Source organism: Vibrio kanaloae (genome assembly GCF_024347535.1).
GTDB lineage: Bacteria > Pseudomonadota > Gammaproteobacteria > Enterobacterales > Vibrionaceae > Vibrio > Vibrio kanaloae.
This window is the reverse complement of record NZ_AP025497.1, coordinates 1438477-1495964: the sequence shown is the minus strand read 5'-3', so window position 1 is coordinate 1495964 and position 57488 is coordinate 1438477. Positions and strand designations below refer to the sequence as shown.

At 42.9% G+C, this 57488-nt stretch carries 55 protein-coding genes, 2 tRNA genes and 3 pseudogenes (2 of these 60 only partly in view); 15 read left to right on the top strand and 45 right to left on the bottom strand.

Annotated features, from left to right (window positions below; translation table 11 throughout):
* The 13 genes and pseudogenes from OCV24_RS07005 to OCV24_RS06945 all read right to left on the bottom strand — a co-directional run.
* Window positions 1-299, bottom strand: the 5' portion of a protein-coding gene (locus OCV24_RS07005; protein ID WP_017057342.1) for a DUF302 domain-containing protein. It extends 172 nt beyond the left edge of the window; the window shows 299 of its 471 coding nt (coding positions 1-299); its start codon is at window positions 297-299; the stop codon falls past the left edge of the window.
* A gap of 323 nt (window positions 300-622) precedes the next feature.
* Window positions 623-1042 (bottom strand): GNAT family N-acetyltransferase, encoded by a 420-nt coding sequence (locus OCV24_RS07000; RefSeq protein WP_136980899.1) that lies wholly within the window; start codon window positions 1040-1042, stop codon window positions 623-625.
* 52 nt (window positions 1043-1094) lie between these two features.
* Window positions 1095-1511, bottom strand: coding sequence for a VOC family protein (locus tag OCV24_RS06995; protein ID WP_017061801.1), 417 nt, complete (start codon window positions 1509-1511; stop codon window positions 1095-1097).
* 42 nt (window positions 1512-1553) lie between these two features.
* The gene (locus OCV24_RS06990; RefSeq protein WP_046224135.1) at window positions 1554-2024 is read right to left on the bottom strand and encodes a GNAT family N-acetyltransferase; all 471 of its coding nucleotides are present in this window, start codon (window positions 2022-2024) and stop codon (window positions 1554-1556) included.
* A gap of 36 nt (window positions 2025-2060) precedes the next feature.
* Window positions 2061-2417 carry a hypothetical protein gene (locus OCV24_RS06985; protein WP_046224134.1) on the bottom strand — a complete coding sequence of 119 codons (357 nt, stop codon included), beginning with the start codon at window positions 2415-2417 and terminating at the stop codon, window positions 2061-2063.
* A gap of 89 nt (window positions 2418-2506) precedes the next feature.
* Window positions 2507-2605, bottom strand: a pseudogene (locus OCV24_RS06980) (GNAT family N-acetyltransferase); the annotation flags it as partial.
* Window positions 2604-3035: a DUF2000 domain-containing protein gene (locus OCV24_RS06975; RefSeq protein WP_046224133.1), complete on the bottom strand. Its 432-nt coding sequence runs from the start codon at window positions 3033-3035 to the stop codon at window positions 2604-2606. The gene OCV24_RS06975 and the pseudogene OCV24_RS06980, both read right to left, overlap by 2 nt.
* Window positions 3036-3232: 197 nt before the next feature.
* Window positions 3233-3646, bottom strand: coding sequence for a nucleotide triphosphate diphosphatase NUDT15 (locus OCV24_RS06970; protein ID WP_137034216.1), 414 nt, complete (start codon window positions 3644-3646; stop codon window positions 3233-3235).
* 56 nt (window positions 3647-3702) lie between these two features.
* On the bottom strand, window positions 3703-4548 hold the full coding sequence (locus OCV24_RS06965; protein WP_077680433.1) for an MBL fold metallo-hydrolase: 846 nt from the start codon (window positions 4546-4548) through the stop codon (window positions 3703-3705).
* A gap of 108 nt (window positions 4549-4656) precedes the next feature.
* Window positions 4657-5070 (bottom strand): GFA family protein, encoded by a 414-nt coding sequence (locus OCV24_RS06960; protein ID WP_077680434.1) that lies wholly within the window; start codon window positions 5068-5070, stop codon window positions 4657-4659.
* A 476-nt stretch (window positions 5071-5546) separates the two neighbouring features.
* Window positions 5547-5882, bottom strand: a pseudogene (locus OCV24_RS06955) (DapH/DapD/GlmU-related protein); the annotation flags it as partial.
* Between the two features lie 173 nt (window positions 5883-6055).
* Window positions 6056-6754 (bottom strand): pseudouridine synthase, encoded by a 699-nt coding sequence (locus tag OCV24_RS06950; RefSeq protein WP_150878544.1) that lies wholly within the window; start codon window positions 6752-6754, stop codon window positions 6056-6058.
* Window positions 6754-6915, bottom strand: a complete 162-nt coding sequence (locus OCV24_RS06945; protein ID WP_050649987.1) for a hypothetical protein — start codon at window positions 6913-6915, stop codon at window positions 6754-6756. The genes OCV24_RS06950 and OCV24_RS06945 overlap by 1 nt, the downstream gene beginning before the upstream one ends.
* Window positions 6916-7124: 209 nt before the next feature.
* Between OCV24_RS06945 and OCV24_RS06940 the strand changes: the two genes are divergently transcribed.
* On the top strand, window positions 7125-7526 hold the full coding sequence (locus OCV24_RS06940; protein ID WP_004733901.1) for a YkgJ family cysteine cluster protein: 402 nt from the start codon (window positions 7125-7127) through the stop codon (window positions 7524-7526).
* A 53-nt stretch (window positions 7527-7579) separates the two neighbouring features.
* On the opposite strand, the gene OCV24_RS06935 is transcribed toward OCV24_RS06940, so the two are convergent.
* The 6 genes and pseudogenes from OCV24_RS06935 to OCV24_RS06910 all read right to left on the bottom strand — a co-directional run bounded on the left by OCV24_RS06935 (window position 7580) and on the right by OCV24_RS06910 (window position 11486).
* Window positions 7580-7981, bottom strand: coding sequence for an NUDIX hydrolase (locus OCV24_RS06935; protein ID WP_102506460.1), 402 nt, complete (start codon window positions 7979-7981; stop codon window positions 7580-7582).
* Window positions 7982-7992: 11 nt separating this feature from the next.
* The gene (locus OCV24_RS06930; RefSeq protein ID WP_150878542.1) at window positions 7993-8562 is read right to left on the bottom strand and encodes an HAD family hydrolase; all 570 of its coding nucleotides are present in this window, start codon (window positions 8560-8562) and stop codon (window positions 7993-7995) included.
* 34 nt (window positions 8563-8596) lie between these two features.
* A complete protein-coding gene (locus tag OCV24_RS06925; RefSeq protein WP_077680437.1) occupies window positions 8597-9097 on the bottom strand; it encodes a GNAT family N-acetyltransferase in 501 nt (166 codons plus the stop codon).
* An 80-nt stretch (window positions 9098-9177) separates the two neighbouring features.
* Window positions 9178-9641: pseudogene (locus OCV24_RS06920) on the bottom strand (ASCH domain-containing protein).
* A 191-nt stretch (window positions 9642-9832) separates the two neighbouring features.
* Complete coding sequence (locus OCV24_RS06915; RefSeq protein ID WP_017057369.1) at window positions 9833-10087, bottom strand: DUF3297 family protein; 255 nt, start codon at window positions 10085-10087, stop codon at window positions 9833-9835.
* A 256-nt stretch (window positions 10088-10343) separates the two neighbouring features.
* Complete coding sequence (locus tag OCV24_RS06910) at window positions 10344-11486, bottom strand: PcfJ domain-containing protein (protein WP_150878540.1); 1143 nt, start codon at window positions 11484-11486, stop codon at window positions 10344-10346.
* A 271-nt stretch (window positions 11487-11757) separates the two neighbouring features.
* On the opposite strand from OCV24_RS06910, the gene OCV24_RS06905 reads away from it, so the two are divergent.
* The 3 genes from OCV24_RS06905 (at window position 11758) to OCV24_RS06895 (ending at window position 14748) form a co-directional block, all read left to right on the top strand.
* On the top strand, window positions 11758-12180 hold the full coding sequence (locus tag OCV24_RS06905) for a universal stress protein (protein ID WP_017057371.1): 423 nt from the start codon (window positions 11758-11760) through the stop codon (window positions 12178-12180).
* 268 nt (window positions 12181-12448) lie between these two features.
* A complete protein-coding gene (locus tag OCV24_RS06900; protein WP_150878538.1) occupies window positions 12449-14008 on the top strand; it encodes a cryptochrome/photolyase family protein in 1560 nt (519 codons plus the stop codon).
* On the top strand, window positions 14008-14748 hold the full coding sequence (locus OCV24_RS06895) for an SDR family oxidoreductase (RefSeq protein ID WP_017057373.1): 741 nt from the start codon (window positions 14008-14010) through the stop codon (window positions 14746-14748). Before OCV24_RS06900 ends, OCV24_RS06895 begins: the two co-directional genes overlap by 1 nt.
* Window positions 14749-14903: 155 nt before the next feature.
* Here OCV24_RS06895 and OCV24_RS06890 read toward each other — a convergent pair whose 3' ends face one another.
* The 3 genes from OCV24_RS06890 to sbcD all read right to left on the bottom strand — a co-directional run bounded on the left by OCV24_RS06890 (window position 14904) and on the right by sbcD (window position 21103).
* The gene (locus OCV24_RS06890; RefSeq protein WP_280113726.1) at window positions 14904-15788 is read right to left on the bottom strand and encodes a PA4780 family RIO1-like protein kinase; all 885 of its coding nucleotides are present in this window, start codon (window positions 15786-15788) and stop codon (window positions 14904-14906) included.
* Between the two features lie 332 nt (window positions 15789-16120).
* On the bottom strand, window positions 16121-19843 hold the full coding sequence (locus OCV24_RS06885) for an SbcC/MukB-like Walker B domain-containing protein (RefSeq protein WP_150878536.1): 3723 nt from the start codon (window positions 19841-19843) through the stop codon (window positions 16121-16123).
* A 6-nt stretch (window positions 19844-19849) separates the two neighbouring features.
* On the bottom strand, window positions 19850-21103 hold the full coding sequence (sbcD, locus tag OCV24_RS06880) for an exonuclease subunit SbcD (protein ID WP_017057377.1): 1254 nt from the start codon (window positions 21101-21103) through the stop codon (window positions 19850-19852).
* A 597-nt stretch (window positions 21104-21700) separates the two neighbouring features.
* Here sbcD and OCV24_RS06875 point away from each other — a divergent pair.
* Entirely contained in the window at window positions 21701-23416 is a 1716-nt protein-coding gene (locus OCV24_RS06875) for a S8 family peptidase (RefSeq protein ID WP_150878535.1), read from the top strand.
* A gap of 110 nt (window positions 23417-23526) precedes the next feature.
* Here OCV24_RS06875 and OCV24_RS06870 read toward each other — a convergent pair whose 3' ends face one another.
* Window positions 23527-23982 carry a GNAT family N-acetyltransferase gene (locus OCV24_RS06870; protein WP_017057379.1) on the bottom strand — a complete coding sequence of 152 codons (456 nt, stop codon included), beginning with the start codon at window positions 23980-23982 and terminating at the stop codon, window positions 23527-23529.
* Between the two features lie 428 nt (window positions 23983-24410).
* Here OCV24_RS06870 and OCV24_RS06865 point away from each other — a divergent pair, with 428 nt between their 5' ends.
* Entirely contained in the window at window positions 24411-25154 is a 744-nt protein-coding gene (locus OCV24_RS06865) for a class I SAM-dependent DNA methyltransferase (protein ID WP_150878533.1), read from the top strand.
* Between the two features lie 257 nt (window positions 25155-25411).
* On the opposite strand, the gene OCV24_RS06860 is transcribed toward OCV24_RS06865, so the two are convergent.
* The 3 genes from OCV24_RS06860 to OCV24_RS06850 form a co-directional block, all read right to left on the bottom strand.
* Complete coding sequence (locus OCV24_RS06860) at window positions 25412-26401, bottom strand: DHH family phosphoesterase (RefSeq protein WP_150878531.1); 990 nt, start codon at window positions 26399-26401, stop codon at window positions 25412-25414.
* Window positions 26402-26802: 401 nt separating this feature from the next.
* Complete coding sequence (locus tag OCV24_RS06855) at window positions 26803-28512, bottom strand: methyl-accepting chemotaxis protein (protein WP_137034235.1); 1710 nt, start codon at window positions 28510-28512, stop codon at window positions 26803-26805.
* Window positions 28513-28923: 411 nt separating this feature from the next.
* A complete protein-coding gene (locus OCV24_RS06850; protein WP_046224117.1) occupies window positions 28924-29838 on the bottom strand; it encodes a LysR family transcriptional regulator in 915 nt (304 codons plus the stop codon).
* A 119-nt stretch (window positions 29839-29957) separates the two neighbouring features.
* Here OCV24_RS06850 and OCV24_RS06845 point away from each other — a divergent pair, with 119 nt between their 5' ends.
* Window positions 29958-31217, top strand: coding sequence for an adenylosuccinate synthase (locus tag OCV24_RS06845; protein ID WP_150878529.1), 1260 nt, complete (start codon window positions 29958-29960; stop codon window positions 31215-31217).
* A gap of 77 nt (window positions 31218-31294) precedes the next feature.
* Here the strand turns inward: OCV24_RS06845 and OCV24_RS06840 are convergent, their stop codons facing one another.
* From OCV24_RS06840 to OCV24_RS06820, 5 genes are all read right to left on the bottom strand, one after another.
* Window positions 31295-32197, bottom strand: a complete 903-nt coding sequence (locus tag OCV24_RS06840; RefSeq protein ID WP_046224115.1) for an HNH endonuclease — start codon at window positions 32195-32197, stop codon at window positions 31295-31297.
* 334 nt (window positions 32198-32531) lie between these two features.
* A tRNA-Val gene (locus OCV24_RS06835) sits at window positions 32532-32608 on the bottom strand.
* A 68-nt stretch (window positions 32609-32676) separates the two neighbouring features.
* Window positions 32677-32753 (bottom strand) — tRNA-Val (locus tag OCV24_RS06830).
* A gap of 167 nt (window positions 32754-32920) precedes the next feature.
* On the bottom strand, window positions 32921-33583 hold the full coding sequence (locus OCV24_RS06825) for a DUF2726 domain-containing protein (protein ID WP_046224114.1): 663 nt from the start codon (window positions 33581-33583) through the stop codon (window positions 32921-32923).
* A 348-nt stretch (window positions 33584-33931) separates the two neighbouring features.
* Window positions 33932-35896: a tetratricopeptide repeat-containing diguanylate cyclase gene (locus tag OCV24_RS06820; RefSeq protein ID WP_150878527.1), complete on the bottom strand. Its 1965-nt coding sequence runs from the start codon at window positions 35894-35896 to the stop codon at window positions 33932-33934.
* A gap of 257 nt (window positions 35897-36153) precedes the next feature.
* On the opposite strand from OCV24_RS06820, the gene OCV24_RS06815 reads away from it, so the two are divergent.
* Window positions 36154-37260 (top strand): M20/M25/M40 family metallo-hydrolase, encoded by a 1107-nt coding sequence (locus tag OCV24_RS06815; protein WP_017057404.1) that lies wholly within the window; start codon window positions 36154-36156, stop codon window positions 37258-37260.
* Between the two features lie 105 nt (window positions 37261-37365).
* Here the strand turns inward: OCV24_RS06815 and OCV24_RS06810 are convergent, their stop codons facing one another.
* Entirely contained in the window at window positions 37366-37788 is a 423-nt protein-coding gene (locus OCV24_RS06810) for a DUF3859 domain-containing protein (RefSeq protein ID WP_136979752.1), read from the bottom strand.
* Between the two features lie 76 nt (window positions 37789-37864).
* The gene (locus OCV24_RS06805) at window positions 37865-38233 is read right to left on the bottom strand and encodes an ATP-binding protein (RefSeq protein WP_017057406.1); all 369 of its coding nucleotides are present in this window, start codon (window positions 38231-38233) and stop codon (window positions 37865-37867) included.
* Window positions 38234-38501: 268 nt separating this feature from the next.
* Between OCV24_RS06805 and metA the strand changes: the two genes are divergently transcribed.
* Both metA and pilW read left to right on the top strand, forming a co-directional pair.
* Window positions 38502-39443, top strand: a complete 942-nt coding sequence (metA, locus tag OCV24_RS06800) for a homoserine O-acetyltransferase MetA (protein ID WP_046224109.1) — start codon at window positions 38502-38504, stop codon at window positions 39441-39443.
* Window positions 39444-39612: 169 nt separating this feature from the next.
* The gene (pilW, locus tag OCV24_RS06795) at window positions 39613-40344 is read left to right on the top strand and encodes a type IV pilus biogenesis/stability protein PilW (RefSeq protein ID WP_146448406.1); all 732 of its coding nucleotides are present in this window, start codon (window positions 39613-39615) and stop codon (window positions 40342-40344) included.
* Between the two features lie 89 nt (window positions 40345-40433).
* Here pilW and rlmF read toward each other — a convergent pair whose 3' ends face one another.
* Complete coding sequence (rlmF, locus tag OCV24_RS06790) at window positions 40434-41687, bottom strand: 23S rRNA (adenine(1618)-N(6))-methyltransferase RlmF (RefSeq protein WP_150878525.1); 1254 nt, start codon at window positions 41685-41687, stop codon at window positions 40434-40436.
* Window positions 41688-41691: 4 nt separating this feature from the next.
* Window positions 41692-42189, bottom strand: a complete 498-nt coding sequence (locus OCV24_RS06785; RefSeq protein WP_150878523.1) for a YgjP-like metallopeptidase domain-containing protein — start codon at window positions 42187-42189, stop codon at window positions 41692-41694.
* Between the two features lie 153 nt (window positions 42190-42342).
* Between OCV24_RS06785 and OCV24_RS06780 the strand changes: the two genes are divergently transcribed.
* Window positions 42343-42579, top strand: coding sequence for a glutaredoxin family protein (locus OCV24_RS06780; protein ID WP_004734934.1), 237 nt, complete (start codon window positions 42343-42345; stop codon window positions 42577-42579).
* A 361-nt stretch (window positions 42580-42940) separates the two neighbouring features.
* Here the strand turns inward: OCV24_RS06780 and OCV24_RS06775 are convergent, their stop codons facing one another.
* On the bottom strand, window positions 42941-43813 hold the full coding sequence (locus tag OCV24_RS06775; RefSeq protein WP_017057411.1) for a LysR family transcriptional regulator: 873 nt from the start codon (window positions 43811-43813) through the stop codon (window positions 42941-42943).
* 128 nt (window positions 43814-43941) lie between these two features.
* Between OCV24_RS06775 and OCV24_RS06770 the strand changes: the two genes are divergently transcribed.
* Together OCV24_RS06770 and OCV24_RS06765 are read left to right on the top strand one after the other, a co-directional pair.
* Complete coding sequence (locus tag OCV24_RS06770; protein WP_136997800.1) at window positions 43942-45141, top strand: MFS transporter; 1200 nt, start codon at window positions 43942-43944, stop codon at window positions 45139-45141.
* A gap of 85 nt (window positions 45142-45226) precedes the next feature.
* Complete coding sequence (locus OCV24_RS06765) at window positions 45227-45793, top strand: DUF1415 domain-containing protein (RefSeq protein ID WP_017057413.1); 567 nt, start codon at window positions 45227-45229, stop codon at window positions 45791-45793.
* A 51-nt stretch (window positions 45794-45844) separates the two neighbouring features.
* Here the strand turns inward: OCV24_RS06765 and OCV24_RS06760 are convergent, their stop codons facing one another.
* Window positions 45845-46903, bottom strand: a complete 1059-nt coding sequence (locus OCV24_RS06760) for a sensor domain-containing diguanylate cyclase (protein WP_150878521.1) — start codon at window positions 46901-46903, stop codon at window positions 45845-45847.
* Between the two features lie 208 nt (window positions 46904-47111).
* Between OCV24_RS06760 and OCV24_RS06755 the strand changes: the two genes are divergently transcribed.
* Window positions 47112-47687 carry a nucleoside triphosphate pyrophosphohydrolase family protein gene (locus OCV24_RS06755; RefSeq protein WP_017057415.1) on the top strand — a complete coding sequence of 192 codons (576 nt, stop codon included), beginning with the start codon at window positions 47112-47114 and terminating at the stop codon, window positions 47685-47687.
* 107 nt (window positions 47688-47794) lie between these two features.
* Here the strand turns inward: OCV24_RS06755 and OCV24_RS06750 are convergent, their stop codons facing one another.
* From OCV24_RS06750 to OCV24_RS06715, 8 genes are all read right to left on the bottom strand, one after another.
* A complete protein-coding gene (locus tag OCV24_RS06750; protein ID WP_102506916.1) occupies window positions 47795-48283 on the bottom strand; it encodes a GNAT family N-acetyltransferase in 489 nt (162 codons plus the stop codon).
* Window positions 48284-48502: 219 nt separating this feature from the next.
* Window positions 48503-48604, bottom strand: a complete 102-nt coding sequence (cydX, locus tag OCV24_RS06745) for a cytochrome bd-I oxidase subunit CydX (RefSeq protein ID WP_017057417.1) — start codon at window positions 48602-48604, stop codon at window positions 48503-48505.
* 10 nt (window positions 48605-48614) lie between these two features.
* The gene (gene cydB, locus OCV24_RS06740; protein WP_102506915.1) at window positions 48615-49751 is read right to left on the bottom strand and encodes a cytochrome d ubiquinol oxidase subunit II; all 1137 of its coding nucleotides are present in this window, start codon (window positions 49749-49751) and stop codon (window positions 48615-48617) included.
* Between the two features lie 12 nt (window positions 49752-49763).
* Entirely contained in the window at window positions 49764-51347 is a 1584-nt protein-coding gene (locus OCV24_RS06735; RefSeq protein WP_150878519.1) for a cytochrome ubiquinol oxidase subunit I, read from the bottom strand.
* 163 nt (window positions 51348-51510) lie between these two features.
* Window positions 51511-52941 (bottom strand): aminotransferase-like domain-containing protein, encoded by a 1431-nt coding sequence (locus OCV24_RS06730; RefSeq protein ID WP_017057420.1) that lies wholly within the window; start codon window positions 52939-52941, stop codon window positions 51511-51513.
* Between the two features lie 216 nt (window positions 52942-53157).
* The gene (locus tag OCV24_RS06725) at window positions 53158-54612 is read right to left on the bottom strand and encodes a lytic polysaccharide monooxygenase (RefSeq protein WP_150878604.1); all 1455 of its coding nucleotides are present in this window, start codon (window positions 54610-54612) and stop codon (window positions 53158-53160) included.
* A gap of 369 nt (window positions 54613-54981) precedes the next feature.
* Complete coding sequence (locus tag OCV24_RS06720; protein ID WP_017092613.1) at window positions 54982-55341, bottom strand: DUF6559 family protein; 360 nt, start codon at window positions 55339-55341, stop codon at window positions 54982-54984.
* 165 nt (window positions 55342-55506) lie between these two features.
* Window positions 55507-56433: a LysR family transcriptional regulator gene (locus tag OCV24_RS06715; RefSeq protein ID WP_150878517.1), complete on the bottom strand. Its 927-nt coding sequence runs from the start codon at window positions 56431-56433 to the stop codon at window positions 55507-55509.
* A gap of 184 nt (window positions 56434-56617) precedes the next feature.
* Here OCV24_RS06715 and OCV24_RS06710 point away from each other — a divergent pair, with 184 nt between their 5' ends.
* Window positions 56618-57488 carry the 5' portion of an NADP-dependent oxidoreductase gene (locus OCV24_RS06710; protein ID WP_150878515.1) on the top strand. The gene runs 65 nt beyond the window's last position, so only the first 871 of its 936 coding nucleotides appear in the window; it begins with the start codon at window positions 56618-56620; its stop codon lies beyond the right edge, outside the window.

Genomic DNA, 57488 nt, shown 5'->3' with positions numbered 1-57488 from the left:
ACCTTCTGCGGTAAATCTATCGCGACTTCTTGAGCGCATTGCATTAATGGTGTCCCTACTTTCGGGTTACCAAAGATGATGACTTCCGTTGGTCTCAATTCAAGATCGGCCTTACTCGCATTTTTCTGATGGTCGATTCTCGCAAACAAGGTCAAACCTTTGCTCTTGGCGATTTCTTCAAAGCGGTCAGCAGTCTCTTTCACTGAGTAATTACTTTGGTATTTAATCAAACCATCAGAAGCCGCAGCTGAAAATGATGCCGAGAGTAAAATGGCGCATAGTGGTAGTAATTTTTTCATCGTCACCTCTGAGGTTTAACCTAATCAAACTTACATTCATAGCGCCACTTCTAAAATCAGCGACGTAACCCATGTCAGTATAGACGCGTTTCCATTCTCAGTTTGCAGAGAGGATCACTTTTCTAATGCGTCTTATTATCATCAGTTTAGGTAGGAATTGTTTCAAAAGCTAAACATACGATCAGTGCCACGACTTAGTCCCACATTTCTCACACTGGTATTCGTAATCACTGTCGACATAAAAACCGGGAACATTATGGTCACCTCTAAACAATAACGTCAGCTTGTGATTGCCATGATTGTTATTACTAAGCTTATTATTACTAAACTTGGTAAGTCATTAAATGATAACGCTCTAATCCCTCTCCTTTTATGGATGAGATAACAAAGCCTTGCGACTGATAAAAGCCAATGGCGTTTTCATTAGCAGTCAGACACTTCAATGTCAGATCAGAGTAATGTTGTTTGCAGGTATTTAGTAAAGCAGAGCCGACTCCAGAACGTAGCGTTCGCGGGCAAACATAGAGGTGATGGATGAAACTTTCAGGTTTCCAAATAGAGGCAAAACCTAAAACCTTGTTGCCAGAAACAGCCACCCATATTTCTTCACCTTCTGTATCGAATTCGAAATCGGATAACTTAAAAGCGTTGGTATCAGCCCAATGAAAGGTGTTCTGTCTTGATTCTAGATAGATCGCCTGTAAGGCAGTTAAATACTTGGGTTGATGCCTTGTGACTTCCATGTCGCTCCTGCCAATCCGTGTGACTAGAATTAAGGCTGTGGGCTAAGCTTTTCTACCTGTTAGCCATAGGGTGTTCAGGGTTTAACTGAAGCAGATCCCACAAGTTACCGTAAAGATCTTCAAACACAGCAACGGTACCGTAACCTTGCTCTTTAGGCTCTCGGACAAAGTTAATGCCCAAAGATGTCATGCGTTCGTAATCACGCCAGAAGTCATCGGTGTTTAAGAATAGGAATACGCGTCCACCAGCTTGGTTGCCGATGAAATCAAGTTGCTCTGGCTTGGAAGCTCTAGCAAGTAACAGGCTCACACCGGTTGAATTTGGTGGAGCAACAACAACCCAGCGCTTATCTTCTTCTGGTAGATACGTGTCTTCAATGAGATCAAACTTAAGCTTATTTACATAGAAATCAAGCGCTTCATCGTAGTCTTTTACCACTAGTGCAATGTGGACAATATTCTGTTTCATAACATACCTTTTTTTTGCTTAGTGAAAACTTGTTTCATGTTACTAAGCAATTCGCCCACGCATAATAAATTGCGGGCCTGCTGCGCCACCTAGATACTGTTCATTAGTATCTTCGAAGCCGCCTTTCTTATAACAGTTGAATGCTGCGGGATTTTTGCAATTCACGGTTAAGTAAATCAACTCATACGCTGAGTAATTCGCTTTTAAATATGGAAACAAAGCTTTGACCGTGCCAGTTCCTAAACCTTTACCTTGCTGGTTTTTATCAAGCACAAAAGCTCTTAAGCCAATGCTTCCTTCAGGGCAGAATTCGTAATGCTCTGCGTAAGCGATATCAAGCTTAAAGAAACCCACCACATCGTTATCAAACTTAATCACGTGCAAGTGCGTCGTTTCACTGCCGTCTAATAAAAACTCTGCAGCTGTTCCTGCAAACTTAACCTGTTCATCGGCTAATTGGATGCCCTGAACTAACGCCACATGAGACTCTTCAAGCCTTTCGATAGTTATCATTGTCCTTCCTTTTGTATAACACCCAGGTAAAATAGCTTAAAGCTCATCGCTAGTGTCTCGAGAACCGTAGTTTGGGAAGTTGATATTAAGAACGTTATCATCTTCAAGTGTGAATAGAACACTTCCATTCTCTACGCCAGTTTCGTTCCTATCTGAACATCCTAGAAACAACTCCCAATCAAACGAATATTGAAGTCGGTATTGATTGCTACTGATGTGTAGAACGTCTTTGATTTTAATACCGTTCACCACATGTGCCATATCATCGATGTATGACAGATCAGGGATTAGCTTTTCTTCGAAATCACTCTTATTCTCGGTCAAGAAATTGAGCAGTTCTGAACATAACTCGGAGCCATGAACCAATGGTTTAGACAGACTAGAAAACAACATTTCTAAGTACTCCAAGGATTGTTTTGATATTGGGTGGATACGCGCGAATCTGTTACAAACTCAAGCTCAGCCAACGCGAACTTATAAGGCTAAACGTTACGATTATCCGAGCTATTAAACGAGTACAATCGAACTTCATCTCGAGGAAACCAGCCCAACTTTTCGTAAAACTGTTGAGCATTGTAGTTACTTATACAAGCTAAACTTCTTTGTAAACTCACGTAGGATTTCCGTGTCACCAAACAGGCATACACCTAGATACTCAAGATCTTCTTCTTTGGTTTCTTTGGTTCGTTGCTGCTGCTCAACAGAACCACCTTCGATCATTGAGCTCGTAAAGTCAGTAAATTTAATACCGCGGCTGAAGGCTTCTTCGCGCACTTTTCTAAGCTTATTTGAGTTGTCTGCTTTAAGCACGATGAAAGGATAGTGAGATAGGTTTGGGTGAACATTGCCATCCAAGTCTTCATAGTCAACGTAGCAAGTCTCGTCACTTACTAATTGATTAGATAGGCCAACGCTCAAGTGCCCTAGCACGTTCAGTGTTCTTCCTAAATCCATCTTTTTGCTTAAAACCGCTATGAATCGTTTTTGGCTTTCTTCTGGTAAATGGCTCACTACATACCCTCATTCATTCTTATTTACAGTATTTGTATAACGCATTACTGGGGCGTGAGCAATGCAACCTTAGTAATTAGTTAATACATTCAGTCCATCCAATAATGACGAGCAAAGACCAGTATTTGGAATCAAACCACAAGGTCATGATTTACCCTTTCGTCATACAATTATAAATGTGAGAAGAATCTGTTTGGCTAAGCTAGCTTCCCAAGGATGACCGGATCGTTAAGCAAATTCGTCAGAGGAAGAAACAATGGCTTAGGTAATTCATCTAACTTAAACCATTTCCATTGCTTACATTTATCAGGCTCTGTTACTTGTGGTTCGCCGGTAGCATCAGAAGCAACAACAAACAACGTTATGTAGTGCTTGTTCTCTTTCTCAAAAATATCATTGGTAAAAGATAGCTTTTCAAATGCACTAACTACCAAGCCAGTCTCTTCGAGTATTTCACGTTTGGCACACTCTTCAATGCTTTCGCCCCATTCAAGGTGTCCGCCCGGCGTAGCCCACGTATAAGCTCCGTGAGAACCAATTCGTTCTCCAAGCAGTACTCGTCCTTTACGCAGAATAACCGCAGCTACACCTACTCTTACTTCCTGACTCACTTAAAACTCCTTAATTCTTACCAAAAGACAAACGAACAGCTAAGGTTTTACCAACGCTATACATTAATACACTTACCTGTTGGAATTGCTTCCAGACGCTCGCCTAATACTTCTTTCAACAGGCCATAAGCTTTCTTGCCTGTACAGTGCCCTGTATACAGTTTATCAATGGGGTATTGAGACAACGTCAATCCAAGCTCTCTAATGTCTTGCTTTGTGCCACCAATACTATTAAACAATGGTAACCCCACTAGATGGAAGCCCCCGACAACCGCTTTTATTCTCTCTCCTGGGAACAGAGTAACCGCTGTATCGACCATATTAAGAACGCCACTATGCGCACAACCGGTAAATATAACTAAACCGCCCGGCTCTTTAATCACTAACAGTAATTCATGATCAAATGAGTCACGCTCCCGTCGATTTTCCGACTGTGTATAAAGGTATTTATTGCCCTTAGGTTGTTCGTGTTTCGCGCTAATATCAGTAATAGCAAAGACATTGGGAGCGATTTCAGTCGTACGATTGACGAAGACTAACCGCTCGTTGCTGTTTTCTAGCAAGTCCGTGTTGATCCCGACATCACTTTTGAAACCGAAAGCCCGGAAGTGATAGCTTTTCTGTTCGCAATTTTTCAGAAACACTTTGGCTTTAGAGTTATGAGCAACAAAATCAGCGGTACCATTACAATGATCATGATGTCTGTGTGATATGACGGCGAGGTCTACATCCTTGATATCAACACCCAGTAATGGTGCATTTTGACAAAACGTATCGCCACTTCCCATATCGAATAAGATCTTTAGCTTCTCGGTTTCAATATGCAGTGATAGCCCGCGCTCAACGGCTAAATCTTTTCGATTATCCAGTCGAGAGTTATCAACCAGTGTCGTTATTTTCATAATTCTCTTTTTATCTGATCACGAATCGTACATTGCCCAACGGAAATAAGTTCACGCTGAGCAACGACGAACCACCAAACCTAAACCGTCGCACCGTAAACCCAGTTATTACTCTCCACTTTCAAAGTGGGCAAATACTTCTGCGCCAGTCATATTGTGCGTTTCATTTTTAAATTCGTAGTAATCGGGCTTTTCATCAATGAATATCTGATGAGTTAATTTGTAGTCATCCCCAGACATCAATAAACCGACAGGAAGGTGATACTGATTATTTGGCACCAAAAAGTAAAACAAGTGAGTACCACATTTACCGCAGAACCCCCTCTCAGCCCAATATGATGACTTATATCTCACTACATTTGATTCACCTGATATTTTGACGGAATCAGAGCAATCAATGACTAACATCGGACCGCCAGACCAATTTCTACACATACTACAATGACAAGCCCCCAATTCATTACTGGCGTACTCTACTTCCAACTCAACCGAGCCACATAGGCATTTCCCTTTACCTTTCATGAATCCTCCAATCTTTGCAATGTGTGTAAAATGAATAGCAGATAACGCTTTTTATACCGATGGCTTAATAAGAAAGGCTATTTTTTGTTTCCCTTCTCCAACAGATACGCGGCATACTTTTTAGAGATCCATTTATGAATATGAAGCCCTGTTTTACGGACAAGATACCAATCTATAGCAACTAGAATCACCAAACCGATTACAGTACCCATTATAAGACCTCCATGCTCATTGAAATGTCACTCTAGCAAATGGTTAAGAAAGCCTGCGAACGTACACAGGCTATAAATCCGAGTTCTCGTTCTTTACCTAACCCTGTATAAACACTAAGACATTACAGCTATCAAACAGAAAAATTCCGTATTTAAATCCAGAATAATTCTTTCTAGTTTCTAAGATAGGCAAGCAATATGCAACTAAGCCATTGTTTAACAATGGCATATGTCACGGCTAATTTCAGTTATGCGAAAAATCGCTTACTTTAGTTCATCTGGAATGCGACGATCTTTGTGGTAATACTCTCGGTCGCGTTCGTTGATTTCGCGTACCACACGGCATGGGTTACCGACTGCGACGACATTGGCTGGGATGTTTTTGGTAACGATGCTGCCTGCGCCTATTACTGAGTTTTCACCAATGGTGACACCGGGAAGTACGACGGTGTGCGCGTCAAGCCATACGTTGTTGCCAATACGAACGGGAACATTGAACTGCGCTGCTTTTAGCCTGAGTTCTGGGCTGATGGGATGCGTGCCAGTTGCGATGGTCACGTTAGGTGCAATCATCACGTTGTCGCCGATGAATACATCTGTAAATTCAGACATCACTTCGAAGCCGATTGACTGGTAAAAACGCTTGGATAAATCGAAGTCTTTCGCGGGTACGAAAGACTTAATTTCTGAGACTTTGAGGTTTTCCATCCTACATCCTTATAGTGTTGATATTCCAGTGCTGACACGCTTAACGCTTTAAGTGGTTACAGCGTTTATTCAGAGTCTTGTTGAAATGAGTCGACTTCGGCTTTAGTTAAATAACGCCACTGGCCTGCTTCAACATCTAAACGAACATCACCAATCTGTTCACGGTGTAGGCCAACAACTCGATTCCCGACCGCAGCAAACATTCGTTTTACTTGATGAAACTTACCTTCTGTAATGGTCAACAGCACTTCTTTACTGGTAATCACTTCGAGCTCTGCCGGACGCATCGGTTTTTGCTCGCCTTGCAATTGAATGCCCGCTTTGAACTTGTCAGCGACATCGTCTTTGATATCTCGTGACAATGTCACACGGTAGACTTTCTTACATGACTTGGTTGGCAGCGTGATGTTGAATGACCATCGCCCATCATCGGTAATCAAGACTAAGCCTGTGGTGTCAGCATCTAAGCGTCCTGCGATGTGGAGTTCTGATGCTTTGTCTATCTCGATGTAGTTGAACAGTGAAGGATAAACTTCGTCGATATTGGAACAGATAGTGCCCGCAGGTTTGTGCATTAAAAAGTATCGAAATTCCCGTAACTTAAGCGGCGTGCCATTCAACAAGATGGTGTTGCTTTCATGAACCTGAGCAGATTCATTGGTGATTGTTTCACTGTTTACGTACACCTCGCCATTATGGATACGTTCAATCGCTTCAGGCTTGGTTAGGTCTGTGCTTTTACATAGGTATTTATCAAGACGCATTAATCGTCGGCACCACATTTAGCACAAGGCTTGTAAGTTCGTTCACCTTGCTCGATAACCACATAATCACCAACGCACTTGTCACATAAAGCGAGCTTTGGGTAAGCCTCTTTTTGTTTCTTTGCTTTGATGTTGCCTTCGGTGGTGTATACGGTTCTCATTTTGATGCCTTTGCTTGAATAACGTGAGAGGCGCAAATTGTATCACTGTTTACAGCTTTGATTGGAGTGGTGGTGCATAGATAAGTTGATTTTAAGTGCCGCTATTCCATGTTCCCGCCCCGTAACGGTTTAACCATGAACAACAAAGTCAACGTGCCACGCCTATCAGTGGTAAAATGATAAAAGCTCACCAACCAATGAAGTCACTAATGAAAAATTGTAATCAATGCGGGAAATGCTGTATCAAATACGGAGATGGTGACCTTGCCGCAACGCAAGAAGAGATTGATTTGTGGGAGTTGTTCAACCCAGACATCTTTGAGTATGTTCGTGGAAGCGAGATCTGGTTCGACCCTGAATCTGGTGAACGTTTAACTCGCTGCCCTTTTCTGGAGCTAGTTCCGACGAAAGACACCAAGGCTCAAGCCAAGTACACATGTAGCATTTACTTAGACCGACCAGAAGATTGCCGACACTACCCAAGCCTAATTAACGAGATGGTACGAGATGAGTGTGAAATGATTGAGGTGGTGGATTTACAAGACACGAAGAAAGCTCAAAGGAAACTCGACCTGTTGATGAAAGACAGCCGCCCTTCAAGCTATTCGTAAACGATGATCTTTTGAAGATCAATCTTCAATATCGGCTAATAACGGCTAAAATCTTAAGCCAAATACTGGTTCGCTTCTAACCAATCAAGCGCAACCAGTGCTGCCAACGAACATACCGCTCTGTCGTTGCTATCCACAAACTTAAGCTCTTCGATTTCGGCATCTGGAGACAGTTCGCCAGTATAATCAGCAAGATAACAAGTCAATTGCACCGATACGCCTTCCGCTTTGCCATCAGCTTGGCCTGTAAAGGTCTCAACGTATTTGATGGAATCTGGCACTAAATCGACTGAGATCTCTTCTTTGATTTCGCGAACCAGTGCTTGCTCGTCACTTTCGCCAGCTTCACGCTTACCACCCGGTAGGTAGAACAGTTCTTTGCCTTTTGATCTCACCATCAACAACTTGCCGTCTTTGATGAATATCCAAGCCAGCTTATCAATTACCTTATTCATGTTCTTAGACCTTATTTCTGTTTTAGTTTTCGTTTTTTATTTAATCTGGCCGCAGTTAGATTTATCGACAACGGCTTCTCCAACAGCTCACTCAAACATTGAATCTGCACGACACTTGAAGAGCTTGATTCGCTAAGCTTCTTGCCACTGGAGTTTAACCAAATGGCTTGCAACCCCACCTCTATTGCAGGAGAGATATCTTTATCTAAGGTGTCTCCGACCATCGTGATTTCTTTTAGCTTTACACCGAGTTTAGAAATGATGGCGGGATAAAAACCCGAGTCGTATTTAGATAGGCCAAGGGTAGCTTTGCAAAAATAGCCAGATAAATACCGAGTAAGCCCTACTCGTTCAAAAGCTTTGATAATGTCTTGCTCGCTTGAGTCTGCCGCGTTAGTCACCACATAAAGCTGGTGGGTTTTCGATAATTCAGAAAGTACTTCCTGAGCGCCCTCAACCATTTGAACTGTCTCCCAATCACACATTTTCCCGTGTGCACCTGGGAAATCGACCATCAGCGTATTACCCCAGTCGAACAACACTATTTTCGTTAGCTCGATTTGCTTTGTTGTCTTGTTCATCTCTTGCCTCCTGCATGCGATGATTTAAGCGGGCCTATAAGAACTTCTCAATAAGAATTTCATCAAAGTATTGGTCGCCAATCTTAGCGTGCTTCTTAGCCGTTCCGACGATTTCAAAGCCTTGCTTGATATAGACCGCTAGTGCGCGCTTGTTGTCTGCTCGTACATACGCGAATAATTTTTCATAGCCCTTGGTTTTAGCCGCTTCGATTGTGTACTCAAACAACTGATTGGCGACACCTTGGCCACGGCAATTAGCATCGACATAAGTACCAATAATGCCTACATGATCAAATGCTTTAGTGTAAGAAGCAAACGGCTCTACGTTTTGGAAACCAAGTACTTGTGTATTTTGCTCGTTAACCGCAACGCAGAACACACCGCGTTCAGGGAATGATTCGATAAATACCCTTTCTTCATCAATAGAAAAAGTCTGATCCAAGATCGTATAACGAGCTTCGATAATGATCGGGTTCAACACATCGATAATGCCTCGTGCATCATCGATTGTAACTTCTCTAACGGTTAAGCTCATTGTTGTCGACCTTATTACTGTTTATTGGCCACTATAACCTAAACATAAAGTGCCACACATTATGAATCAAAAAATACCTTTTATTGATGAACCACTTTGAAGCGCTCTAATACCAGCATCATGTCTTCAGTTGGCGAGATTTTTAGCTCTTCACATTCACGAGAGAAGAAGTTCCAGTGCGCTTCTCTCCACCATTCGAGTGTTTTATCACCCTCACCTTCTGCGGCAGCAAATTCAGCGGTTACTTCATTGTATTTGCACAATGACACTGAGGTAATCTCTACAATACAACTGGCTTGCCATCCCAATCGGTGACGACTTGCAAATGTCCTACGACAGGCATCGCTTCCCCTTCATGGCTGTACCAATATTCAAGGCTGCAAGACGCCTGTTTTTCGCCCTTGAGAATCAACTGAGCGCAGAGATTGGCGTTGTATTCATCAGCACAGTAATAGTCGGCACTAAAAGAGGTGTATTGCGAAGCCACTTCGGCTGGCAATGTGCTGAGGTAGCTATCGAGATAAGCTTGGCTTCTTTCTTCCATGATCTTTCCAGTTTGAATATAAGGTTCAGTCAGTTAGCCCTCAGTAAGGGAGTAACAGACAGTAGTCTTGCAGCAATTGCAAATGCAGAAAAACAAAAAGGACCTAGATTTCTCTAAGCCCTTTAAAGTGATAACGCTTGGTAACTCTATATTTGATAATGACACCAAAGATTAGCGAGTTACTCCAACGATTACTCTTCGATGTAGAACGCTTCTACAGTACCTTTAAGAGTAATAAGCATAGGTTGACCACGACGATCTAGCGCTTTAGGAGAAGGGATTTTAACCCAACCTTCGCTGATGCAGTATTCTTCAACATCCGTACGCTCTTTACCATTTAGACGAATGCCGATTGGGTATTCGAAACACTCAGCCACGTGATGTGGGCTGCGTGGGTTGCCTGCAAGATGATCTGGTAAAGCTGGTTTTGAATTAGTATCGCTCATGTTCATTACCTGTATGTGCGTAAATAAAAAAAGTGCGTCATTCTAGTCAATATAAGCTTGTTGCTCAACCACTGCAGTAATAAATCGTACTGATAGCTTATATAACCGTTAGTTGCCTGATTTAGCAGCAAGATATCGGGTATATACACTAGAATTTGCAGGTTGATGCATTTCCAGTAGACGAGTGTTGGTCACATTGTCTAAATACCACTTTTTTGTCTGATCGTCCTCTCAATAAGCAACTGAGCTCACTATATTAAAGCGATTGTATTTTCTGTTTCAACTGTATTTTGCTCGCTTCTAGCCAATCGAGGATGACTCGTCGCGCTGCCTCTGTAGGTGGCGCATTACGTTTCCCGCAGATTTGGTCGATTTCAAAAGGAAACGACTTGTTAGGAGCTCGGCGCAAACCTATGGTTAGCCTTTGTGGTTTAAACATACGAAACGCGATATAGCGATCGCTCATGATGCGGTTATGATATACACCAATGCAGTGTTTTTGCTCCACGCCCTCTTGCTTAAGATCGTAGTAATCGATAATGGGGTGGATATTATCATTACCTAACAACGGAACAGGATAAGGTATATCCATATCTACAGGGCGATTTCCCTCTAAACGACGCAACTGACGCTGCTCTGTCCAACGATCATGAAGTTGTTCAAACATTGCAAATGAGTTCTGGCTGGTGATTGAACGCAGAGGGTCATCGATGTCTAAATCCTGCCCCAATAATATCGCATCTTGAAACATAGCCATTTTCGACGGTGTATTGAGCCTTCCCTCTTCAACCATTGCGATACCCAATCGGCTGCCAGTTAAAAACGGATGAACCTGATCCAACCGCAAGGCAGTATAACCCACTTTAGAGTAATGCTTGAACTTGAGGACGCGCCTTTGCAGCGGTTCAAGAATACGTACAATATGGTCAAGCTCATCACCCACATTGTAGTGTAATTCTAACTTATCGATGAACTTAAGCGTTGCTTTACTGCTATCTAACCCCAGTTTTGCGAGAATTTTCTTTTGCCCTAAACGGCTCAGATCCAATGCACTTTGGTTATCGACGCTGTATTTCATACAGATCAATGCCAAAATAACCGGACGTAATTCCAACAATTGTGCCGCTTCATACGTATTCGCAGCTAACCACAACATTTGATATTGGTACTCTGGAAAATCGTCTGTGATTTCACGATACCGAGCCGGCAACGAATCTAACCAGCGACCAGTTACATCAAATTGCTCAATGAGATTTAAACTTAAGCCAATCCCACCATCAAGCGGGCGTCGTTCATCTTTAAGCACATGAAAACCAATGAGCTTTTGCGACCAGTCACTAATTTCAATGTCGTAATCAAAGCCTAATGTTCGAGTGGGAATAGTGAGTAGTACGGTCATGGATGTCTCTTAGTTATTAGCGATTGATCTGTCGAATCACGTAAAGTAACGATATGTGGCTTTGATATGCCTTCTCATGGCTTTGTCGAGCATCGAACTCGCATCACTATAACAACCTTTTGTAAATTTCTTATCAATCAAAGTGATATATATGTGAAAGTGTTTAGAAGATCTTTGCATGATGATTTTCGCCAATATGAGATCCCTTCGATATCATTTGCTCAAACAAAAACTATGCTTAGTACATCACTCACAACAATAGGCTTTAATTATGGAATACCGACATATTCTGGTCGCACTTGAGCTAACTGACGACACTAAAATCCTCATTGATAAAGCGATCTTCTTCGCAGACAAACTAGAAGCAAGCATTTCGTTTGTCTATATCGACGGGACTCACGGAGAAATTTACCCAGAACTCGTTGATATTCATGAAGATAATATTGATTTACCTTTCAATGAAGATGCGATAACAAAGTTAAGAGTATTCGAAACTTACGCCAACCAGCCAATTAAACATATATTTGTGGGTACAGGGGATTTGAACGATAAGCTCAAAAACACGATTGAAACACACGGGGTAGACCTATTGCTGTGTGGGCACCATCATGATTTTTGGCACAAAATCATTTCCCATTCAAAGCAGCTTATCGACACATCTCCGGTCGACATTCTCGTGGTTCCTATGGAATAACTGTTTTGGTATAAAACCAACGTCACTGCCAACCTCTATCGGTATTATTGGTTGGCTTATACTGACCTCTTTATATCTTGCTTTTGACCTAAACTAAACCCTTCCTATCTCTGTCTCTGTCTCTGTCTCTGTCTCTCAAAAATAATTTGTGATCTTGGCGGCTTGTCAGCGCGTAGTCGTCTAATAGCTAATAAATCACAATAATTTGATTTGCTTATCAAACTGATACCTACGATTCACACCATACGTTTATAAACTAGGACGTGTTATGAAATTCAATACTGTGCGCCTCATCTTAGGTGACCAACTCAACATTGAGCACTCTTGGTTTCAGCAAGTTAACGATGATGTCATTTACATAATCGCAGAGCTCAAACAAGAAACCGATTACGTTGATTCTCACATTCAGAAAGTCATGGCATTTTTCTCCGCCATGTCTTACTTCACTAAAGAACTCACCCAACAAGGTCATCAGGTGCTGCATTTAACACTGGATGACACGGCGCAATTTGAAAACCTAGACGGCCTACTTCAACACTATGTACACGAGTTCGATGCTGACAAGTTCGAATACCAGAGGCCAGATGAATATCGTCTGCTTCAGCAAATGGCGAAGCTCAAGCTAACCAATGTCACCAAAGGGTGTTGCGATACAGAGCACTTCTTATTTCCGTTTGAGGAGATAGAAACGCAGTTCCCGCAAGATAAACACATCATGATGGAACACTTCTATCGCCGAATGAGAAAACGTTTCAACATTCTGTTGGAAGATGAAAAACCGGTTGGTGGTAAGTGGAATTACGATGCCAATAACCGTAAAAAGCTTAAGAAGCAAGACATTGGCAACTTACCACAGCCTTTGATGTTCGCTAACAATATCTCGGACATTTTGAAGCGTATCGAGCGGCATCACGTCAAAACGATTGGCGAAGTTGACGCTCAACTCTTATGGCCAGTGAACCGTGCTCAAAGCTTGTCTCTACTCGCCCATTTTTGCCAAGTCTGCTTGCCATTGTTCGGTCAATTTCAAGATGCAATGACAACAGAACACGATTCAAAGTGGAGTTTGTATCATAGTCGCCTCTCTTTCTCATTAAACAGCAAGCTGCTAAGCCCTCGTGAAGTAATTGAAGCGGCACTTTCGGCTTATGAAGCCTCTAAAGCTCAAGATAAAGCAAGCATCGATATTGCGCAGGTGGAAGGTTTCGTACGTCAGATACTCGGTTGGCGCGAATACATTCGTGGCGTGTATTGGGCTAACATGCCCGCTTATGCCAATAAAAACCATTATCTAGCCGACCGACAATTACCTCATTACTTTTGGGATGGTCAAACCAAGATGAATTGCATGAAGCACGCCATTGGTCAATCTCTAAAGTTTGCTTATGCGCATCACATTCAGAGGCTGATGATCACTGGCAACTTCTGTTTGATAGCTGGAATATCACCTGACCAAGTCGACAGTTGGTACCTTGGTATTTACGTAGATGCGATTGAATGGGTCGAAATGCCAAATACACGAGGGATGGCGCTATTTGCTGATGGAGGTATCGTAGGAACTAAGCCCTATGCTGCCAGTGGTTCATACATCAATCGTATGAGTGATTACTGTAAAGGCTGTCATTACCAAATAAAAGCGCGCAGTGGTGAAGCCTCTTGTCCGTTCAACAGCTTGTACTGGCGCTTTATGAACCTACATCGTGATGAGTTAAACCGAAACCCTAGAATGGGCATGCTTTATCGATCTTGGGACAATATGGACGAACAAGACCAACAAGCCATTCTCGACACCGCAGAACAACGACTGATGAACTTGGAGAACTTATAATGGTGGAACAACTCAGACTACAAGTATTGGTTATTGGTGGGAGTGGCGGTATTGGTTCCGCTGTCGTTCAACGCCTCTTGTCTGAACTGTCTCATTTTGATTTTCTTGATGTACATGTAGACGCGACTTACCACTATCAACGGCCTACTCTTGAAGACAAACGACTTCATTGGCATCAACTCGACGCAACCAGCGAAGCGGAAGTCGCACAACTGAGCGCAAAATTTAATCGACTTGATTGGTTAATCAACTGTGTAGGGATGCTTCACACACCAGACCTTGGGCCAGAAAAGAACTTGTCGTCCATTGCACCAGAATTTTTTCTGAAAAATATCTCGGTCAATACGTTACCAAGCCTGTTGTTGGCTAAGCATTTCACTCCGATTCTCAAATCCAGCGACAATCCAAAGTTCGCCGTCGTTTCAGCCAAAGTCGGCAGTATTTCAGATAACAGATTAGGCGGTTGGTACAGCTACCGTTCATCGAAAGCGGCGTTGAATATGTTCATTAAAACCATGTCGATTGAATGGCGACGGACTATAAAGCAAGGAACAGTCTTAGCACTGCACCCAGGAACAACCGACACATCACTTTCAAAGCCTTTTCAGGCGAATGTTCCAGAAGGAAAGCTGTTCAAATCGGATTACGTCGCTCATCAACTGGTTAAGATTATTAGCGGTGCAACGCCAAAGAGCAGTGGCAATTTTTACGCCTACAATGGTGAGCAATTGACGTGGTAGTGAGTAAAAACAGAAAACCCAACAGAGTTGTGACTCTGCTGGGTTAATTTGGTTAAAGCGGCTCGTTGACACTAAAGCTATCATTTCAAAAAAAGAGCCATATAAGCGGTCAAATAACGTCCAAAACTGATCAGTACAAGTCTGAATGAGTACGATTACTCAGACCAATTAAACTTACTCTCATCGACCCCGTCTTTGGCCTCTTTTACACGATCTCTCCGGTGTTGCTCTTCGATTCTCGCAGAGTCAATTTCTTGCATGATAGCTTCGATATCCGCCAAATCATCGCTTTCCTTAAACTCACCAGTAAGCTTACTGTCTGGCTTTAGATCACCTTTTTCATATAATGCCCACATTTCCTTGGCGTACTCTGTCGTTGATAACTCGGGCGCAAACTGAGCATAATAGTCACGGATATTATTAACATCACGAGTCAACATCCACTCTGCATTATTATTTGCAGAAGCATCGACGGCTTGCGGCAAATCGATGATCACTGGACCATATTCATCTACAAGAACATTGAACTCAGACAAATCGCCATGAATCAGGCCAACACATAGCATTTTCACCACGTAGCTCATCATCACTTGGTGATCTTCAATCGCTTGTTCAACGGGCATCACGACATCGTTCAATCGAGGAGCGACATAGCCATCGTCATCGGTAACCAACTCCATTAGCAACACGCCATCGAAACAACCAAAAGGTTGCGGTACCCTTACGCCCGCTTCTGCCAGTTTATATAAGGCATCAACTTCAGCACTTTGCCATACTTTTTCTTGTTGCTCACGACCAAAACCAGACCCTTTTTCCATGGCTCTAGCGCGACGGCTATTACGGACCTTTCGCCCTTCTCGATAGGCTGTTGCTTTCTTAAAGCTACGTTGGCTTATTTCTTTATAAACCTTGGCACAACGGATCGTATCGCCGCAGCGTACTATGTACACTGATGCTTCTTTGCCACTCATGAGTTGACTTGTCACCTCGTCGACTAAACCATCGTCAACTAAGGGCTGTATTCTTTTAGGTATCTTCATGCCGCCTTTATACATGAGTTATCTGCAGATAGAAATATTAACTGAAGAAATGAAAGATGTGATTATCAGAGAGAAGCTTTCGACGACACTCGAGTCTCGCCTTAGGGGATGACGGTTAGGGCGGCTTCTACCCTACTGTTGCATTCGCTCAAATTAGCGAAAAACAGAGTAAAACAACAAACAGTCACATCTTTTTATAAACGAACCTGAATTAAGCAATGTCGACAAAGATATTATGAATAAGCCCAACTTCGTCACTCTCAAGAAGGAATAACCACTAAGTCGGGCACCTAATAACTAAGCCATAACGGTAACTAATCGGTAATTTTTAACTAGGCAGTCACTTTGTATTGAGATTCCATTTCACTCACTCCAAGGCCTGAGTGCTTAGTTACCTTCAACTGAACCGGGACACGCTCTTTCAATGCTTCAACGTGGCTGATTACACCAATCATCTTGCCTGAAGCATTCAAGTTATCTAATGCGTTTAAGGCAATATCCAAGGTATCGCTGTCTAGCGTGCCGAAGCCTTCGTCGAGGAACAGTGAATCAATGCTGGTCTTGTGGCTCACAAGGTCAGATAGCGCCAATGCCAATGCCAAACTCACCAAGAAGCTTTCACCACCCGAGAGCGTTTTAGTATCTCGCATCACGTCGCCCTGCCAGGTATCTAACACTTGCAGTTCTAACCCGTCATCCGCTTTACGTTGTAACTCGTAACGGCCATGCAAGCGTTGCAACTGCTTATTAGCTAGATATACCAAATTCTCAAGGGTTAAGCCTTGAGCGAACTTACGGAATTTGTCACCATTTCTGGAACCAATCAAAGAGTTCAAACGTGAGATATCATCAAACTCTAATTGCTGTGCTTCAATTAGCTTAAACAGATCTTGTTGGTTACTACGGTTTTGACGGTCCGTTTCTAAATTCGCAGAAATAGCACCAATTTGAGAAGCATGGCTCTGTCGTTTGTTTTGATATTCAACCGTCGCCTGCTCGACTTCACTTTGCGGTGTGGTGCTCCACGTTGCGGCTTTTTCATGATCTTGCAGCTCAGATCGATTAGCTTTGGCACTGTTCAACCTCGCCTGAGCACTCACGATTGCTTCATCAAGTGTCTTCTTCAAGCTTCGCAGTTGTGCGGTTAACGTTTCATCAAGCAGTGAAGACTCAAAGTCGGCATCAGTTACGAAAGGACTCGACGCTAATGCCTTTTCCCACAATTGCTTCATTTCAACTTGTGCCTGTTGTTTTGCCGCCAATTCTTCGGTATAACTGGCGTGCTTAGTTTGTTCTTTTAGATGTTCGCGTTCACAACCGTTGAACTCTGTTTGAGATACTTCTAGGCTAGTGATGGCGTCATTCATTTTTTGCTTCATTGCTTGAATCGTTGACTGAACATCGTTATCACCAAACAATTGTTTTCTTGATTCAGTGATCGACGCTAGCTCTTTAGTTAAAGATTCAACCTCAAGGTTTGCGTTAGCGGTCTCGTTGGCTAGCGATTCCAATTTGTCATCGAGTGCTGTCAGCTCTGCACGCTTACTAATCAACTGTTTATCTAACTCATCGTGTTGCAGCTTCGTCGCTTGCCATAAATCAGAAGCTTCCTTTTTTTGAGCAAACCAAGCGTCAATATGTTCAAGTTCTGGCGCCTCAATCGAGGTCTCAGCAATACTTTCTTTAAGTTCAGTCCACTGCAATGCTTTGGATTGGGAGCACTTTTCAGCTTGATCAACCTGAGCCTGCGTTTTCGTAGTTAGATCCGTTAGACGTTGTTCCGATAACTCCAAGTTCGCCTGCGCTTTATTGGCCATGATGCTTGCTGTTGTACGTTGTTTTTCAGCGTCTAGGTAAACATTTTTCGCATCAATCACGGCACGTAACTGGTAAATAACTTCGTTAAGCTGTTGCTCACAAGATTCAGTAAAAAAGCTTACCGTTTCACTATCACCTAGTGCCTCAATAGACGGTAGCTTGACGTTTAGCAAGCCACCTTGAGACACAAAACTCACATACACTTGTTCAAGTTTATTTAAGGTGTTTGCCCAATTTAACTTTGCTTGTTCAACATCAGCCTGCGTACGTTTAAGCTCATCTTTAATCCCATTAATGATTGGTACAATCGAATCCAACCGCTGGCGATGTTCAGTGCCTTCTTTTTCAATAACCGCGAGAACTTGTTCTTCACGTTCTTTTTGTGAAATCAAATCCGTCAGATCTTGTGACTGTTCAATCGCATGATTAGCTGAGCCACACAATGGACAATCCATCCCCGGCTGCAACGCCGCGCGATACTTCGCGAGCTCGCCTTCTTGCTCAATTAAACGAATCAATCGTTCAAGTGACGTTTTGTTTTTTTGGTAACGCTCCACCAGAACTTCACGCTCTTGCGTCAATTTATCCGACCGATGAATGTGGTTAGAAAGCTCAGCTTCTTTAACAACAATACGCTGAGTGGCTTGTAGATAACCACGATTGATATCGACTAGCGTGTTGGTATGACGGCTCCAATATTCAAGCAGATCTTTGCTTTCATTCAGTGCCCCTTCACTGTTTTGTTGCTGCAGTGTGTCCCATTTAAGCTTGGCGTCATTCTCGACAGCAACTCGTTCAGCCAATGTTTTGTCTTGTGTAAGTTTCAACTCTCGAGATGTCTGTACTAGCGTTTGCTGTGTTTCTAACGCTTTGTTGGCACCTTGAACACTACTTAATAATTCAGTGTGCTGCGTTTCAAGGGCTCGAACTTGATCGACTTTGAATTGCCATTGCCCTAGGTACTTTTCGAGTTGCTTATCGGCTTGATGCGTCTCTAAATACTGTGCATGGATCTTTTCTTGTTGCTGAACAGAAGCGATGGCTTGGCTGAGTACTGTATGTTTGTGACGTTGTTCAACCTCTTGTTGATTCAAAGCTTTAACGTTTTTCTCAGCCGTGACTTGTTTGTCTTTGAGTACTGAGATTTGGTTGTCTAGCGGTCGAACTTGCTCAATGATCTTCTCTTGATCTTGTTGTTCTTGTTTTATTTGCTCAACCAGCGCGCTTTGCGTTTTAAGCTTGTCACTAGCAGCTGATTTCTCTGCATCTCGCTCAGCTAATCTTTTCGTGCTGCTTTCAAGGTTGGCTTGAGTCACTTGCACATCTTGATCGCTGCGTTGCACATCTTTATACAGTGGGCGCAATTTTTCTGCAGGCTCGCTTTTAGCTAAGCGATCCAGTGAGGGTTGGTTTTCAGATAGGTTATCTTGTGCTTGTTTTAAGTCTTGCTCACCATTGACGATAGCCAAGTCAGTTTTGGTTACGTCTTTCCACCAGCTTAAATGGGCATTCCATTCGACCAGTTGCTGAGCCAACACAGCTTGCTCTGCTTCTAATCTATCGCGATCCGTTATCAACTCTTGAATTTGTTCTTCCGTTAACAGACTCACCCCCTCGGCCTTGGCTTTAAGGTGATTAAGTGACTCTTCACTCGATTTAAAGTGATCGTAAATCCGTTCTGAAATCAAGCTGTAGACTTCTGTACCAGTCAACTCTTCAAGTAACTCAGCTCTGTCGTTAGCATTTGCGTTTAAGAAAGCAGCGAACTCGCCTTGCGACAACATTATCGATTTAGTGAATCGAGAAAAATCCAAACCCGTTACGGTTTCAACCCTCTTAATCTTCTTAGTCAGCTGCGTTTCTAAAATATCATCGCTATCTGCATCTGCAAGCTCACAGGTCGGTGTTTGCAGTGCCCCATCGTGTTTGCCGCGCGCTCTCTTATGGTGAAAATTGGAGCGGTAAGTTTTACCTTTTACTTCAAATTCAATCTCAGCAAAACACTCACCTGTACCACGTGTCATCAGCTCATTGGTGCCCTTGGCAATACTTTTCAAACGTGGTGTACGGTGGAACAGTGCCAAACACATCGCATCAAGAATCGTGGTTTTACCGGCTCCAGTTGGGCCAGTAATCGCGAACAAGCCATTTTCGGCAAAAGGTGACTTTGTGAAATCGAGTTTCCAGCGACCTTTTAAGGAGTTTAGGTTTTCAAATTCTAAGCTTAAGATTTTCATTCTGGATTACTCTTCTGAACCGTTTAAACCGTCAGTTCCGTGAGAAACTTCGGCAATCACTTGCTTAAACTTGACAGTCATTCTTTCTAAGCGTTCTTTCTCGGTGTCACTTTCAAACTCTTCAAGGGCGATACGTTTTTCAAACACATCCATTGGCGTGAGTTCCGCTAAGGTTTCGGCAGATTCGTGTTCTAACGCTTGGTTGCGGCGTTCTCTTGCTCTTCTTAACTGAAGCACTTCAACGTTTAAACCTTCGGTTAACGCGCGCATGCGCTCTTGCAAATCCGATAAGTAATCTTGCGCTTGAACTTCTATCGACAACCATACGCTTTGCTCCTCTTCCATATCAATATATTGATTCAGTTGAGATTCAATTTCGCTCAAATCGCCTTTGATTTCGGCCAGAGGTTGGAATATCGGTACTTCAAGTTGAGAAATCGAGCGCTCACCTTGAACAAACTCAACCACACACACTTGCTTTTTAGATTTCAGTTCATCAAAACTGAGCGGAATTGGCGAGCCGCAGTAACGAATGTGTTCACGCTTAGCGACCACTTGAGGGCGATGAATATGGCCTAGAGCAATATAATCAGCATTTGGGAAACCATCTGCAGCAAAACCATCAAGGTTACCAACATAAATATCACGCACCGAATCAGATTGCTTAACACCCATGGCGGTCAAATGCCCTGTTGCGATGATTGGCATTGTGTCGCGATTTTCGAAAGTATTACGCTTAGCAACGGCCGCATCGTAGACGCTTTGATAATGTTGTTTGATCGCATCACCCAGTTGTTTCTGACGTTCCACCCCCTTGACACCCGCTTGGCTAGTTAAAACATCACGAGGGCGGATAAAAGGAATCGCACAGACTAAAGCTTCAACCTTGCCACTCTTACCTTTCAACTCGACAACCTGAGTCGCATGATCTTCATTAGTATTCGGAATCACATCTGCACCCATATACTTCAGTAATTGCTGTGTTTCTTTAAGCACTGAAACCGAATCATGGTTACCACCCAATAACACCAGTTGACAGCCAATCTTATTCGAGTCTACAACAAACTTGTTATACATCTCGCGAGCATAGCTTGGTGGAGTGCTGGTATCGAAAATATCACCGGCGACGATAATCGCGTCGATATCATGTTCAGTCACTTGCTCTAGCAACCATTGCAAAAACCGTTCATGTTCATTCTTTCGGCTTTTATTGTAGAAGTTTTGGCCAAGGTGCCAATCGGACGTGTGAAGAATTTTCATTGCGGCTCACTGGATGTCTGTAATATCCATAATCTACCAAAATTGTTCGCACAATTCTTTTTATAAGCTTGTGAAAACCAACTAATTTGGCAGGTTTATGTGAAGTCAATTCAGGTGCATACCAACGACGACTGAGCAGGCGCTCACCGTGAGATAGGTTTGACAATCAAATAGGCAGAGCCATGATTAGCTAATACGACGGTTCAATTGAAGAAGCTCCCATTTAGTCTCGTAAAGCTCCTGGAAAACCACGGCCATTCTATATGATACTGAGAATAACAATTCGCCCCGTACAACTTGTCAATTAACAAACTAATCAATTGATTTTTAAGAATTTTAACTACCCCCTTTCAATTTAATAAATGTTACATTTATTAATAGAATTCAGCTCAAATTTTGAACCCTAAAAATCGACCACAGTGAGATCTTACTGCAATTTCATTGATTGAAAGAATGATACAAATCTAATTGCATACTACCGTTTGAGTGATTTTTGAACGGGCGTTTCCCGATCAAATAACTGACTTAACACGTGCTTTTTCGCACAGTTTTCGAAGGAGTCAGTTTTAGCCACACAACAATAAGGATGCAACACAGATGAATCAAGGACACACACTTACCACCCTTACTTTAGCCATTATGGCTTCAGCTCATGTTTCCGCGTCAACGATAAACAACAATACGGATCCGCAAGCCATTAACTCTCCCTTTATTCAAAACGTAAAAGGTACGATTGTTGAGGATTACTCGCGAAAAACCATCAAACCTTCACTTTTCTCTCTGAGAACAATGAGTGCCGCTGATGAGCAACGTGGTGATTGGTTTAACCTATCGGCAAGTTACACAAGGTTGCAAGGCGTAGGTTCCGATGTTGTGTACGATTACTTAATGCCACCTCTTAAGCCGCAACCAGTTATCGTTGCTGTTCTTGATTCGGGGATTGATATCACACACGAAGATCTAAAGAATAAACTTTGGACCAACGAAAATGAGATCCCAGATAATGGTATAGATGATGATGGCAATGGGTATATCGATGATATACATGGCTGGAACTATCTGGGTAACTCGCTTGGTATTAACGTTGACCACGACACATTAGAAGTAACCCGAGAGTACAAAAAATACCTTGATTTAAAAGAGAATGGGCATTGGATTCCGCGAAAGAAGCAAAAATACTATCAAGCGGTTGAAGATGATTACCTGTCAGCGTTAAAAGATAGTCAAGATTCGTTGAGTCGTGTGACGATTGCGTTTGAGCAAGCTGATCACTACAAAACAGATATTCTTAAGTTCACTGAACACAGCGACTTTTCAGTCGAAGGGCTACAAGTTTTGTTGAATCATGACAATGCAAATGTTGTCTCTGCAGCTGAAGGACTCTTGAATATATTTGACTCGTGGTACTCGTTCGAATATTTAGAATCACGTCGTAGCCGTTATCAAGACTCTTTAGATTTCCACCTTAATCTTGATTTTGACACTCGTGCAGACATCGTTTTAGATGACATCACTAACCCTTGGGAAAAAGGTTACGGTAATAATGATGTGAAAGGCCCAGTCGGTTCACACGGAACACACGTTGCCGGAATCATCGCAGCTGAACGTAACAACTCCGTGGGTATCGATGGCGTGGCAGATCATGCTCAGATCATGGCGTTGCGTATGGTGCCTAATGGTGATGAGCGAGACAAAGATATCGCCAATGCCGTGCGTTACGCCGTAGATAATGGTGCGAAAATCATTAATATGAGCTTCGGGAAAAGCTACTCGCCACGTAAATACGTCGTCGATCACGCATTCCGTTATGCTGCTCGTCATGGGGTTCTCATCGTTCACTCTGCGGGAAATAGCCGTAGTGACAACGACATCAAACCAAGTTTTCCAAACCGTTATACAAAAAACTACCGTTCAAAGCCAATTTCAACGTGGTTAGATGTGGGGGCATCAGCAAAATACATTGATGAAGCACTCGTCGCTAGCTTCAGTAACTTTGGTCAGGAATCCGTTGATGTGTTCGCGCCGGGATATCGCATTCTATCAACCACACCTGGCAACACTTACGGGTCGAAAAGTGGTACCAGCATGGCTGCTCCAGTGGTCTCTGGTATTGCTGCGCTGGTTTGGTCTCGCTACCCTGATTTATCCGTAAAAGAGCTCAAAGCAATGTTAATGGAGCACTCTAAAACTTATCCGGAACAGCTTGTCCAGAAGCCATCAAGCCCTGAAGATTTGGTTCCTTTTAATACGCTTTCCATCTCAGGCGGAATTGTCGACGCTGAAGCCATTTTCGCAGAAATAGCAACCCGTTAACGATTAAGAAGAATCACTGATAACCAAATAAAAAGGTTGCTGAGAGCAACCTTTTTATTTTCTAAATATTGAGGGCTTTGGCCATGTTAATAACCCCACAGCTCAATTCATCACACTGCAATGCTCATGAAATGGCTGTTTGGATCTAATCGGTAATCCGCGAAAGGTTCACAATAATCAAAGCCAAATTTCTCATACAAACTACGAGCAGGTTTAAAGTATGCTTCCGACCCCGTTTCTAAACTTATTCGTTGATACTGGCGAATAATGGCTGTGTCCAAAACGTGTTGTAACAACTTGCTTGCTACACCGGACTGCCTCGCAAATTGAGAAGTTCGCATCGATTTAAGCTCTGCGTGGTTGTGATCAAGCTCTTTAATAGCAACGCACCCGAGTAATTGGTTGTCTTTCCAAGCACTGAAAAAAGTAATCTCTGGTGATTTCAAGGCTTTAATATCCAGCGCGTGTACACTCTCAGGTGGAGAAGTCGCATACATATCCGCTAAATGTTCTTCTAGTAACTCAATCACTTCCCCGCCCGACAAGTCGTCGATTTTTATTTCCATAGCTGATTCATTTTCCTTAATAAACTCTTAACCCATTTCGACAATGTAAACTGGCGCCACCTTCATAAATCATGGATATCATGGTTTTACTATATAGTGTCGCTGCATTCATTTCCGATCCATTTTTAACACTCAAATAACAATAAAACAACCAATAGCATGGCACGGTTCTTTACTCAAAGTATCTGTTTTCAATAAAAAAATAGTCAAGTCGCTAGAAAATAGAATAACAGCGTAACTGCAAACCTATAACCTATAACCTATAACCTATAACCTATAACCTACGAATGAAGAGCAATGAGAATTGTTTTAGAAATGAGCGTAATCGCTATTTAAGTCGAGAAGTTAATCTAATATTTTCTTGTTATTTTCGAGTACTAGTTTAACATGCGCCACCCCCATTTTTTCAGCAAATGCTGCAGGTAACTATGTCCGCCAATGTACTCTATACCGACCTATCTGGTTACTACGATTTAATGTGCGTCGACATTGACTACCAAACTCAGAGTAACTGCGTTCGTAGGCTACATCAGATTTTTGGCAACGAAGGTAAAACGCACTTAGACCTTGGATGTGGTACTGGCCCACATGTTCGACACTTTATTGATTTTGGCTATCAAAGCAACGGCCTTGATTTGAATAGACCTATGCTAGACATTGCTCAATTACGTTGTCCTGAAGCCAAATTCTCTTTGCAGAACATGAGCAACTTTGAAGTATTTGAACCTCTGGATCTGATTACTTGCTTCTTATATTCAATCCATTACAACGACGGCATAGACAAATTGAAAGAATGCATTGCGAGCGTTCACAGAGCACTTAAGCAAGGCGGTATATTCTGCTTCAATGTAGTAGACAAAGAGAAGATCAACAACGACCTGTTTGTTAGACACACAACGAACCAAGAACAAGACAATTTTACTTTCCGTTCCGGTTGGTATTACTCGGGTGAAAGCAGCAAGCAGGCGTTAAAACTCACGATTGAGAAAACCACCGCAGGTAAAACACAAGTTTGGAATGATGAACACCCGATGGTGGCGTTCTCGTTCAAACAGTTGATCGAAATATTGGAGCCCTATTTTGATGTTCATATCTTCGAACACGATTACGATAAGCTATTGCCTTGGGGTAACATTTCAGGAAATGCACTGATCACGTGTGTCAAAGCCTAGTCAACTCATTCAACGTATAAAGCCTACGCGCTTACTCTACTTGTTTAAAATCATAGTGAGTTTAAAAGCTAAAACGAAAGCCCCACGCAACAGCTAAATTGAATTGCCCTCAATAGTTGGTCACCAATTATTGGGGGCTTTCTTTATTGGTTAATTCATTTAACTGGCGGTCCATACCAAACGTAAGCGTGTGTCTTTCGCAATGATAACAAGATGAATATTAAAACAATCTTTGTGGGGAGATCGCCATTTGCTTTCTATACCCTACTCCCGGGACAATAATAGCGTTCAACTAGTGAGATAAAGTTCGCTTTGTCTACTTCACTAAGCTGGTTGATACCTGCCGCTGCTTTTCTACCGCCACCCGTTGCGAAGCTAGAGCAAATTTCATCGGCACCGGTTCTGTTTGATAATGGTGCCCGCAGGCTCACCGTGTAAGATTTACCATCTTGATTTTTCGTTAACACCGCTTGTGCACGATGGGAGTCTTGATTTACGATCTCATTACCAAATACACCACTAATGCGTCTTGCCCAAGCCTCTCCCGGCAGTTCAAACACACGAACGGCTTCACTCTCATATACTGGGACTAGGTTCGATAATTGTTGATGATCATTTTGATAAGCCGCGCGCAAGCGATAAAACACGGAGTCTTTGTCATCCAAAAGGTGAAATGGATTTGGATATTGATAAAGAGTTTGGTAAAGCGTAATAGGCGTGAAGTGTAGGTCGCTCAATGACGTACCGTAACCGTTATAGTTAACCAAAGTACCCAGCTCTTCCAAAAAAGCGATTTGGGGGTCATCAAATCCATTTTCAACCGCTAACTGTGTTGCAACCGTTTTAAGGTTATCACCAAAAGCCGCGGCAATTGCCCATGCTACATACTCACCGTTTAGCTTTTGATTTATCAACAAACTGGTACAGCACTCTGGCGCTGTATTAACAAGAGTCTCCAGGTGCTGAGATCTCGGAACTTCTCCCGTGCGATGGTGATCGCAATAGAATACATCAATATTGGCATCTAACAGATTGTGTAACGCTGATAGGTTTTTCTCCATGGATACGTCCAATACCGCGACAGACGAAACATTTCCCTGCTCGACCATTTGAGTGACCACTTGAGACACTAATTTAATGTCTCGCTTTACACCTGAGATCAACACACTGTCTTTTGGCTCGCTTAAACGCAGCTGTAATAACGCGATGATGCCATCTGCATCTCCATTGAATACATCGTAATGCATTTGTCTTTTTCCCTTCTGAGGCTTAACCACCAATTGAAAATGTGGCCCTCGATCTAATTAAGTTGATACGCTACTTTATAGACAGTTTGTCATCATTTTAGGTCGATTTCACATATACTTAAGGCCATTTTGGAATGCCTTATTCTTCTTTTACAGTCGTTATTGATTTAGAAAACTCAACAGCTTCCCACTATCCCCCTCTGTTACTGCTGCTACTACTACCATTAAGATCAAAATGGCACTGTTTTTCATTCTATAACGTCACTTCCCTGTCATTTTCATCTTGTCAAATTAGCCTTTAGTATTTGTTTCGAGCATAAAAAAGCGCAGATAAACTGCGCCTTTTAGTTCTTGCTTGCGATACAACGTTTTGTTGAATATCGCTTCTCTATCAGAGCGAGCTATGACGTCTTAAACTGCGCGACCGCCCTATCCATATCATTGGCTTGTTCAGCTACTTTATCAACTTCAACTAAACAGTGTTGAGCTGATGCATTGTTGTCGTTAGAGATAGTATTCAATTCCGTGATCGAATCGCTCACTTGTGCCATTACGGCACCCTGCTCTTCAATAGCAGAAGCAATACGCTCGGAGTTTCCTTGTATGCTTTCCATATCACTCAAGATTAATTGTAAGCTTCCGTCTAACTCTTCTGAATCTTTTAACGTCAGTTGCCCTTGCTGGTTGCATTCGCCAATTTCGGTCATCGAGGCATGCATTTGGCTTTGGATTGCGGTTACTACACTGGTGATTTCCGTTGTTGACTGATGCGTTCTGCTTGCGAGTGCTCGAACTTCATCGGCAACAACGGCGAAGCCTCGCCCTTGTTCCCCTGCTCGCGCTGCTTCAATTGCTGCGTTCAATGCCAGTAAATTGGTTTGTTCTGCAATGCCTTGGATGATGTTCACCGCATCACCAATTTGATCAACATGATGGTTCAACGAACTAATGGAATCTTGACTGCTTGAAAGGCGTTCAGACAAACGTGTGATGTTGTCAATGGTATCTACCACGACTTCGCGTCCTTTATCGGCATTAACTTTAGCTTGATGTACACCTTCTGCGGCGACCGATGTGCTCTCTGAGATTTCACCGATAGTTAGCACCATTTCTTGTACTGATGCTGTCATCGTTGAGGTGTGATTTGCTTGCACTTCAAACTGTTTAATGACCGACACCAACTCATCATGCATGTTAGACGTACTTTGTGTCAGTTGAAGTGACTTAGATTGAGATGCGGCGATCAAACTCTCTAGTTGGTCAAGCAGTTGGTTGAAGTATTGCCCTAGTTTTCCGAGTTCGTCTTGGCCGTCGAGGTGCGAACGAATTGACACGTCGTTAGAATCCACAATATTTCTAATAACCGCGAGTAAAGATTCAATCTTACCAATGATAGAACGCACGATTAACCAGCTGAACACAATGATAGTCAACAGTAGTGTGATACACAGGATGTTGTTTATCAAAGAGCGTTGATCCATCTCTTCTTGAGCTTCTCGATCAAGTACTTCTGAGAACTCTGAAAATTGATTTTCAATAGCGTGAGAGGCAGAACGTGTTTCCCCCAACAGACCTTCATTGTGCTTTAAGCCAATAACTCGCTTCTGCGCGACTACTTGCTTTGCAGCATCTAACAATGCGCTCGAATTCACGGTAAGCACGCTTGGATCGAATTCCCCCTTTTCAATCAGGTCATTAAATCGGTATAGCTCGACTTTTTGTTCCGTATTGGCTGTTGCGCTGATGTTGTCCAATTGTGCGTAAAACTGCCCGAGCAAACCTTTATCACGTGCTAATCCAATAACTTCATTCGCTTTTACCAGTTGAACAAAGCTTGTGTAGTACGTTTCAATGTCTTGTCGTAAGCGTGTGCTGTTGACCAAGCCTAAATCGCTAAGTACCACGTTGAGTTGCGCTTCAGACGCTAAGAATTTGTTGTAGTTAGTGTCGAACTTGTCGAGATATTTCAAATCGCTACGTAACAAGAAGTCTTTCTCGTTACGGCGCAGGTTGAGCAAACGAACTTCGAGTTCTTTGGTAATCTGCTTAGCCTGGCTCATCTGAGCGGTTGTGTCTGCAAATTGTGAAGTGGTAAACAGCAATGAAATCATGCCGAAGATGGAAAACATTCCCAGTGAATAGAGCTTTTTCTTTATGTTCATATAGGTAACTCGTCTTGACTAATCTAACTATGGGTATCTAAGTTTTTATGTGTATTTTACTATCTAGCTCTCGTGGTATAACTCGTGCTGTTTCATTCTTTTTAGCTGTAGCTGTAGCGAACATTAAGCTAGGAGCATGAAACGAATGCAACTCATCGACAACACCGTTCTCAATGGCATTTGAACCCACCCGCTAACATTAAAATTATCAATAACACAGATAAGTTACATATACATTAGTAAGGCATTAAAAATTTGCAGGTCTAATTTGATGGGTTGAATAGGGTTTGAACAATTGACGACACAAAGCTTTGAATCAAAAGACTTTAGCCCTTTATTTACCTAAAAATTTTTATGCTCTTATTTTGACTCATCAGAGCAGTTTATTTCCTCATCAACCCAGCCTAATAGTTGCTTGGTCGCTTTAGACAAGACTTGGTTTTGTCTAACGACATAGCCTAGGCTAGTGCTAGAGAATCCGGTAAGTGGTGTAATTTTCGACTTCAAATACTGTTTGGTGGATATCGCAAATTCAGGAATGATGGCGACACCAAACCCCGCTTCTGCCCAGTCGATTTGGGCGTCAACACTCCCTACTTCCATCACCCTGTAATTAGATAAATTAAGGCTTGGCAGACCTTCATCGATAAAATCACGAGTTCTTGTATCGTGGCCAAGCAGAATCAAAGTTAGCTCTGTATCAGACTCAGCCTCCTTAGCATCATTTTTTTTATGATTATCCGCAATTTGGACTTCAAACCCATCGCCAAGTGCACACCATGATAACTCCTGAAGCTCAACAAAATGCAGTGACTCATTCTGTTGCTCTTTGGAAATAACAAAACCAAGATCGGCTTGAGCATTCTTAACCAAACTCGATGCTTGAGATGACGTGGTATTCAATAGCGTAAGGTCGATACCCGGATACTGCGCTTTGAACTTCTGGAACGGGCGAATCAACAAGAACCGAGAAATGATGTCACTTACAGCAATGGTTAACGTCCCTATTTTAAGGTCGTTTATAGCATTGAGATCCGTCTGACAAATCTGTAGTTCGAGTAACGTTCTTTGGCTTGTTTCCAATAACCTCTCACCCGCTTGAGTCAGTTGAAATGGGCTTCTCTCTATCAACTTAATACGCGTTTGTTGCTCTAATTGCTTTAAGTGCAAGCTCACATTGGGTTGCGTCATGTGCAGTGCATTCGCCGCTTTCCCGAAATGCTTATATTCCGCTAGCGTCACAAACGTCTTCAACAAATTAATATCAAGCATCATATCCCTCCGTGTTTTTCCACATTATATATGGAATCCTTATCAAGATAATAAAGATAATTAATTTCTCTTATCCAGCTTGTAGGCCTAACATGATTTCTCAATCAGTCAGGAGAAAAATTATGCCATCTATTGTTGTTGTAGGCGCTAACTGGGGCGATGAAGGCAAAGGCCGTATCGTTGATTTTTTAGCAAACGAAGCTTCTGCTAGCATTCGCTTTCAAGGCGGAAACAATGCTGGCCATACCGTAGTAAACGACTTTGGTACGTTCAAACTGCACCAGCTACCAAGTGGCATTTTTAATCCTGATTGCACAGCGATTCTTGGCCCTGGCATGGTGATCAGCCCTGCTGCATTAACTGAAGAGATTGAAGAAGTACAAGCGGCTGGTATCAAAGTGAAAATGGCGATTTCAGACCGCGCGACATTGTGTCTGCCTTTGCACGCCCTTGAAGATACGCTTGAAGAAGAGCGTTTAGGTGATGGCGCTTACGGCTCAACACGCCAAGGTATTGCACCAGCGTACGGAGATCGTGTGATGAAGAAAGGCATTCTTGTGGGTTGGTTAAATCAGCCTGAGATTTTAGAGCAGCGCATTCAATTCTTACTTGATTGGAAAATGCCTCAACTAAAAGCGCTATACCCTCAATGTGATTTCACTCAAACCGCTTCTGAAATGACAGAATGGCTACTTGAAGTAACGAAAGCTTGGCGCCCATTCATTTGCAACGTGACGGAGCCACTCAAAGCACTGCAAGCACAGGGCGCTAATTTACTGTTCGAAGCACAATTAGGCGCAGGTCGTGATCTTGTTTACGGTGAGTATCCTTGGACCACATCTTCCAATGTTACCGCAGCCTACGCGGGTATCGGTAGTGGTTTACCTGCCCTTCGCCCTGAACGCGTTATTGCGGTTGCTAAATCATTCAGCTCATCTGTGGGTACTGGTACGCTAGTAACTGCAATGGAAGAGCAAGACAGCTTCCGCGAAAGCTCTAACGAATACGGCGCAACAACAGGTCGCCCACGTGATATGGGTTACTTTGATGCGGTAGCCACACGCAACGGCGTTGACCTGCAAGCTGCGACTGAAATCGCACTGACTAAGATAGATTGCCTGTCTGGTTTGTCTGAACTTAAGATTTGTACGGCTTACTCAGGTGAGCACACTGAGAACCCAATTTGGCCGCAAACAGCAGAACTAAAGCCTGTATATGAAGATATGGCAGGCTGGGACGAAGACATAACTGACTGCCGCTCGTTTGAGAGCCTTCCTCAAGCAGCACAAGATTACGTAACTCGCATCGAAGAGTTGATGGGCGTGCCAATCGTGATGGTATCGGTAGGCCCTGAACGCGAGCAAATGATCATTCGAGGTTAACTCTCAACTCGAGTATTTCAGCTAAAACGATTGTTTTGGCTGAAATACTCATTGATAAAAATCAAGTGTCATCAAATTTAAAGCGACTGCCCATTCTTCTTATAATTCTCAGCCTGCTCTAGCACGCCTTTGTAAACATCATCGTTATCGTCTTCATGTACAAACAGCTCATTGATAATCGTGATATAACGCTCAGCTACGGCCCCTACTTCTCTATACGCCATTTCAAGGATCATCTTAACTTGTTCATTGTTCTCTAGTGGCACATAGTTCTGTTTATCCATATACGACTCAATAACTGCAATTTTATCGTCACTCCCGTCAAGAAACTCTCGAAAATCTTTGCTCGCTTTAGCACTGTTACACTCTTTGCAGCTTGGAACCAAATTTCCAAGTTTATGCTCTCCTAAATAGACCTTATTGATGGGGATCGCATGCTCAATGACTAATTCCTTCGCCTCACCACAATAAGCACATGTATGATTAAAATAAGCTTTAGTTGCTTGCCAATCCTCTTCTGAAAACTGCTCTGAGCCCAAGTTGCTAAGGACGTTTCTTACCAGTAAGTTTTGAGCATTGCCTATCGCACTTCCACGGTATCGACTGTTTGCTTTACGACTTCGAACGGAGGCTTTTTGCTTAGACGTTACTTTCGCGTCTAATAACAAACCCTCAAGCTGAGATTCATCATACTCAATGCCTATTCGTTTGAGGTAATCAATAAAGTAAACGGTGTCTCTTTCAATCCACTGGCTACAAGCGCGTATCGTTTTACCTCGCACCAAATAAATATTTGTCCAGTATCGCTTTGATATCTCAGGAGGAAGGTCATTTTTATCAACCAAGAATGAAAAGTTGATATTAAATGTTTGTTTAGAATAATCAGCATCGCAAAGTCTTTCTAATTCCGTGTGATCATTTTGCTCACAGTACTCGATAACTTTAGGTAGAAATGACTGTACAAGTTTGCCAACTTTCATGTGCTAGCCCATTCAAAGTTCGTTAGCGGTACGTTAAGTGTATAACCACAATTTTTATCTGCATTTTTTCGATAAGTCGAACAACTCCCAAACTTACCGTACTTCTCATTTCTTAACTTCATTTCACTGCCACAACGCTTGCACAATGGCCGTATATCTCCGCACTCTTAGTTAATGCATTCGTTAGTTATACTGCTCATCGGTCTGCCACACTCGCTACAAGGTGTCATTTGTGTTTACAACGAGGATAGAAATAACAAGATAAGAGGAAGATTGTTAAGAGGAGGAATTACAGGTACAAAAAAGCCCACACTAGGTGGGCTCTTTTTGGATTTGGTGCCCGCTACTGGACTCGAACCAGTGACACCTTGCATGTCATGCAAGTACTCTAACCAACTGAGCTAAGCGGGCGATGTTCTAATTTCTTATTACTACCATCGTGACAAAATCAATAGTTATGCAATAAAATAAATAAGGAATGGTGCGTCCGAGTGAACTCGAATCACCGACCCCCGCCATGTCAAGGCGGTACTCTAACCAACTGAGCTACGGACGCATTCCTTTAGAACGAGAAAGATAGTAACGACTGATTTATCGTGGTGCAAGTTAAAATTACACTTGAATCAACCGTTTGCTCTTATTCGCATCAATGCGTTGATTTTTTAGACGAAAAACGTAAATAAAGTTGAATTGCATCACACTCAATGTGAGCCTGACTTTACTTTATTCGTCATCCACATCGAACACCACATTGTAGTTCTCGGTATACGTACAGTTCGGCTGGCGGCTACAAGTGAAAAAGCGTCGGCCTTTATGGTCACCTTGACTTGCTAACTTGATGATCATCGGGCTACCACATTTTTTACAGAATCGAACTTCTTTTGATGGTTCAATTAAATCGATGTGTGCCGCCAGTAACCGCTTCAAACGGCTCACTTGATAGCTGTGTTTAATAGATGCACCAATCAGTGGTAAGCCTGCCGATTTACACACGTGAATCAGTAGCTTTTCTCGATCGGCCTTTCCCTTGTTGAGCTCTTTGCCGTTATCAAGTTCAATAATCACGCGAGGCTCTAACGTTCGCGGGTCGCAGACCACAAAATCAAAGTAGCTACGTGAGATTTTGTTGTTGGCGATAAACCAATTCTTCTTGTTATTAGCCTTAGCGGGGACAAGAACGTTCGACATGCTGACCTTAGCAAACACTTCACCATGATTGCCCACAGCGGATTTAAGTGCGTTATAAAATGTCGCCTGTTGCGCCGACATCAACGACCCTTTTTTCTGATAAGCATGATCTTTGGTGTCATCATGCTTCACTAGATACTTTTGGATAAAGTAAAAGAACACAACCAGAACAATTACAACGATAAAGATATTAGTCATTTTCCAACACAATCACGTCTGTATAGGGATTAAGATAGTGGCTAGCGTATGTAGAAAAGCCTCACGTGGCAAGCAAAAGAGCGAGAGTTGCCAACCAGAATCACGACCTTTGAATGCTGTAATCACTATGAACTATCAAGAGAACCGGCTACAGAGGGCGAACTGGTTGAAATGCTGCAAGGTGCCGCTAAATAACTCATATAGAAAATGTTGATATAGATAAACTCGACATATCGCTAAGTAAACCCTACTTCTCACTCAAATTTTGATACTAGCGATCTCAGAGTGTTCCAGAAGCCATTCTTATCTCACGAAGAGCAGAATGACTTTTTGTTTCCTGATTAGCGATTAACTTTCAGCGATGATGACTTGATTCCTACCCGACTCTTTCGCTTGATACAATGCATCATCCGCAGCTTTGAGGTACTTCTTGTAAGTATCTTGATTGAGTTGCTCATGAGCAATACCAATCGACGCCCCTATCGACGTGGTGAGGTCTAAAGAGCCGGATTGCGTATCAATGGGGGTTTCGGAAATGGCTAAACGGATAACGTTCAACTGTTGCTCAGGATCAATGGAACCAGACAGCAGTATAACAAATTCTTCACCACCCCAGCGAGACACTGCGTCATTTGGAAATAAGTGTTGCTTTACTCGCCTTGCGACTTCCACTAAAACCTCATCACCAACATCATGTCCAAAGGTGTCATTAACGCGCTTAAAGTGGTCAAGATCTAGAATAGCTAGACTGATTCCAAACCGTGAAGCATTAAAAGATACTGGCTGAGTTAACAACTGCTCTAGATAGCGTCTGTTGTATAGACCCGTTAGCGCACACGTCGTAGATTGAGTGACCAGCGCTTTATTTTTACTTTGAGTGCTGCGAAGCCTAATCGCCAGTAATCCAGCACTAATGCTGACCATTATAATCAATGTCACCACAATTCTGTTTCTCAGTTGTTCCTTTTGAAGCAGCAACTCGTTGAGGTCTTTTTCTGTATTGAGTAATTCATTTTCGTTAGCGAGTGTCTTCTTTGCATTGTCTTGTTCTAGTAAGAAAATGTCACTCTGCCTTTTATCAAACAATAACGCTTTGTTGCCATGATAATATTGTTTGTAGTAACTCAGTGCAGTATCAAGGGCGCCCTGAGATTCGTAATATTCAGCCAGTGTTTTTAAGCCTAGCACCTTCCAACTTCTGCTCCCAACCACTTCAAAGATTACAAGTGCTCGTTCAAGATCATCCAATATGGCGTTATCTTGATCTAGTCCAATATTTGCTAACGCGCGGCTTAGGTAACACTGCCCGTTTTGAAACGTGTACTTCTTAATATTCGGCGCTTGAAGACATTGATTAGCCACTTGTAATGCTTTGCTGAAATTGCCCTCTGATAGCAGTACATCACTGTAGGTTCTCAGTAATAAGATTTTGTATCGAGCAGTGACTTTTTTGCTATCGAGTGCTTTTGCCTTTTCATAAGCAATTCGGCCATTAGTCACATCGCCACTGCTTAAATACACAAATGACTCGTTTATGTAAAGGATGCCAATCGCGTCATCTTCAAGTAAGCCACTGTTAAAATAGAGCTTTTTTGCTTTCTCGATAATACGCAGGGCTTTAGGCCAATCCTCTAAATAAATGTAGAGCAGCGCCATGTTCGACATAAGCTTGCTATTATAAATATGCGTTGGATACTGCTTGCCAAGTTGCAGCCCTTTATAGAGAAAGTACTGAGCGTCTTGCAAGTCGTTTCGCACGTTATTAATCGCTCCCGCGGTGTTATACGCTTTAACCAATAACTGATCATAACGAATAGATTCAGCAATGCTTATCGCGGATCGAATTTCAATTTCAGCGATTGCAAGTTCCCCTTTCTTGAGATATTCAATCGCAGATTCAACCAATGATTCTGACTTCAACCACAACATATCTTCATGCTCAGACAACGTTTTTATTTGCTCTACGTAGGACATCACGGCGTCGGCATCTCGTTGATGTTGAGCGACATTCGACAAAATCATAAGTCGATAAGCTTGGTATATTGCTTTGTCATTAATGCCAGTGGGCGGCCGAAGTAGATCAAGTTGATGTTTTGCAACAGATGGGGAACTGCGTGACAAACCGAGAATATGAATTAACTTTTTTCCATATTCAGTTTGAGAGAGTTCTTTTTCTGGAGTGTAGGCAGAAGTACTGTCGGCTTGAGGAGGACTAAAGTCCACATCATTGAGCGGATACAGCAAATAAAGCCCGAATATGGCACTCATTGTCACAACGAGTAGAAATGAACCTAAAACGTTGTTTTTATTCATGTATTAAGACCGTTACAAATTGAAAGACCATATCACTGCTGTTTATCCATATTAGAAACTAATTATACACGAGGCCTACACAGATTAAAATGTTATCAGTTCGACGAACTGAACAAGGTTATTCTGACTAATTAGAATAATCAGGCAACTTTTTGATTTAACTCAGTCATTCATCTGGCACATTGGCGTTATAGTGATTTTCCTGTTCCTTAGCCGTGACTTCTGACGAATGAGCGGAAACATAATGAGAATTAACAATGACCCAAATTAATGAACAACGTCTTGTCGACCATTTCTGCGATCTTGTGAAAATCGATAGTGAATCACGCAACGAAAAAGCCATCGCGGAAGCACTGGCTGAGCAGCTAGGTGAACTCGGCTTTGACGTACATAAGCTGGCCGTTCCTGCACAAGTGTCGAATGGTTTCAACATCTACGCTCGTCTAGATGGCACTCTTCCAGGCAGCACAGTATTCAGTTGCCACATGGACACAGTAACGCCAGGTATCGGCATTGAGCCAATCATTGAAGACGGCATCATCCGTTCAAAAGGCAACACAATTCTAGGTGGCGACGACAAGTCTGGTATCGCAGCTATCATGGAAGCGGTTCGTTGCATTCAAGCTGAAGGACAAGCGCACAAAACCATTGAAATCGCATTCACAGTATTCGAAGAAGGCGGTTTATTCGGTTCTCTGAATTTCGATATGTCTTACATTCAATCTGAGCACGCTATCGTTCTAGATACAGGTGGCCCGATTGGTACGATCGTAAATGCTGCACCAGGTCAACAGAAGGTAACCGCGACAATCAAAGGCCGCCCGGCTCATGCTGGCTTGGCACCAGAAGAAGGCATTAGCGCAATTCAAGTAGCTGCAGACGCAATCACCAAGATGAACCTGCTTCGTATCGATGAAGAAACAACAGCAAACGTGGGTATTGTTGAAGGTGGTCAAGCGACGAACATCGTAATGCCGGAGCTTAAAGTAGTAGCAGAAGCGCGTTCACTGAACGGTGAGAAGCTAACTGCTCAAGTTGAGCATATGATTTCGACATTCGAAGCAAGCGCGAAGCAATTTGGCGCCGAAGTGGAAATCGAATCAACTCGTGCTTATGATGCATTCGTGATTGCAGACGATCACCCGCATATTCTTTCTATCAAATCGGCATTCGAGAAACTTGGCGTAACGGCAAACACCAAACGTACTGGTGGCGGTAGCGATGCAAATAACTTTAATGCTAAAGGTCTAACAACCGTTAACCTTTCTACTGGAATGGCAAAAGTTCACACCACTGAAGAGTATATTGCAGTGAAAGACATGGTCTCAATCACTGAGTTTGTTATGGCTTACGTAACACAATAATCTTACTTGTGAGATAGGTGTACACTACTAACTGACTCATATCAAAAAGCCGAGTTCACATGTGACTCGGCTTTTTGTTGTCTGAATTTAGCCAGAAGTTCGAACCTAGAAACCTCTACGTTTCCAGAACTGACCTTCATCTTTCGCGACCAGATCGAAAGTTTTATCTGCAATGATGTTGCCTTTCAGTTCGACCGTCATTCTCCATTTACCGATTTTATTCGATACAGGGGCCCAAATAGTATCACCTAGATAGAAATCCCAATCGTTGTTGCCGACATACTCTTCCCCATCGAATGGTTCTAGCACTTCGCCTTTGTCTGTGGTGATGTTCGGGTGATAAATGCAGTAGCGGATCTTTTCGCCTTTGGCTTTTTTAATATTCAGAATATAACCAAACTCTACGTCAATTTCGGCATCAACGATGGTGGTGAACTCTTGGATTTTGGGAAGATCTTTAGATTTAGAATCCCACATCGTGTAGATGCCGTAAGATGTCATATCGACGATAGCCGATCGCTTTGCCATGTGTACTACCTAATAATTGTGTATTACCTAATTTTTCTTCGTTCTTTGCGTTAACTCATTAGCCAGAAATAGCGGGTTATTCTTGCCAATCTTTTGCCATGCGCTTAATCACGGATGGTTCGATGTCGTGAATGCTGCCAAATTGCTCTCTACACACTTCTATAATCAAATCTGCTTTATATTTAAGTGCGAGTTGGCGGTAAGCCTTCATTTCCCACTGCTTGATAAAGGTATTTGATACAACAACATCTAGCCCTTGTTTCAAGCCTTTTTCCACGGTGTTCTGACACCACTCATGGGCTTGTTGTAATCGCCTAGGATCAAACTGATACACTCCTTGATCATTCACAAAATACATATCGGCTTCGACATGCAGTGCATCGTAGGTTTGCGCTTTTGTTGACTTGCCGGAACCGGGCAGCCCTCGAATGAGTATTAACTTCATCTATCACTTTGCAGGCTAATTTGAAAACGTAAGTTTATCTTAAATGTTTGTCGCTTGCTCTAATAACTATCTTTCGTCACTTACACACACCCTATATCCGACTCGGATAGTCGTTCGACATGATGGTACGCGACTTGAAATCGATGGATTGTTTCTGATAGAAAACACAAATAATTTACATCTATCCATTTTGTATATCGACAAGCGTGTCAAACTATTATAGATTTAGATGTATAGACGTCTACATATCTAGCTTAGGGAGAAAGCTGTGCCTATTCGCATTCCAGACCAATTGCCCGCATCCGATGTTCTTCGTGAAGAAAAAATTTTTGTTATGCCGCTATCAAGAGCATCGACACAGGAAATTCGTCCACTTCGAGTCTTGATCCTCAACCTAATGCCGAAGAAAATTGAAACAGAAACTCAATTCTTACGCCTGCTATCAAACAGTCCATTGCAAGTAGATGTAGAACTGCTGCGCATCGACGACCGGCCAAGTAAGAACACACCGACGGAGCACCTTGATAACTTTTATCGTCAATTTGAGATGGTAAAAAATCGTAATTTTGATGGGCTGATCATCACTGGTGCGCCGCTTGGTTTAGTTCAATTTGAAGATGTTATCTATTGGGAACATCTACAAACCATCATGGAATGGGCAAACAAACACGTTACGTCGACTCTGTATGTATGTTGGGCAGCTCAAGCTGGTTTGAAATTGCTGTATGATTTGCCAAAGCGCACTCGTAAAGACAAGCTGTCTGGTGTTTACAGTCATGAGATACATAACCCCTTTCACCCTATTTTACGTGGCTTTGATGATACGTTCTTAGCGCCTCATTCACGCTATGCCGACTTCTCTCAGGAATACTTAGCCGAGCATACAGATCTCGATGTTCTTGCGACTTCCGATGTGGCGGGAGTATATTTGGCAGCAACGAAAGACAAGCGGAACGTGTTTGTAACAGGTCACCCGGAATATGATGCTCATACACTTCATAATGAGTATATTCGTGACTTAGGTGAAGGCATGGAGCCGGTTATCCCTATCAACTATTACCCAAACAACAACCCAGACAATAAGCCTATTGCCAGCTGGCGTAGTCATGGTCACTTATTATTTTCAAATTGGCTAAACTACTGCGTTTACCAACAGACACCTTACGATTTGGATCACTTCAGCGAAGACAATTTCACCAAAGACGATTAAACGGCAAGTTATTTTTGTCAGCCATAGAGATCTGTATTCAATAGGTTGTTGATAATAAAGCCAATTGGATGCGGATTTTTTATGGTAAGTGGCTCGCATTCCATAGCAGATTTAATACTTCGACTTATTCGATTCCATATGATGGGCTGGTGTTCATAAGGAGCTGCACATGCCTTCCAAGTCATTTTTATCACATTTCATATTATTCACATCTCTTTCACTAATAGGCTGCGTCTCTGTCACTGAAGGTCCACCTAAAATAGAAAGTGACCCAATTGCGATGTCTGAGTCCCGCATTGAGTTAGGCTTAGGTTACATGGGGCAAGACAATATGGTTAGAGCTCGTGAAAACCTAGAGTTAGCGATCAAGCATGCGCCTAGTTATTACAGAGCACGACTCTCTATGGCGCATTACTATGAAAAAGTTGGCGAAGTAGACGAAGCAAGATCCACATATCAAAAGGCGCTAAGTTTAGATTCAAGAAACGGAAATGTATTGAATAACTACGGTACGTTTTTGTGTAAACAAGGCGAGTATGAGCAGGCTGACAAATACTTCAACCGAGCCATCGACCAACCCTATTATTATTTAGTCTCTGCCAGTTATGAGAATGCGGCCTTTTGCGCATTTAAAGCCGGTAATACTGACCAAGCAAAGTATTACTTCACACGTGCTATTGACCACGATCCGAATCGAGCAAAGTCGATATTACAGCTATCAAAGATTGAAGTAAGTGAAGCAGATTATAATAACGCGAGGCTTCGTCTGTTCAAGTTCCACCAGCGCTATGGCTATCAAATTCCATCCCTTCAAATATTGGTCGAACTGGAAAACAAAGCCGGAAACAGCGCGCTTGAGAAGAAGTACCAAACCAAATTAGACGAGTTGCTCTCCACTTAGACTCGCTGGAATATAAAAACGGGCTTGTTGAATGAACAACAAGCCCGCTTTCTTATGTAATCTATTAGATACTTTCTGGTATGGAAGTGTTATTTAAGCGCAATCCACTCTTGTCTCTGCTCATCATCCATAAAGCTCCACGCAACAAAGCGACTTACCTTTTGGCCTTGCGACATCTCTATTACTTTCACTTGTTTTGCTCTTAACTTACCAAGCTCTGAACGAATCATATCAACGTTGTCTTTCTTAGAAATCAACGTAGTAAACCACAGAACTTGCGTAGCGAAGAGTTGGCTCTCTCGCGCCATTTTCATAATGAAGGCGGCTTCGCCACCCGGGCACCACAACTCTGCTTTTTGTCCACCGAAGTTCAACGTTGGCTTATCTTGTTTCGCGTACGATTTTTTAGATTCTGGCTTGAATGACTTGCCTGCTTTCTTAGCGCGATTTGCCGCTAGATTATCAAGTTTACGCTGTGACCCTTTTTCCGCTTCTTCTAAAGAGCCGTGGAATGGAGGGTTACAAATAGTGACATCGTAACGTTCATTATCCTTAATCACACCTTTAAAGATAGCTTCAGAGTCTGCTTGCAAGCGTGCTCGGATCTTACCCTTTAGGTTCGCATTACTTTCTGCGATGAAGTTTGCTGTTTTGATGGATACAGGGTCAACATCGGTACCCGTGCAACGCCATTTGTATTCTGTCGTGCCAATAATTGGGTAGATACAGTTTGCGCCAACACCAATATCTAATGCTTTCACAGATGCGTGATTATAAGGTTCGCCTTGACCATCGCTGTTAAGGATGTCTGCCACTCTATGGATGTAATCTGCTCGGCCTGGAATTGGCGGACATAGGTAACCCGCGGGAATGTCCCAGTGCTTAACGCCATAGTGATGTGCTAGTAGCGCCTTGTTAAGTAACTTAACGGCCAATGGATCCGAGAAATTAATCGTATCTTCACCGACAGGGTTCTTAATCAAGTGCTCTTTCAACTCAGGTAACGCAGAAACCAAAAATTCGAAGTCGTAACGACCTGTATGTTGGTTTCTTGGGTGCAGTCCACTCGCAGGTTTAGCCGTATTCTTGTTACGTTGTGAACCACCCGTTCGTTTCGTGCCTGAAAGCTTTTGCGAACCGCTCGATCTTTTTGGTGTGCTCTTATTCGAAGTGCTTTTTTTAAACGGTGCTTTACCCGCTCCGCCTTTATTATTGGTTGGTTTACTAGAAACTTGCTTGGCTTTATTCTGTCCAGCCGCTTTTGAATCCGCATTGTTACGGTTTTTATCAGAGGTGCTGTTTTTCGACAGGCTTAGCGTGGTTCTATTTTGTGATTGGCTCATTAGGCTACTTCTTTAAATCTAAATACATCATGAATAAGCGGGCATCTAACTCAAGTTGATGATATTTCGGTTCCATGTGACAGCATAGTTGGTAAAAGGCTTTGTCGTGCTCTTTCTCTTTGATGTGCGCCAGTTCATGCACTACTAGCATTCGGAGCAAAGGTTCTGGTGCATTTCTAAACACACTGGCGATACGAATTTCATTCTTCGATTTGATCTTGCCACCATGATTCTTTGCAACATAAGAGTGGAGGCCTAATGCATTATTGATTAGGTGTATCTTCCCGTCGTAAATCACTTTGCTGATGGGTGGTGTTTTCTTCATGTAGCGATTTTTAATCTCAATCGCATAATCAAACAGGGCCTTCTCACTTTTTATATCATGATTCTTTGGGTAGCGAGCTTCAAACCAAGGCACTAATTTACCCGACTCTATAAGTTGAGTCACAGGGTCGATAATGTTTTTAGGATAACCTTGAATATAGCGTAAAGAAGGATGCATTTTGAAAGACCGTACAAGTTACGCCACGACAATACGTTGTGGTCTTGAAATTTGAGCCGCATAGTGTAACTGATCACACTTTTCTAATCACCTAGGATTCGTTACACTTTAGCAAGATTCACCAAGAGCTAGACTCAGCAAGAGAATGTAAAAATGAAACGTGTTGTATTGTACGTCGCAGACAAATGCCCACACTGCAAAGATGCCCAGCGCTATTTGGACTCTAAAAAAATTGAATACCGCCTAACGAACGCAAAGATGCAGCGTGGCCGTAAAGAATTACAGGCAATGGGTGCTCGCTCTATACCTGTACTGAAAATCGGCGACCAAGTGATGGTCGGATGGAATCAGAAGAACTTCGATAAGATGTATAACTCAAAGAACACCTAACGTGTTCTGAACCAGTCATACTTCTATACAGCAAAGCCCGCAGATCCGAATAAGGACCTGCGGGCTTTGTTTTGTCTATTTCATCTTACTTAGAGCATGTTGATCTTTCGAGCTGATTTTTGCAGCGAGTTGCTGGGTATTTATACAAGGCAGAGGCGTCGATGTGTAGCTAGCCTACATGAGAAGCCGATAACGTAGTAGAAATGGCCAGCAAACGCTGCCCGAAGGGTTCGGCTAAAAGCGTTTTACTCTTTGTTGAGGGGGATTTGCTTAGAATGACTAGGCTACTTCCCCCCCTCGCCGCGATTAAAACGCTTTTATCTCGAACAAAATTTAACCACGAAAGGTCAACACGCCCTAATCACACATACTGCTTCACAAAATCAATAAAGGTTCGGTCTGCTTTCGACAGATAACCTTCCTTTCTCCAAGCCAAAGATAGATTAAGCTTTACAGGGTCTTTAAACGGCACGCCGACCACATCTTCTTCGTACTCTGTCACTAAGCTAAGCAGTGCTGTAATCGCGAATTCCCGTTTCACGATAGATAGAATCATCGGTAGCAAGTTGGTCTCGAACGCTATGGTCATGTCCAAATTGTATTTTTTGCAAGTAGCGTCGATGAAATCGCGGTGGAAGTAACCCGACTTGAACATGATCAGCTCTTGCGCGAAAAACTCTTCAAAAGTGATAGATGGCTGTGAGGCTAATGGGTGCTCTTTACCTACAACGGCTAACATCTCTGAACTTAGCAGATGGTCGGTTTCAAGATCGTCAGGCACATTTTCATGATTGATAACCCCAATATCGAGTTCACCGTTTAATAGCATCTGGCGTATCGAGGCTGTACCCGCATCAATTAGTGTCAATTTTAGGTTTGGGTATTGGCTTTTAAAGGCCATCACCACCTGTGGGAAAAAGTAACTCCCCATCATGCTTGGCGCCCCTAATCGCACTTCTCCTTTTTCTAAACCCTTTAATTCGTTCATAGCAAGTTGTGCATCATCAAACTGCTGAGCAATCCTCCTGGCATGCTCGAACAACACCTTGCCCTCTTCCGTTAACGTCACGGATTTGTCTCCGCGCCGAAACAGAATTAACTCCAGTGTTTGTTCAAGTTTCTTGATGGAAATACTCAATGCAGGCTGTGCAATATGCAGAGCTTTAGCCGCCTGCGTAAAGTTACCAAACTGAGCAACGGCTAGAAAATGTCGAAGGGGTTTTGATTCAAGCATATCGATATATTAAATATATGGAGGTGATATTTTTAATATATTTCTTTAATTACCTTTGTACTGATAACTTGTTCACAAATAAATTACTTGTTCAAAAATAACTTAATTAATCGCACAGGCGTATGCAAATGTTTGATAAAGGCAGTACTCAATACAAACGAATCACCCAATCATTAGCGATTGGCTCGTTTATCATTTTCTGTAATCTCTACCTTTTTCAACCTATTTTGCCGCACATGGCGGAGCATTTCCAAGTATCAGGAACCCAAATCAACTGGCTGTTTGCCGCTACGACACTCGGGCTATCCATTAGTTTGGTGCCTTGGGCAATCGCATCGGAAACCTTTGGTCGAAAACCCATCATTCTGTTCAGTTTGTTCGCTATTCCTCTGATTGGATTGAGCATGGTGTTCACAACTACCTTGTTGCAACTCGTGATAGCCCGCGCATTCATGGGCGTTGCTGTCGCGGCGTTCGCTGGTGTGGCAGTTGCCTACATGGTCGAGGAGTTGACACCCAAAGCCTTTGCCGTCGCCATTGGTGGTTATATTGCGGCTAACTCGCTTGGCGGGATCTTTGGGCGTGTATTAGGCGGCTTAATCACAGACTATTTCGATTGGCACGCAACTGTTCTATTTTTCGTGGTCGGTTCATTGCTAGGTGCGCTCTTTATCGCCTACCGTTTACCTGATCAACAGAACTTCAAACCTCAAAAAGGGTTGTTCTTTCACCACAATCGCTCTGTAGTCATGCACTTAAGAAACCGTACCTTGTGGCTCGCGATGTTGATTGGTGGCGCTAACTTTGCGCTGTTTGTTAACCTGTATTCTGTCATGGGCTTCCGGTTGGTATCTGAGCCGCACTCCGTGCCCGTTGGTTTAGCGTCACTCATATTCCTATGCTACTTAGCGGGTACTGTCAGTTCTAAGCTATCCAACAAATGGACACAGCGCTTTGAACCTTTGAATGGCATCTTAATAGGCGTATGTATCAGCTTAATCGGGATGTTAATTTCTGCTGTTGATAAGGTCCCGTTCATGCTAGCAGGGTTGTTGTTGATTAGCGGCGGCGCCTTCTTCGCACATACGCTTGCCTACTCTTGGGTCAGTCAAAAAGCATCGAGTGCAAAAGCTACAGCAACCGCGCTGTACCTTGTACACTATTACATTGGCGGAAGCTTAGGTGGATTCCTACTCTTGTATTTCTGGCAACTGTTCGGTTGGAATGGCGTGATTGCGGGAGGTTCTGTCTTCTATATTGCAATATTTGCTTGGGTCTATCAGTTGAAACAGCTTCAAGTATCGACCTCTAAGCTAGCTGAAGCTTAACTAAGGTAAGGTGTCTGATTGAATTATTGCTTTTGATCGACGTCCGTTCTGATATCCTACGCCAAATTTTATTCCGGAACCTGTTATGTCGAACACTCAAAGTACTGATCTTCAAGCTATACACGACCAAGTAAAACAGTGGTTAGATGATGTCGTTATTGGCTTAAACCTGTGTCCATTCGCAGCCAAGCCACAACGTAACAAGCAAATTAAGATCTTTGTGAGTGAAGCGAAAACGGAAGAAGCGTTGTTGGAAGACATCATGACGCATTTTGTAGAGTTAGATAACACGCCAGTTGCGAAATTAGAGACAACGTTGGTGGTTGTGCCTAACATGCTGCAAGACTTCTTCGACTACAACATGTTCATTGATTGGATTGAAGCGTTGATCAAGCAACAAAACTGGGAAGGCGTTTATCAACTCGCGACGTTCCACCCTGACTATTGCTTTGGTGGTGCGGATCCAGAAGACGATGAAAACCTGACGAACCGCTCCCCGTATCCGGTTTACCATTTGATACGTGAAGCCAGCATGGAAAAAGTGTTAAAGCACTACCCTAATCCTGAAGCTATTCCTGATACCAACATCGCAAGAGTTGAATCTTTAACACCTGCAGAGCGTCGTAAGTTGTTCCCTTATCTATTCTGCTAATCGTAAACAGTAGAGAATTGAGGCCTGATCAATTTCGACTTACGAGCCTGATCACTCTTGATAATATGGGCGAGAAATAAACTGATCTCGTCCATTTTGTTTAGCCATGTACAGGCATTCATCGGCAACTTTAATCAGAGAATCAAGCGCCGACATCCTTTCCCCTTTGGTGTCCCCTGTACTCAACTCAAAATGACACGCACCGATTGATATAGTGACAGGCTTTCTATCCAGTGTGATTTTTTTCATCTCTTGCAAAAGCGTCATGAACTTATCTTCAACACAACTTGGGGGGGTATTTGGATACCAAAGAATGAACTCTTCACCACCAAAACGTGCCACAAACTCACCCTCTTGAGTGTTATTATTCAGCACGTTCGCCACTTTCTTTAATACAACATCACCCATTTGGTGGCCATAAGTGTCGTTGACCTGTTTAAAAAAATCGATGTCGACGACTGCCAAGGTCCCCTTACCTAAAGATCCTTTTAACTGCTCCACTTCTGCATTCAATGTTTTGAACAAGCAACGTCTACTCGGTAAGTGTGTCAAAGGATCGTACAAAGCTTGGTACTCTAGTTTCTCATTCAGTTCTTTGAGTTTTCGTTCTTGCTGTCTTCTAACAAGTTCAACTTCGATCCATGAAGCCATGAGCCTCATAACATCAATATCGAATTCTTTGAACTCACGATGATAGGGAGCTGGGCTTGAAAAGTTTAAGGTGCCATAAAGCTCATCATTAACGAAAATGGGGATGCCAATGTAAGACTCCAGGCCAAAAGACTGATAGGCTGGATGTGTCGCATACTGATCGTGTTTACCACAATGCTCAATACAGGTAGGGCCAATCGATTTACAAGTAATCTCGCAATAGGTCGAGCAATATTCGAACGTATCACCGCGATGGAGATCAACAACTTCAGGTGTAATACAGTGTTCAACAAAGTAAGTGTCACCATCAATTTTAGATAAGATACCAATATCTAAGTTGAAGCGTTCAAGCCCCATAATAAGCAATTGAGAGATCTGATTATCGAAACCCTTTCGATAATCATTGGTGATTTGATACAAGCGGCGTATAACAACTTCGCTTTCACTAGCTTGATGCATAAATGTAATTCCATTGCTGACCAAGTAAATGACAACATTATTAGTATATAAAAAGAGTAAATGTTAAAAATACACAATAATCAATCGGTTTGTACGCAAAGTGCTTTACTGGTCAAATGAATAAAAGTGGAGTTCTTCGACTTTACGTTAGCACCCTATTCCTAGCTTTGGTAAAATAATCCATTAACGAAACAGAATGGATAGGAATATGACCCTTTCTCAACTAAGCCAAGAAATCTACGATCACCTTTACCGCGACATTAAAGAATTCCGCAGTACTTTTGATCTGCCTGTTGCTGCTCCTGAAACCATGGATGAAAAAGGCGATACGCTACATACCTCTCTAGCGATCGAAGAACTAACAGAACTTGCAGAAGCTGACTCTAAAATCGAGCAAGCAGACGCTATCGTAGACAGCGTTTATGTTTTGATGGGACGTTTGGTTCACCTTGGTCAAGCTAAGGTAGAAGACAACCTAGCAATCAGTTATCTGATCGACTTACTGCTGAATGTTTCTAAGAACCGTTCAATCGACTTTCTGCCTTGTTGGGACGAAGTACACTCAAGCAACATGAGCAAAGTATGTCGTAACGAAGCAGAATACGCAGAAACAGAGGCCTTCTACGCTAAACAAAATATCAAACTGATGGCGGTTCAAAAAGGCGAATACATCATCGCGAAGTGTGCAGAAGATTTCGTATCTGAAGGCAAGACAATTCGCCAAGGTAAAGTACTTAAATCAGTACACTACCGTCCTGCGAACCTTGAGCCACTAACGGCTTAAGTAAGGCTACGACTGAAGGTGTTTAATGCACCGCGAGCTAAAATAGCAAACGCCACGTTTAAATAACGTGGCGTTTTATTATCTGCCAGTGATTTTTAGCGGCGTGCCTATACCAATCGCGCCATGTGATAAGCCGCGACATAATTACCATTTCTAAAAGCAAAATTCGCAGACTCCCCTTCAATAACAAAACCGAACTTCTTATACAGGCTAATCGCTCTTTCGTTATCGGTATAGACAGTTAACTCCATTCGCTTGATGTTAATCCAGTTATCACACAAGTCGATCGCGGTCACGAGTAACTGACTACCGACTCCTTTGCCTAATACATCGTCTTTAACACCCATACCAAATGAAGCAACATGACGCCTTCTCGGGTTTACACACACTTCCATTCCCAAGTTACCGACAATTTCCCCATCGATCAGCGCGACATAGGAATACACATTATCAGGCATATTAGAAATTCGTTTTTGCCAGCTTTCCAGAGATGGATTTGGGAGTTGCAGCGTACCAGTATAAGCATTAGTGCATTCGTAGATTTCTTTTATTCCCTTCGCATCTGACGGTTCAGACCGTCTCACTATAATACTCATCGCAACTCCTACTATTATTCTTCACTAATTGTGATGCACATCCTCAATGTGCACCTAAACACACTAACAAATAGTGAATATTAAACAATAGGTTAATTAAGAATGTTTTTGTTAGAGCTACAGGTTGGATAGATCTTGATGATCCGAAGAGGACATGAGTTTGAGGAACAAAAACCAGAAACGCATATTTCTGGTCTTCTTTTTTTATTGCGTAAGCGACTAGGACTCTGTTTCCGAATCACTTTTCTCTAAACTCATAACGTTCAAAACAGCGAAGGAAGCAGCCAAGAATAGACCTAATATCCAAACAAAATACCACATGAAAAACTCCTTAATACAGTGAATGGCTATTACGTTCGACATACTCGCTATCGAGTCGCCCAAACATGGTGCGGTAGCTAAAAGCTGTGTAACACAGAATTATGGGCACCATCACAAACGCTACCCCTGTCATGATGTTCAAGGTCAGTTCACTCGATGTCGAATCCCAAAGAGTTAAGCTATGACTTGGATTAACACTAGACGGAATGATGAATGGGAACATCGTAAAACCAACCGTTAATACAATGCACGCATTAGTAAAACTGGAGCTGATGAAAGCCAGCGCATCCCATTTTAATCTCGCACTCACCAGCGCCAATAGCGGAATTAGAACACTGCCTATAGGCGCGAACCACATCCAAGAATAAGTCTCGAAGTTGGTTAACCAAGCACCTGTTTCAGCTATCACTTGTTTATTTAATGGGTTTGAAACAGCGCTATGGTTCAACTCACTAACAATCAGATAACCATCAATGTCGCTTATTATTAAACCACCTAGCACCATAAGACTAGCCACAAGTATCGCACTCACCTGCGTAACCAATCTTACCTTTGTATAAAGCGCATCTGTGGTTTTCATCATCAGCCAGGCACTGCCTTGCAACAACGCCATTAATAACCCAACGAAACCACACAACAGAGCGAATGGATTAAGCAAATCAAAAAACGAGCCGTGATATTCAACCATGAGCAAACTATTCAGAGAGAATGGAAGCCCTTGCATTAAATTGCCAAACGCGACACCAAATAAAATCGGCGGAAAGAAGCCTGAAAACGAAATCGCCAGATCACACACTTTTCGCCATTGATCGTTATCTATCTTGGCTCGATACTCAAGCGCAAGAGGACGTAGCCACAATGAGATCAGTGTTAAATACATCGCAACATATAAGCTTGAAAACGATGTCGCATACACCAGAGGCCAAGCAGCAAACAGAGCACCACCTGCGGTAATGAGCCACACTTGGTTGCCGTCCCAATGGGGTGCAATGGAGTTAATCATCACGCGCCTTTCTGAATTGGTTTTACCGATGATCGGCAATAGCGCCCCGACTCCCATATCGAAGCCATCGGTGATCATAAAGCCAATCAGCAAGACACCAATCAGAACCCACCAAATTAAACGTAATGTGTCATATTCGAACATGAGTCAGTCACCTTATTGTTGAACTTGTTGTGCCAGTTTGGCTTCAAGTGATGTTGTTTGTTCATAGTGATAACGCCCTGTTTTCAAACTACTTGGGCCTTTTTTAACGATGGTAATCATCAAGTAACTTTCAGCAATGATGAATACGGTATATAAGCTGATAATGAGAGCAAGAGACGTAAGCAGGTTTTCAACGGTTTGAGAAGAAGCCGCCACCGTCACAGGAAGAATTTCACCAACAGCCCAAGGCTGGCGGCCGTATTCCGCAACAAACCAGCCAGCTTCAATCGCAATCCAAGGTAATGGAATCGACCATAGCGCCGCTTTGAGTAGCCAAGGCTTTTGCGTAATATTTTTACGGTAGGTTTGTAGGAAGGCCGCACCAAAGACAAACAACATAATGAAGCCACAACCCACCATGATTCTGAATGACCAAAACAGAGGCCACACAGTTGGGATTGAATCATCGGCTGCTTGTTGGATTTGCTGTTCAGTAGCATCAGTCACGGTATCTGTGTATCGCTTAAGCAATAAGCCATATCCGAGGTCTTGCTTGGTTTGATCAAAGGCTTGTTCCGTCACATGTGAGGTATCACCAGATCGCAAACGCTCTAGCAATTCATAAGCAATAATACCGTTTCGAATACGCACTAAATGTTGATCACGCAACTCATGAAGACCCGTCACTTGCTCGTCCAAAGATCGCGTTGCGATAATCCCCATCACATAAGGAATTTTCACAGCAAAGTCGGTTTTACCCTCCTCTTGATTTGGTAATCCGAATAAGGTGAAAGCCGCTGGTGCAGGTTCGGTGTGCCATTCCGCTTCAATCGCTGCGAGTTTTACTTTTTGAACGTCACCCAGTTCATAACCAGATTCATCACCAAGTACGATTACGGAAATGATCGAAGCTATTCCAAAAGATGCGGCCACAGCGAAAGAGCGCTTGGCAAAGGCAATGTCTCGACCCTTCAGCAAATAATAAGAACTCACACCAAGAATAAACATCGCACCGCAGGTATACGCCGAAGCGACCGTGTGTAAGAACTTAACTTGAGCCACTGGATTAAGCACCACTTCCGCAAAACTGGTCATCTCCATACGCATGGTTTGGTAATTAAACTCTGAGCCAATTGGGTTTTGCATCCAACCATTGGCGACTAAAATCCACAGTGCAGAAAAGCTTGAACCTAAAGCCACCAGCCAAGTCACGACAAGGTGTTGGCGTTTGGATAGCCTTTCCCAACCGAAGAAGAAGAGCCCAACAAAAGTGGATTCGAGGAAGAACGCGACAAGCGCTTCGATGGCTAAAGGCGCACCGAAAATATCGCCGACATAGTGAGAATAATAAGACCAGTTGGTGCCGAACTGGAACTCCATGGTTAAGCCAGTCGTAACACCCAACGCAAAGTTAATACCGAACAATTTGCCCCAGAAGCGTGTCATGTCTTGATAGATTTGCTTACCGGTGAGTACATAGATCGACTCCATGATCGCCAATAAGCATGACATACCGATAGTTAATGGGACGAAGAGAAAGTGGAACATAGCGGTTAGCGCAAACTGTAAACGCGACAATTCAACTACATCAAACATTTAAGCTCCAAACATCATAATGATGGCTTTCATATTAATAATTGGAGCGTATTTCAGCACAGTTCTAACGAACCAAACTAGAACAGATTGATCATTAAAAAACAGAACAGATTGTTTATCCAGTCAATAAATGACTAGCATTGAGGTAAAACCAATCGATAACTTAGCTAACGGTTGAAGCTTGCAGTTCCATGGTTCTGATTAGGTTGCCTAGCGTTTGAATGGCGTCTGCGATTTTATCGTCACAAGCGTATGAACAATTCAAGCGAATGTGATGGGAGAACTTTTTGTCACTACTGAATATGATCCCTGGAGCGACAGATATATTGCGTTCAAGAGCTTGCTCATAAAGCTTCTCAACACAAACCGAGTGAGGCAATTCTATCCAAAGGAAGTAACCGCCTTGGCTTTTGTGAATCAGACTACTTTCAGGCAAACTGGATTCTAGAAGTGCTATATGTGCCTTCTTCCTTTCATTCAAAAGCTTGCGAAGTTTTTTAAGGTGGTTGTCATAACTATAAAACGTCAGGTAGTGAGACAGTCCAAGTTGGATAGGAATGCTACTTGAGAGCGTTGACAGGTGCTGTAATCGTTGAATCTTCAGCGCTTTTTTACCAGCCACGACCCAACCAATTCGAAAACCGGGAGACAGTGATTTGGAAAACGAACCACAAAGCATGATCTGTTCATCAGAGTCATAGGCTTTGGCGGGTAATGATGTTTGATTACCAACGTGAAGTTCTCGGTATACATCGTCTTCGATCATCGGGATCTTATGTTGATTCACCAACTCGGCCAGTCGTTGCTTGTTTCTGTCACTCATCGAATAACCAACTGGGTTTTGTGATTCTGTCATGAACCAACACGCTTTAATGTCCATTGATGCAAACACTGACTCCAACACATCGAGATCTATACCCGTTTCAGGGTCTGTTGGTACCTCAACTGCCGTCAGGTTAAGCCTTTCAATAGTCTGTAATACACCGTAGAACGCAGGATACTCGATAGCGACTAAGTCACCCGGCTCTGTGCAAGATTGCAAACAGAGATTAAGCGCTTCCATCGCACCAGAGGTAATCACGATGTCATCAGGCAGTACATTTAGACCGTGCACTTGGTAACGCTGAGCAATTTGTCTACGGAGTGTTTCACTGCCCGGAGGCAAATTGGTAAGCATACTGTTATCCGGCATTTGACGGCTGGCGTTGGCTAAGCTGCGTGACAATGCTTGATGAGGAAACAAGGCAGGGTCTGGAAATGCCGAGCTGAGTGGAATAACACTAGGATCTTTCGCTCGTTGGAGAACATCGTAAAGCAGATCACTGATCTTAACGGGATACGGCTTGATGGCTTTGTGTTGCGCGTTTTCTGAAGTGAATACATTTCTGCGAGGTAACACGAAATAGCCTGACTTAGGCTTTGAGCGTACATAGCCTTGATCTTCAAGCTGCTGATAAGCTTGCAATACCGTCTCGATGCTAAGTTTGTACCGCTTACACGCATCTCTAATTGATGGGATCTTCTCACCACTCAGCCAAATGTTTTGCTCTATCTGATTCTTGATTGTATTGGCGAGTATCTGTGATTTTTTCATCAATAAATTCTTTTCTATCTAATGCGCTTAAAGATTACCTAATCATGGATATTCGAGTTACGCGGGTATTCAAGGTAAACCAAAGCCCTACCCTAAACCCAATTACCTTCACGGTCGACTTGTTTATCTCTCCCATAAGAAAAGGCACCACACTCATCAATCGAGTGTGGTGCCTTAATTACTTACTTAGTTACGTCGTTTAGATTAACTAGCTGACTAGTTAGCTGGACGCCAAACGCCCCATTTGTCGTTATCGTATGTCGCTTGAGGGTTTGCACCACCTTGAACCCACCATTGCGCTTTCCACGATTGGTTTGAGTAAGTCACAACTTCACCACCTAGATAAGTTGCTGATGAATCCCAAGTGCCAGGGTCTGGAGTCGGATCAGGATCCGGCGTTGGATCTGGGTCTGGTGTTACGCCAATGTCATCAGTAATCACTTCGAACGTAAAGGTTTCCACACTGTTGCTTTCAATAGAGCTAGCCATAAACGACAAGGTTTCATTGGCCGTAATACTAGTCGTATCTACAACAACTGACGCAGTTCCGTTATTTTGGATGTTTACTGCAGAACCTTGAGTTTGAGTTAATGTAGCCGCTTCGCTTGTTGCAATCACAACTTTGTCGCCAGCATTCACTACGTTGTCACTCTTCACTAGCTCATAGATATCGCCTTTCAATGGTTCAACACCACCGTCGCCACCTTCAATCAATGTTAGCTGACCTGAAGCACGGCCATCCTTTGAGTTAAAGAAGTTGCGTGTAGGATCGTTTTGGAAATACATATAATGCTGCATTTCATCATGCCAATCACCAATGAACACCGCGCCATCTTTAAACTCTTCATGCCAACCGTTGATTTCAGAAGCCAGCAAACGAGCCCAGTCATTAACGTTTGAAGCGTCGATAGCAATATCAAAACTACGCGCTACTTCACCGTACTTGTTGATGATGTCGTAGTTAACGGTATCACCGACTTGTGGAGTACCAAATTGCTCTGAAACAAATAGGTCACCACGCACGAGATCAGGCTCAGGTCCTGGCTCTGGTGGAGGGGTTGTATCACCCGCGATAGTGATGTCTGAACAGTTGTAGAAGCCTTCACCCGCAGCATCGTCACGTTGCCAACGTACGTATAAGATTGCGTCGCCAGAACGGTCAGATGGAATCGTTACGTTAATCCGGTATTTACCACCGCTTACAGGAACGTTCCCCACTTCCTGAATAAGATCTAAGTCCCCCCACGCTAGGCCTTTGCTCAGGTCTGCGTTTGGCTTCGTTAGGTAAAACTCCCAGAATGACGGGTTGTGTGGTGCCGTCGCGTTGAATACATATTCAAATGTACCTGTACTTAGCTCGGTGCGAGTCCAACCAGTGTGAGGCGCACCCATGCCGCGTTTTTGCGAATCATTGGCGTAACATAAAGTGCCGTCAGGAATCGCCGCCTTTACAGCATTGATGTTGTTGAAATCTTGAATGTTTTTTGCGTATTCGTTACGTTGAACGAACGGGTATGAGCCAGAAATATCTTTCGCTTGCGCACATGCAGCATTTGGTGGTGTACCCGACCAAACCCCGCCTTGCTCGTAACAGGTGTTCTGACGTGCACTTGGAAATTCAGACCAGCCATGAGCATTTGCCACTGACGGCACACTCGATAGCATAGCCATACCCACTGCTATTTTTAGAATATTATTATTTATTGTTGTCACTTTCCCACTCTCTATTATTTTAACCCTACACAACACTAATATTGGCTAACCAACCACCAATACTGTTAGAAGATTTATAGTTTTGACTTGAAGAAGAACAACAAAAAATATATACATCAACACCGTCTATAACAGCGGGGATTATATTAATAGGAATCGGAATCACACAACTCAAGTAAATGTGTTGTCGATAAATGATGTTGCTTCGAATTATGACATTTCAGTATTCTGTGTTGATTGAGGGAACATTATTCGGAATGAATAAAACAGCGACTTTATGATTAAACCGCTTTGGGGATATAAAGGCGTTAGGTAGTAAGAAGATATTTAATAACGGCTATGCATGCCCATGCGATGTGACATGTCATCGTCCATACGACCGCCTTTCCAACCGCCGCCACCCAAAAGATTGAGCACATCACGCGCGGTGTAATTCTCGCCGCCGAAGAAATCATTAGACACATCATTACGTAACAGCTGGATAGTGGGAACCAATTCAACATCTAAATCTTGTGGATCAGCAAACAAAGCCAATGCGATTTGTTGTTGGCGTTTACTCAATTCACGAGAACTCGTTTCTACCTGGCCAATCGAGAAAAAGTCACGGCTTCCATAGCTCTTTACCAACCTTGCAGACAGTAGCTTAATAACCTTTTTGATCCTTCGTCTTTGAATATATCTAAACACTCTAATTCCTCTTCCAATTTACAAATATCACACCAAATGTTGTTCAGATTTGAGCAACACTTAGAATGTCACCCTTTATGACGATGCTCAATATATAACGTCAGTAATATACTGATTAACAATGCGAAAAAGCAATTTCGAAACAAATACTCTTTGCACCGCTTCTCATTGAAACGGATCAATAAGTAAATTTTTAGGTAAACCATGATTCAGAACACTAAGTACTTTCTCACGCAACCATAACGTACCTTGGTCACGTTGATGGCGCACATGCCAAGACATCGAAATGGGCCCCGGTGGCATGGTGAATGGCGTTTTCTTAATCACCAGTTCTCCCTTACTCACGCTCTCCAATATTATCGGTAATGGAATCGTCGTGATCATGTCAGTATTGACTAGCAACCTAGGTATGGAGTAACAGTGGTTCACCGTCATGGCGATGCGCCGTTTCATTCCCTTCTGTCCTAGTAACATGTCTACCCCGCCTTTCGCTTCACCTGATAACGAGAGCAACAAATGATCAGCACGAGCAAAAGCACTTAGCGATAGCTCTTCACTTGCCAACGGGTGATCGGCACGCATTGCGCACACAAAGTGATTATCAAACAGATGTTGAGTTTGTACTTGAGTTGAATTGCCTTCGAAATAATCCAAGACCATATCGACATCGGCACTGAGTAATAACTTTTCTCCATTGACGTTGTAAGGTACGGCGTGAAGATTAACGTCAGGCGCTTCAAGCTCTATTCGTTGCTTTAACGGCAGCCAAAACAGGTCTGCCATCCAATCTGTGGTTGCGATTCTAAACGTGCGCTTTAACGTCGCAGGATAAAACTCATCACGCTCAGTTGCAATCCGTATTGCCTCTAACGGCTCACCAATCGTTTTCCACAACTCGACGGCGTAAGGGGTTGGGCGAATCCCTCTTCCTTGTTTCACGAATAAAGGATCTTTCCAAGCATGGCGCATTCGAGAGACGGCGTTCGATACCGACGGTTGCGTCATCGACAATCGTTCTGCGGCCACGGTAATCGAGCTTTCCTGCATGATTGCATCAAAAATAACCATTAAATTCAGATCGACATTCGCCATCTTACTTGCCTAATTACACAGGGAGTTAGTGAATGAGTATCGGCAAACTCATCATATTAATCAATGCATATTATACCAATCATCAATTAGACGATAAGTAACAAGTTGGGCAAAGTGAGTTCCACAAACAGATTAACCCGCTGGTAGAAAAACAAGTCAGATGACTCACTTATAAGGAAATACGATGAAAGCCGTGTATTTAGAAGAGTATGGAAGTGCGCAGAACTTAACGTTCGGCGATATAGCTAAACCCACCATCACACCAAATCAAGTGCTGATCAAAGTACAAGGCGCGGGGGTAAACCCTGTCGACTGGATGGTAAGAGAGGGATTCCTACGGGCTAGCGGTCAACATGAAATGCCACTCATTGTTGGCTGGGATGCAGCAGGACAAGTTGTCGAAAAAGGCAACAATGTAAGCAACCTTAAACTTGGGGAGCAGGTCTATGTATATGCGCCCATTTCTGAACAAGGCGCCTACGCCGAATACCTTGCTGTCGATAGTGATTTAGTAGCAAGTGCGCCCAAGTCTCTCGACATCGTGACCGCCGCAGCTGTGCCATTGGCCGCAACAACAGCATGGCAAGCACTTGTTGAAGGTTGCCAACTCAAAGCAGGTCAACGTGTCCTTATTCACAATGCATCCGGAGGTGTTGGTAGCTTTGCAGTTCAAATAGCGAAAGCGCTCGGTGCTTATGTTATCGGAACAGCATCAGCCAGCAACAAAGCCTACTTAACGGCTTTAGGGGTCGATCAATTCATCGATTACCAAACTCAACGCTTTGAAGACGAGGTTGATGAGTTAGATGCTGTGCTCGTCGCTGTTGGGGGTGATGGCATCGCGGAGCGTTCACTCGAAGTGGTACGAAAAGGTGGCAACGTAGTTTCACTATTAGATGACATTGAAAGCGCATTACCACTGCAACTAGCCGTAAATTTTCAACGCTGGTGGGTTTCACCCAATGCCAGAGATCTACAACGTATTGCCGCTTTAATTGATGATGGCGTAATTAAAGTGAACATCGATAAGGTGTTCCCAGTATCTAAAGCCGCTC

Excerpts from the sequence above, each read along its gene's own strand:
- OCV24_RS07000 (WP_136980899.1), bottom strand. The coding sequence starts at position 1,042 with ATGGAAGTCACAAGGCATCAACCCAAGTATTTAACTGCCTTACAGGCG.
- OCV24_RS06995 (WP_017061801.1), bottom strand. The coding sequence starts at position 1,511 with ATGAAACAGAATATTGTCCACATTGCACTAGTGGTAAAAGACTACGAT.
- OCV24_RS06990 (WP_046224135.1), bottom strand. The coding sequence starts at position 2,024 with ATGATAACTATCGAAAGGCTTGAAGAGTCTCATGTGGCGTTAGTTCAG.
- OCV24_RS06985 (WP_046224134.1), bottom strand. The coding sequence starts at position 2,417 with ATGTTGTTTTCTAGTCTGTCTAAACCATTGGTTCATGGCTCCGAGTTA.
- OCV24_RS06965 (WP_077680433.1), bottom strand. The coding sequence starts at position 4,548 with ATGAAAATAACGACACTGGTTGATAACTCTCGACTGGATAATCGAAAA.
- OCV24_RS06960 (WP_077680434.1), bottom strand. The coding sequence starts at position 5,070 with ATGAAAGGTAAAGGGAAATGCCTATGTGGCTCGGTTGAGTTGGAAGTA.
- OCV24_RS06950 (WP_150878544.1), bottom strand. The coding sequence starts at position 6,754 with ATGCGTCTTGATAAATACCTATGTAAAAGCACAGACCTAACCAAGCCT.
- OCV24_RS06945 (WP_050649987.1), bottom strand. The coding sequence starts at position 6,915 with ATGAGAACCGTATACACCACCGAAGGCAACATCAAAGCAAAGAAACAA.
- OCV24_RS06940 (WP_004733901.1), top strand. The coding sequence starts at position 7,125 with ATGAAAAATTGTAATCAATGCGGGAAATGCTGTATCAAATACGGAGAT.
- OCV24_RS06935 (WP_102506460.1), bottom strand. The coding sequence starts at position 7,981 with ATGAATAAGGTAATTGATAAGCTGGCTTGGATATTCATCAAAGACGGC.
- OCV24_RS06930 (WP_150878542.1), bottom strand. The coding sequence starts at position 8,562 with ATGAACAAGACAACAAAGCAAATCGAGCTAACGAAAATAGTGTTGTTC.
- OCV24_RS06925 (WP_077680437.1), bottom strand. The coding sequence starts at position 9,097 with ATGAGCTTAACCGTTAGAGAAGTTACAATCGATGATGCACGAGGCATT.
- OCV24_RS06915 (WP_017057369.1), bottom strand. The coding sequence starts at position 10,087 with ATGAGCGATACTAATTCAAAACCAGCTTTACCAGATCATCTTGCAGGC.
- OCV24_RS06910 (WP_150878540.1), bottom strand. The coding sequence starts at position 11,486 with ATGACCGTACTACTCACTATTCCCACTCGAACATTAGGCTTTGATTAC.
- OCV24_RS06905 (WP_017057371.1), top strand. The coding sequence starts at position 11,758 with ATGGAATACCGACATATTCTGGTCGCACTTGAGCTAACTGACGACACT.
- OCV24_RS06900 (WP_150878538.1), top strand. The coding sequence starts at position 12,449 with ATGAAATTCAATACTGTGCGCCTCATCTTAGGTGACCAACTCAACATT.
- OCV24_RS06895 (WP_017057373.1), top strand. The coding sequence starts at position 14,008 with ATGGTGGAACAACTCAGACTACAAGTATTGGTTATTGGTGGGAGTGGC.
- OCV24_RS06890 (WP_280113726.1), bottom strand. The coding sequence starts at position 15,788 with ATGAAGATACCTAAAAGAATACAGCCCTTAGTTGACGATGGTTTAGTC.
- OCV24_RS06885 (WP_150878536.1), bottom strand. The coding sequence starts at position 19,843 with ATGAAAATCTTAAGCTTAGAATTTGAAAACCTAAACTCCTTAAAAGGT.
- sbcD (WP_017057377.1), bottom strand. The coding sequence starts at position 21,103 with ATGAAAATTCTTCACACGTCCGATTGGCACCTTGGCCAAAACTTCTAC.
- OCV24_RS06875 (WP_150878535.1), top strand. The coding sequence starts at position 21,701 with ATGAATCAAGGACACACACTTACCACCCTTACTTTAGCCATTATGGCT.
- OCV24_RS06870 (WP_017057379.1), bottom strand. The coding sequence starts at position 23,982 with ATGGAAATAAAAATCGACGACTTGTCGGGCGGGGAAGTGATTGAGTTA.
- OCV24_RS06865 (WP_150878533.1), top strand. The coding sequence starts at position 24,411 with ATGTCCGCCAATGTACTCTATACCGACCTATCTGGTTACTACGATTTA.
- OCV24_RS06860 (WP_150878531.1), bottom strand. The coding sequence starts at position 26,401 with ATGCATTACGATGTATTCAATGGAGATGCAGATGGCATCATCGCGTTA.
- OCV24_RS06855 (WP_137034235.1), bottom strand. The coding sequence starts at position 28,512 with ATGATTTCATTGCTGTTTACCACTTCACAATTTGCAGACACAACCGCT.
- OCV24_RS06850 (WP_046224117.1), bottom strand. The coding sequence starts at position 29,838 with ATGATGCTTGATATTAATTTGTTGAAGACGTTTGTGACGCTAGCGGAA.
- OCV24_RS06845 (WP_150878529.1), top strand. The coding sequence starts at position 29,958 with ATGCCATCTATTGTTGTTGTAGGCGCTAACTGGGGCGATGAAGGCAAA.
- OCV24_RS06840 (WP_046224115.1), bottom strand. The coding sequence starts at position 32,197 with ATGAAAGTTGGCAAACTTGTACAGTCATTTCTACCTAAAGTTATCGAG.
- OCV24_RS06825 (WP_046224114.1), bottom strand. The coding sequence starts at position 33,583 with ATGACTAATATCTTTATCGTTGTAATTGTTCTGGTTGTGTTCTTTTAC.
- OCV24_RS06820 (WP_150878527.1), bottom strand. The coding sequence starts at position 35,896 with ATGAATAAAAACAACGTTTTAGGTTCATTTCTACTCGTTGTGACAATG.
- OCV24_RS06815 (WP_017057404.1), top strand. The coding sequence starts at position 36,154 with ATGACCCAAATTAATGAACAACGTCTTGTCGACCATTTCTGCGATCTT.
- OCV24_RS06810 (WP_136979752.1), bottom strand. The coding sequence starts at position 37,788 with ATGGCAAAGCGATCGGCTATCGTCGATATGACATCTTACGGCATCTAC.
- OCV24_RS06805 (WP_017057406.1), bottom strand. The coding sequence starts at position 38,233 with ATGAAGTTAATACTCATTCGAGGGCTGCCCGGTTCCGGCAAGTCAACA.
- pilW (WP_146448406.1), top strand. The coding sequence starts at position 39,613 with ATGCCTTCCAAGTCATTTTTATCACATTTCATATTATTCACATCTCTT.
- rlmF (WP_150878525.1), bottom strand. The coding sequence starts at position 41,687 with ATGAGCCAATCACAAAATAGAACCACGCTAAGCCTGTCGAAAAACAGC.
- OCV24_RS06785 (WP_150878523.1), bottom strand. The coding sequence starts at position 42,189 with ATGCATCCTTCTTTACGCTATATTCAAGGTTATCCTAAAAACATTATC.
- OCV24_RS06780 (WP_004734934.1), top strand. The coding sequence starts at position 42,343 with ATGAAACGTGTTGTATTGTACGTCGCAGACAAATGCCCACACTGCAAA.
- OCV24_RS06775 (WP_017057411.1), bottom strand. The coding sequence starts at position 43,813 with ATGCTTGAATCAAAACCCCTTCGACATTTTCTAGCCGTTGCTCAGTTT.
- OCV24_RS06770 (WP_136997800.1), top strand. The coding sequence starts at position 43,942 with ATGTTTGATAAAGGCAGTACTCAATACAAACGAATCACCCAATCATTA.
- OCV24_RS06765 (WP_017057413.1), top strand. The coding sequence starts at position 45,227 with ATGTCGAACACTCAAAGTACTGATCTTCAAGCTATACACGACCAAGTA.
- OCV24_RS06760 (WP_150878521.1), bottom strand. The coding sequence starts at position 46,903 with ATGCATCAAGCTAGTGAAAGCGAAGTTGTTATACGCCGCTTGTATCAA.
- OCV24_RS06755 (WP_017057415.1), top strand. The coding sequence starts at position 47,112 with ATGACCCTTTCTCAACTAAGCCAAGAAATCTACGATCACCTTTACCGC.
- OCV24_RS06750 (WP_102506916.1), bottom strand. The coding sequence starts at position 48,283 with ATGAGTATTATAGTGAGACGGTCTGAACCGTCAGATGCGAAGGGAATA.
- cydX (WP_017057417.1), bottom strand. The coding sequence starts at position 48,604 with ATGTGGTATTTTGTTTGGATATTAGGTCTATTCTTGGCTGCTTCCTTC.
- cydB (WP_102506915.1), bottom strand. The coding sequence starts at position 49,751 with ATGTTCGAATATGACACATTACGTTTAATTTGGTGGGTTCTGATTGGT.
- OCV24_RS06735 (WP_150878519.1), bottom strand. The coding sequence starts at position 51,347 with ATGTTTGATGTAGTTGAATTGTCGCGTTTACAGTTTGCGCTAACCGCT.
- OCV24_RS06730 (WP_017057420.1), bottom strand. The coding sequence starts at position 52,941 with ATGAAAAAATCACAGATACTCGCCAATACAATCAAGAATCAGATAGAG.
- OCV24_RS06725 (WP_150878604.1), bottom strand. The coding sequence starts at position 54,612 with ATGGCTATGCTATCGAGTGTGCCGTCAGTGGCAAATGCTCATGGCTGG.
- OCV24_RS06715 (WP_150878517.1), bottom strand. The coding sequence starts at position 56,433 with ATGGCGAATGTCGATCTGAATTTAATGGTTATTTTTGATGCAATCATG.